The organism is uncultured Jatrophihabitans sp. (genome assembly GCF_964252635.1).
GTDB lineage: Bacteria > Actinomycetota > Actinomycetes > Mycobacteriales > Jatrophihabitantaceae > Jatrophihabitans.
On sequence record NZ_CAXUNP010000001.1, the window covers coordinates 146,753 to 202,733 of the forward strand.

The 55,981-nt window shown below is 71.3% G+C and carries 56 protein-coding genes and 2 pseudogenes (1 of these 58 only partly in view); 21 read left to right on the top strand and 37 right to left on the bottom strand.

Translation table 11 applies throughout. The features are described from left to right. Positions 1–54 precede the first annotated feature (54 nt). The 4 genes from ACFFCA_RS00655 to ACFFCA_RS00670 form a co-directional block, all read right to left on the bottom strand. Positions 55–1,158 (bottom strand): substrate-binding domain-containing protein, encoded by a 1,104-nt coding sequence (locus ACFFCA_RS00655; protein ID WP_375480977.1) that lies wholly within the window; start codon positions 1,156–1,158, stop codon positions 55–57. A 72-nt stretch (positions 1,159–1,230) separates the two neighbouring features. Then, positions 1,231–2,295, bottom strand: coding sequence for an ABC transporter permease (locus ACFFCA_RS00660; RefSeq protein WP_375480978.1), 1,065 nt, complete (start codon positions 2,293–2,295; stop codon positions 1,231–1,233). Continuing rightward, positions 2,285–3,337, bottom strand: a complete 1,053-nt coding sequence (locus ACFFCA_RS00665; RefSeq protein WP_375480979.1) for an ABC transporter permease — start codon at positions 3,335–3,337, stop codon at positions 2,285–2,287. Before ACFFCA_RS00665 ends, ACFFCA_RS00660 begins: the two co-directional genes overlap by 11 nt. Next, a complete protein-coding gene (locus tag ACFFCA_RS00670) occupies positions 3,334–4,845 on the bottom strand; it encodes a sugar ABC transporter ATP-binding protein (RefSeq protein WP_375480980.1) in 1,512 nt (503 codons plus the stop codon). Before ACFFCA_RS00670 ends, ACFFCA_RS00665 begins: the two co-directional genes overlap by 4 nt. 243 nt (positions 4,846–5,088) lie before the next feature. On the opposite strand from ACFFCA_RS00670, the gene ACFFCA_RS00675 reads away from it, so the two are divergent. From ACFFCA_RS00675 to ACFFCA_RS00700, 6 genes are read left to right on the top strand one after another with little or no spacing between them, the layout of a single operon-like run. Beyond that, the gene (locus ACFFCA_RS00675) at positions 5,089–6,111 is read left to right on the top strand and encodes a LacI family DNA-binding transcriptional regulator (RefSeq protein WP_375480981.1); all 1,023 of its coding nucleotides are present in this window, start codon (positions 5,089–5,091) and stop codon (positions 6,109–6,111) included. Next, a complete protein-coding gene (locus ACFFCA_RS00680) occupies positions 6,108–6,848 on the top strand; it encodes a (Fe-S)-binding protein (RefSeq protein WP_375480982.1) in 741 nt (246 codons plus the stop codon). The genes ACFFCA_RS00675 and ACFFCA_RS00680 overlap by 4 nt, the downstream gene beginning before the upstream one ends. Further along, positions 6,845–8,266 (top strand): LutB/LldF family L-lactate oxidation iron-sulfur protein, encoded by a 1,422-nt coding sequence (locus ACFFCA_RS00685; protein ID WP_375480983.1) that lies wholly within the window; start codon positions 6,845–6,847, stop codon positions 8,264–8,266. The genes ACFFCA_RS00680 and ACFFCA_RS00685 overlap by 4 nt, the downstream gene beginning before the upstream one ends. Further along, complete coding sequence (locus ACFFCA_RS00690) at positions 8,263–8,850, top strand: lactate utilization protein C (RefSeq protein ID WP_375480984.1); 588 nt, start codon at positions 8,263–8,265, stop codon at positions 8,848–8,850. The genes ACFFCA_RS00685 and ACFFCA_RS00690 overlap by 4 nt, the downstream gene beginning before the upstream one ends. Before the next feature lie 34 nt (positions 8,851–8,884). Continuing rightward, complete coding sequence (locus ACFFCA_RS00695; RefSeq protein ID WP_375480985.1) at positions 8,885–9,367, top strand: pyridoxamine 5'-phosphate oxidase family protein; 483 nt, start codon at positions 8,885–8,887, stop codon at positions 9,365–9,367. After that, positions 9,364–9,492 carry a hypothetical protein gene (locus tag ACFFCA_RS00700; RefSeq protein ID WP_375480986.1) on the top strand — a complete coding sequence of 43 codons (129 nt, stop codon included), beginning with the start codon at positions 9,364–9,366 and terminating at the stop codon, positions 9,490–9,492. Before ACFFCA_RS00695 ends, ACFFCA_RS00700 begins: the two co-directional genes overlap by 4 nt. Before the next feature lie 19 nt (positions 9,493–9,511). On the opposite strand, the gene ACFFCA_RS00705 is transcribed toward ACFFCA_RS00700, so the two are convergent. The 4 genes from ACFFCA_RS00705 to ACFFCA_RS00720 all read right to left on the bottom strand — a co-directional run bounded on the left by ACFFCA_RS00705 (position 9,512) and on the right by ACFFCA_RS00720 (position 14,408). Continuing rightward, positions 9,512–10,723 carry an arylsulfotransferase family protein gene (locus tag ACFFCA_RS00705; RefSeq protein WP_375480987.1) on the bottom strand — a complete coding sequence of 404 codons (1,212 nt, stop codon included), beginning with the start codon at positions 10,721–10,723 and terminating at the stop codon, positions 9,512–9,514. 147 nt (positions 10,724–10,870) lie between these two features. Beyond that, positions 10,871–12,544, bottom strand: coding sequence for a LuxR C-terminal-related transcriptional regulator (locus tag ACFFCA_RS00710; protein ID WP_375480988.1), 1,674 nt, complete (start codon positions 12,542–12,544; stop codon positions 10,871–10,873). 38 nt (positions 12,545–12,582) lie between these two features. Then, entirely contained in the window at positions 12,583–12,807 is a 225-nt protein-coding gene (locus tag ACFFCA_RS00715; protein ID WP_375480989.1) for a 4-oxalocrotonate tautomerase family protein, read from the bottom strand. A 143-nt stretch (positions 12,808–12,950) separates the two neighbouring features. Then, positions 12,951–14,408 carry an MFS transporter gene (locus ACFFCA_RS00720; protein WP_375480990.1) on the bottom strand — a complete coding sequence of 486 codons (1,458 nt, stop codon included), beginning with the start codon at positions 14,406–14,408 and terminating at the stop codon, positions 12,951–12,953. Positions 14,409–14,485: 77 nt separating this feature from the next. Between ACFFCA_RS00720 and ACFFCA_RS00725 the strand changes: the two genes are divergently transcribed. Then, positions 14,486–15,163: a TetR/AcrR family transcriptional regulator gene (locus ACFFCA_RS00725; RefSeq protein WP_375480991.1), complete on the top strand. Its 678-nt coding sequence runs from the start codon at positions 14,486–14,488 to the stop codon at positions 15,161–15,163. Between the two features lie 10 nt (positions 15,164–15,173). Here the strand turns inward: ACFFCA_RS00725 and ACFFCA_RS00730 are convergent, their stop codons facing one another. After that, on the bottom strand, positions 15,174–16,328 hold the full coding sequence (locus ACFFCA_RS00730; protein ID WP_375480992.1) for an epoxide hydrolase family protein: 1,155 nt from the start codon (positions 16,326–16,328) through the stop codon (positions 15,174–15,176). A gap of 62 nt (positions 16,329–16,390) precedes the next feature. On the opposite strand from ACFFCA_RS00730, the gene ACFFCA_RS00735 reads away from it, so the two are divergent. Further along, a complete protein-coding gene (locus tag ACFFCA_RS00735) occupies positions 16,391–16,900 on the top strand; it encodes a CGNR zinc finger domain-containing protein (RefSeq protein WP_375480993.1) in 510 nt (169 codons plus the stop codon). A gap of 10 nt (positions 16,901–16,910) precedes the next feature. Here ACFFCA_RS00735 and ACFFCA_RS00740 read toward each other — a convergent pair whose 3' ends face one another. From ACFFCA_RS00740 to ACFFCA_RS00750, 3 genes are read right to left on the bottom strand one after another with little or no spacing between them, the layout of a single operon-like run. Next, positions 16,911–17,174, bottom strand: coding sequence for an SCO4848 family membrane protein (locus tag ACFFCA_RS00740; protein ID WP_375480994.1), 264 nt, complete (start codon positions 17,172–17,174; stop codon positions 16,911–16,913). Positions 17,175–17,217: 43 nt separating this feature from the next. Next, complete coding sequence (locus ACFFCA_RS00745) at positions 17,218–18,105, bottom strand: aldo/keto reductase (protein WP_375480995.1); 888 nt, start codon at positions 18,103–18,105, stop codon at positions 17,218–17,220. 42 nt (positions 18,106–18,147) lie between these two features. Beyond that, on the bottom strand, positions 18,148–18,720 hold the full coding sequence (locus tag ACFFCA_RS00750; protein ID WP_375480996.1) for a TetR/AcrR family transcriptional regulator: 573 nt from the start codon (positions 18,718–18,720) through the stop codon (positions 18,148–18,150). Positions 18,721–18,816: 96 nt separating this feature from the next. Between ACFFCA_RS00750 and ACFFCA_RS00755 the strand changes: the two genes are divergently transcribed. Next, positions 18,817–19,566: an SDR family oxidoreductase gene (locus tag ACFFCA_RS00755; protein ID WP_375480997.1), complete on the top strand. Its 750-nt coding sequence runs from the start codon at positions 18,817–18,819 to the stop codon at positions 19,564–19,566. A 6-nt stretch (positions 19,567–19,572) separates the two neighbouring features. Here the strand turns inward: ACFFCA_RS00755 and ACFFCA_RS00760 are convergent, their stop codons facing one another. Beyond that, on the bottom strand, positions 19,573–20,151 hold the full coding sequence (locus ACFFCA_RS00760; protein ID WP_375480998.1) for a TetR/AcrR family transcriptional regulator: 579 nt from the start codon (positions 20,149–20,151) through the stop codon (positions 19,573–19,575). Positions 20,152–20,236: 85 nt separating this feature from the next. On the opposite strand from ACFFCA_RS00760, the gene ACFFCA_RS00765 reads away from it, so the two are divergent. Beyond that, a complete protein-coding gene (locus ACFFCA_RS00765; protein ID WP_375480999.1) occupies positions 20,237–21,112 on the top strand; it encodes an NAD-dependent epimerase/dehydratase family protein in 876 nt (291 codons plus the stop codon). Between the two features lie 82 nt (positions 21,113–21,194). Here ACFFCA_RS00765 and ACFFCA_RS00770 read toward each other — a convergent pair whose 3' ends face one another. Beyond that, a complete protein-coding gene (locus ACFFCA_RS00770; RefSeq protein ID WP_375481000.1) occupies positions 21,195–21,905 on the bottom strand; it encodes a TetR/AcrR family transcriptional regulator in 711 nt (236 codons plus the stop codon). A 79-nt stretch (positions 21,906–21,984) separates the two neighbouring features. On the opposite strand from ACFFCA_RS00770, the gene ACFFCA_RS00775 reads away from it, so the two are divergent. The 3 genes from ACFFCA_RS00775 (at position 21,985) to ACFFCA_RS00785 (ending at position 23,948) form a co-directional block, all read left to right on the top strand. Further along, on the top strand, positions 21,985–22,842 hold the full coding sequence (locus ACFFCA_RS00775; protein WP_375481001.1) for an NmrA family NAD(P)-binding protein: 858 nt from the start codon (positions 21,985–21,987) through the stop codon (positions 22,840–22,842). Between the two features lie 26 nt (positions 22,843–22,868). Next, entirely contained in the window at positions 22,869–23,351 is a 483-nt protein-coding gene (locus ACFFCA_RS00780) for a DUF3253 domain-containing protein (RefSeq protein WP_375481002.1), read from the top strand. A 120-nt stretch (positions 23,352–23,471) separates the two neighbouring features. Next, a complete protein-coding gene (locus ACFFCA_RS00785) occupies positions 23,472–23,948 on the top strand; it encodes a hypothetical protein (RefSeq protein WP_375481003.1) in 477 nt (158 codons plus the stop codon). 24 nt (positions 23,949–23,972) lie between these two features. Here ACFFCA_RS00785 and ACFFCA_RS00790 read toward each other — a convergent pair whose 3' ends face one another. Beyond that, positions 23,973–24,770, bottom strand: coding sequence for an LLM class flavin-dependent oxidoreductase (locus ACFFCA_RS00790; RefSeq protein ID WP_375481004.1), 798 nt, complete (start codon positions 24,768–24,770; stop codon positions 23,973–23,975). Positions 24,771–24,811: 41 nt separating this feature from the next. Between ACFFCA_RS00790 and ACFFCA_RS00795 the strand changes: the two genes are divergently transcribed. The 3 genes from ACFFCA_RS00795 to ACFFCA_RS00805 all read left to right on the top strand — a co-directional run bounded on the left by ACFFCA_RS00795 (position 24,812) and on the right by ACFFCA_RS00805 (position 27,577). Then, positions 24,812–25,612, top strand: a complete 801-nt coding sequence (locus tag ACFFCA_RS00795) for a DUF1295 domain-containing protein (RefSeq protein WP_375481005.1) — start codon at positions 24,812–24,814, stop codon at positions 25,610–25,612. A gap of 184 nt (positions 25,613–25,796) precedes the next feature. Continuing rightward, positions 25,797–26,243, top strand: coding sequence for a GreA/GreB family elongation factor (locus ACFFCA_RS00800; RefSeq protein WP_375481006.1), 447 nt, complete (start codon positions 25,797–25,799; stop codon positions 26,241–26,243). Positions 26,244–26,365: 122 nt separating this feature from the next. Beyond that, entirely contained in the window at positions 26,366–27,577 is a 1,212-nt protein-coding gene (locus tag ACFFCA_RS00805) for a D-alanyl-D-alanine carboxypeptidase family protein (protein ID WP_375481007.1), read from the top strand. On the opposite strand, the gene ACFFCA_RS00810 is transcribed toward ACFFCA_RS00805, so the two are convergent. From ACFFCA_RS00810 to ACFFCA_RS00830, 5 genes are read right to left on the bottom strand one after another with little or no spacing between them, the layout of a single operon-like run. Then, complete coding sequence (locus ACFFCA_RS00810) at positions 27,578–28,738, bottom strand: YhjD/YihY/BrkB family envelope integrity protein (protein ID WP_375481008.1); 1,161 nt, start codon at positions 28,736–28,738, stop codon at positions 27,578–27,580. It abuts the gene before it with no gap. 9 nt (positions 28,739–28,747) lie between these two features. Continuing rightward, positions 28,748–29,287: a 2'-5' RNA ligase family protein gene (locus ACFFCA_RS00815; RefSeq protein WP_375481009.1), complete on the bottom strand. Its 540-nt coding sequence runs from the start codon at positions 29,285–29,287 to the stop codon at positions 28,748–28,750. 13 nt (positions 29,288–29,300) lie between these two features. Beyond that, positions 29,301–30,332 (bottom strand): tryptophan--tRNA ligase, encoded by a 1,032-nt coding sequence (trpS, locus tag ACFFCA_RS00820; protein WP_375481010.1) that lies wholly within the window; start codon positions 30,330–30,332, stop codon positions 29,301–29,303. A 34-nt stretch (positions 30,333–30,366) separates the two neighbouring features. Further along, positions 30,367–31,698 carry a hemolysin family protein gene (locus ACFFCA_RS00825; RefSeq protein WP_375481011.1) on the bottom strand — a complete coding sequence of 444 codons (1,332 nt, stop codon included), beginning with the start codon at positions 31,696–31,698 and terminating at the stop codon, positions 30,367–30,369. A gap of 9 nt (positions 31,699–31,707) precedes the next feature. Continuing rightward, positions 31,708–32,580 (bottom strand): alpha/beta fold hydrolase, encoded by an 873-nt coding sequence (locus tag ACFFCA_RS00830; RefSeq protein WP_375481012.1) that lies wholly within the window; start codon positions 32,578–32,580, stop codon positions 31,708–31,710. Positions 32,581–32,795: 215 nt separating this feature from the next. Between ACFFCA_RS00830 and ACFFCA_RS00835 the strand changes: the two genes are divergently transcribed. Continuing rightward, positions 32,796–33,668: a DUF559 domain-containing protein gene (locus tag ACFFCA_RS00835; protein ID WP_375481013.1), complete on the top strand. Its 873-nt coding sequence runs from the start codon at positions 32,796–32,798 to the stop codon at positions 33,666–33,668. 59 nt (positions 33,669–33,727) lie between these two features. On the opposite strand, the gene ACFFCA_RS00840 is transcribed toward ACFFCA_RS00835, so the two are convergent. Continuing rightward, the gene (locus ACFFCA_RS00840) at positions 33,728–35,659 is read right to left on the bottom strand and encodes an MFS transporter (protein WP_375481014.1); all 1,932 of its coding nucleotides are present in this window, start codon (positions 35,657–35,659) and stop codon (positions 33,728–33,730) included. 88 nt (positions 35,660–35,747) lie between these two features. On the opposite strand from ACFFCA_RS00840, the gene ACFFCA_RS00845 reads away from it, so the two are divergent. Beyond that, positions 35,748–36,410, top strand: coding sequence for a TetR family transcriptional regulator (locus ACFFCA_RS00845; protein ID WP_375481015.1), 663 nt, complete (start codon positions 35,748–35,750; stop codon positions 36,408–36,410). 87 nt (positions 36,411–36,497) lie between these two features. Here the strand turns inward: ACFFCA_RS00845 and mdh are convergent, their stop codons facing one another. The 15 genes and pseudogenes from mdh to pcrA all read right to left on the bottom strand — a co-directional run bounded on the left by mdh (position 36,498) and on the right by pcrA (position 51,607). Next, positions 36,498–37,457: a malate dehydrogenase gene (gene mdh, locus ACFFCA_RS00850; protein WP_375481016.1), complete on the bottom strand. Its 960-nt coding sequence runs from the start codon at positions 37,455–37,457 to the stop codon at positions 36,498–36,500. Positions 37,458–37,525: 68 nt separating this feature from the next. Next, positions 37,526–37,813: a DUF3017 domain-containing protein gene (locus tag ACFFCA_RS00855; RefSeq protein WP_375481017.1), complete on the bottom strand. Its 288-nt coding sequence runs from the start codon at positions 37,811–37,813 to the stop codon at positions 37,526–37,528. 3 nt (positions 37,814–37,816) lie between these two features. Further along, entirely contained in the window at positions 37,817–38,671 is an 855-nt protein-coding gene (locus ACFFCA_RS00860; RefSeq protein ID WP_375481018.1) for a bifunctional methylenetetrahydrofolate dehydrogenase/methenyltetrahydrofolate cyclohydrolase, read from the bottom strand. A 134-nt stretch (positions 38,672–38,805) separates the two neighbouring features. Continuing rightward, on the bottom strand, positions 38,806–40,371 hold the full coding sequence (gene purH, locus ACFFCA_RS00865; RefSeq protein WP_375481019.1) for a bifunctional phosphoribosylaminoimidazolecarboxamide formyltransferase/IMP cyclohydrolase: 1,566 nt from the start codon (positions 40,369–40,371) through the stop codon (positions 38,806–38,808). Continuing rightward, positions 40,371–40,874, bottom strand: coding sequence for a phosphoribosylglycinamide formyltransferase (gene purN / locus ACFFCA_RS00870; RefSeq protein WP_375481020.1), 504 nt, complete (start codon positions 40,872–40,874; stop codon positions 40,371–40,373). The genes purH and purN overlap by 1 nt, the downstream gene beginning before the upstream one ends. A gap of 64 nt (positions 40,875–40,938) precedes the next feature. Further along, positions 40,939–42,363, bottom strand: coding sequence for a DUF6350 family protein (locus ACFFCA_RS00875; protein ID WP_375481021.1), 1,425 nt, complete (start codon positions 42,361–42,363; stop codon positions 40,939–40,941). Positions 42,364–42,453: 90 nt separating this feature from the next. Continuing rightward, positions 42,454–43,191: a hypothetical protein gene (locus ACFFCA_RS00880; RefSeq protein WP_375481048.1), complete on the bottom strand. Its 738-nt coding sequence runs from the start codon at positions 43,189–43,191 to the stop codon at positions 42,454–42,456. Positions 43,192–43,232: 41 nt separating this feature from the next. Continuing rightward, positions 43,233–43,637 (bottom strand): annotated as a pseudogene (locus tag ACFFCA_RS00885) (DUF5336 domain-containing protein); the annotation flags it as partial. Between the two features lie 82 nt (positions 43,638–43,719). Beyond that, entirely contained in the window at positions 43,720–44,706 is a 987-nt protein-coding gene (locus ACFFCA_RS00890; protein WP_375481022.1) for a hypothetical protein, read from the bottom strand. A 179-nt stretch (positions 44,707–44,885) separates the two neighbouring features. Further along, the gene (locus tag ACFFCA_RS00895; protein WP_375481023.1) at positions 44,886–45,698 is read right to left on the bottom strand and encodes a hypothetical protein; all 813 of its coding nucleotides are present in this window, start codon (positions 45,696–45,698) and stop codon (positions 44,886–44,888) included. A gap of 287 nt (positions 45,699–45,985) precedes the next feature. Then, the gene (sucD, locus tag ACFFCA_RS00900) at positions 45,986–46,864 is read right to left on the bottom strand and encodes a succinate--CoA ligase subunit alpha (protein ID WP_375481024.1); all 879 of its coding nucleotides are present in this window, start codon (positions 46,862–46,864) and stop codon (positions 45,986–45,988) included. Between the two features lie 5 nt (positions 46,865–46,869). Next, positions 46,870–48,036, bottom strand: coding sequence for an ADP-forming succinate--CoA ligase subunit beta (gene sucC / locus ACFFCA_RS00905; protein ID WP_375481025.1), 1,167 nt, complete (start codon positions 48,034–48,036; stop codon positions 46,870–46,872). Between the two features lie 114 nt (positions 48,037–48,150). Next, positions 48,151–48,558, bottom strand: coding sequence for a cobalamin B12-binding domain-containing protein (locus tag ACFFCA_RS00910; protein ID WP_375481026.1), 408 nt, complete (start codon positions 48,556–48,558; stop codon positions 48,151–48,153). Positions 48,559–48,717: 159 nt separating this feature from the next. Then, entirely contained in the window at positions 48,718–49,185 is a 468-nt protein-coding gene (locus ACFFCA_RS00915; protein WP_375481027.1) for a group II truncated hemoglobin, read from the bottom strand. Between the two features lie 34 nt (positions 49,186–49,219). Next, the gene (gene pcrA, locus ACFFCA_RS00920; protein WP_375481028.1) at positions 49,220–51,607 is read right to left on the bottom strand and encodes a DNA helicase PcrA; all 2,388 of its coding nucleotides are present in this window, start codon (positions 51,605–51,607) and stop codon (positions 49,220–49,222) included. A 92-nt stretch (positions 51,608–51,699) separates the two neighbouring features. Between pcrA and ACFFCA_RS00925 the strand changes: the two genes are divergently transcribed. Both ACFFCA_RS00925 and ACFFCA_RS00930 read left to right on the top strand, forming a co-directional pair. Then, a complete protein-coding gene (locus tag ACFFCA_RS00925; protein ID WP_375481029.1) occupies positions 51,700–53,403 on the top strand; it encodes an APC family permease in 1,704 nt (567 codons plus the stop codon). 223 nt (positions 53,404–53,626) lie between these two features. Next, entirely contained in the window at positions 53,627–53,917 is a 291-nt protein-coding gene (locus tag ACFFCA_RS00930; RefSeq protein WP_375481030.1) for a chorismate mutase, read from the top strand. 115 nt (positions 53,918–54,032) lie between these two features. Here the strand turns inward: ACFFCA_RS00930 and ACFFCA_RS00935 are convergent, their stop codons facing one another. Then, positions 54,033–55,673: a Na+/H+ antiporter gene (locus ACFFCA_RS00935; RefSeq protein WP_375481031.1), complete on the bottom strand. Its 1,641-nt coding sequence runs from the start codon at positions 55,671–55,673 to the stop codon at positions 54,033–54,035. 173 nt (positions 55,674–55,846) lie between these two features. On the opposite strand from ACFFCA_RS00935, the pseudogene ACFFCA_RS00940 reads away from it, so the two are divergent. Then, positions 55,847–55,981, top strand: a pseudogene (locus ACFFCA_RS00940) (alkaline phosphatase) (its annotated part continues 456 nt past the right edge of the window); the annotation flags it as partial.

The window sequence follows — 55,981 nt, forward strand, 5'->3', positions numbered from 1 at the left end:
CCGGGCCCCCCCGGGGGGGGGCGGGGGGGGCCCCCGCCGCCGCCCCGCGTCCGGTCAGAAGTTGAACTGGTCGATGTTGGTCTTGTCGAACACCGTGGGCGGGCCGAGCACGACCGAGAGTCCGCCGTCGGCCGACGAGATCGTGTACGTCTTGTTCAGCGATCCCGCGGTGAAGGTGGTGCCGTTGGCCAACGACTTGCCCGACGCGAGCCACGCCGCCGCGTACCCGGCGAGGTAGCCGAGGTTGGACGGGTTCCACAGCTCGAAGGACGTCACGGTGCCGTCCTTGATGTACTTGCGCATCTGCGACGGCAGGCCCAGCCCGGTCAGCGTCACCTTCTTGGCCACGCTCGGGTGCGTCGACAGGTACTGCGCGGCGGTCGAGATGCCGACCGTGGTGGGCGAGATGATGCCCTTGAGGTTCGGGTACGCGGAGAGCAGACCCTGGAGCACGGTCAGTGACGTCGCCGGGTCGTCGTTGCCGTAGACGGTCGACACCAGCTTCATGTTCGGGTACTTCGTCAGCTGCGTCTTCATGTACTTGATCCAGGCGTTCTGGTTGGTCGCGCTTGCCGCGGCCGACAGGATCGCGATCTGGCCGCTGCTGCCGATCTGCTTGGCCAGCAGGTCGACCTCGGACGTGCCGATGGTCTTGGTGTCGGCCTGGTTGATGAACAGGTGACTGGGGCTCGTGCCGCAGCTGATGTCCGAGTCGAAGGCGACGATCTTGATGCCTGCCTTCGCCGCCCGGTTGAGCGACGGGCACAGCGCCGACGGGTCGTTGGCGGCGATGACGATGGCGTCGGCCTTGGCCTGGATCGCGGCCTGGATGGACGGCAGCTGCGCAGCCGCGGTGTCGGCCGTGCCGCTGCTCACCGTGACCGAGCCGCCCAGCTCGGACAGCGCCTTCTGCCCGCCCTTGTCGGCCAGCACCTCGTAGGGGTTCTGGGTGTCCTTGGGGATGAAATAGACCTTCAGGCCGCTCTTCGGCTTGGTGGCCGCACCGGCGGAGCTGCCCCCGCTGGCGTTGCCGCCGGATGCGCCGCCACTGCTCCCGCTCTTCGTGCTGGTCGAGCCGCAGGCGGCCAGGGCGCCCCCGGCGAGCACGGCGCACAACGCCGCGGTCGCCGCGCGGCGCGCGATCCCGGTTCCGTTCATCTTGTTGCCCCTCTTCGTCGAGTCGTCATCGGTGGTGGTGGGTGGATGGAACGCGTCGTGCGGTGCCGGCGGTCAGGCGAGCCGGGTCGGGCGGCGGAACCGGTCCCGTAGGCGGCGTACCGCTTCCGGCCCGTTGGGAACGATCACGCTGATGAGCAGCAGGACACCGGTGACGATGTTCTGCTTGTCCGCGGAGACGTTGATCTGGGTCAGCGCCATCTGCAGGCTGCCGACGATGGCCACGGAGAGCACGACGCCGACGATCGTGCCGCGGCCACCGAAGATCGACACGCCGCCGAAGAGCACGATGGCGACGACGTTGAGTTCGAGCCCGGTGCCGGCGCTGTAGCTCACCGAGGCGTTCTGCATCGTGAGCAGGATCCCGGCGAAGGCGCTGAGCACCCCGCTGAGCACGAACAGCCAGAGCTTGATGCGGTTGACACGGATGCCCGCGAACTCGGCCGCCTCGGGCTGGAGCCCGATGGCCACCATCGAGCGGCCCAGCGTCGTGAAGTGCAGGACGATCCCGAAGATCACGGCCAGCACGACGAAGATCACCATCGACCAGGAGAACTGGGAGCCGGGGATCGAGTTGGCGCCGATGTTGGTCAGCCAGCTCGGGAACTCGCGGTCGCCGATACCGGGGATGGTGTCCGAACCCAGCAGCACCTCGGCCAGACCGCGGAACAACGTCAACGTGCCGATGGTGACGGCGATGGACGGCAGCCCGACCTTGGCCACGAGGATCCCGTTGAGCGCGCCCCCGACCACGCCCACCAGCAGCGCCACGAGGAAGCAGGGCCAGATGCCCCATCCGTGGTGCCAGAGGTAGCCGACAGTCGCACCCGACAGCCCCAGCATGGACGCGACCGACAGGTCGATCTCACCGGTCATGACCACGAAGGTCATCGGCAGCGCCATGATCGCGATGTAGCCGGTGTTGATGCCCAGGAAGAAGATGGTGCTGGGGTTGGTGAACGTCGGCGACCTGACGCTGCCGAAGATCAGCACGCCGATGAGGACGACGACCAGGCCGGACTCCCAGCGCGCGGCCGACCGCCAGCGGGCCCGGGGGGCCTCGGCGGGTGGCTCGGTCGCCGCGCTACCTGGCTTGCGGAGGATGACGTCAGAGCTCACGGTGCGCTCCCTCGGCCGACTGCAGCTGCTTGGTGACCCGTACCGACAGCCAGCGGTCGAAGGCGATGGCCACGAGCAGCAGGGCGCCGGCGATGGCCTGGTTCCAGAAGGCGGAGATCCGCCCGGCCACCAGGGCCTGGTTGATGGTGTTGAGGAGCACGGCGCCGAGCGCAGCGCCGACAACGGTGCCGCTGCCGCCGAAGATGGCCACCCCGCCGACCACGACCGCGGCCACGACGCTGAGCTCGTACCCCAGCCCGCCGCTGTTGTCGATCTGGGTGTGCAGGGCGAGGAACAGGGCTCCCGCCAGGCCGGCGAGCGCGCCGCTGATGAGGAACGCGGTAAACACCCGCCGTTCGATCGGCACGCCGGCCAGGGCCGCGGCGTCCGGGTTCGAGCCGATGGCGTAGAGGTCGCGGCTGGCCCGGAACGAGCGCATCGCGTAGCCGGCGATGGCCACGACGACGGCGACGATGATCGCGAGCCACGGGATGCCGAGCAGGTTCTTGTACCCCACCGCGGTGAAGCTGGTCGGGATCGACGTGGGGTCGATGCGGTCGCCGCTGACGATCACACCGTCGATACCCCGGATGACGTAGAGCATCCCCAGGGTGACGACCAGGCTGGGGACGCGCAACGCGGTGACGACGAGGCCGTTGACCGCCCCGCACACCACCCCGACCCCGATGCCGATGACGAACCCGGACCAGGTCGGGATGTGGTGGTACTTGAACAGGTCGCCGACGATGTAGGCCGACAGCCCCAGTACCGAGCCGACCGACAGGTCCACGTTGCGGGTGACGATCACCAGCGTCTCGCCGACCCCGAGCAGGGCGATCAGGGCCGCGCCGGTGAGCAGCTGCTGCAGCGACGACGCGTCGAGGAAGTGGTGGTTGTTGACGGCGGTGACGAGCACGACCAGGACGATGAGCAGGGCGATGCCGGCCTCGCGGGCCCGGAGCAACCGAAGCATCAGGCCGTTGTCGCCCCTGCCACCGCTGCCACCGCTCGTGCTGAGGGTGGGCGCCGTCGCCGTGCTCACGACACGAGCTCCGGGCTCTGGCCGGTGGCGGCGCGCATGATCGAGTTCTCGTCGGCCTCGGCCCGCGTGAGGTCGGCGGTGAGTCGCCCCTCCCGCAGAACCAGGACACGGTCGGCCATACCCAGGACCTCCGGCAGTTCGGACGAGATCATCAGCACGGCCATCCCGTCGGCGACCAGGCCGTCGAGGATCCGGTGGACCTCGGCCTTGGTGCCGACGTCGATGCCCCGCGTGGGTTCGTCGATGATCAACAATTTGGGTTCGCGGGCGAGCCACTTGCCCAGGACGACCTTCTGCTGGTTGCCGCCGGACAGCGTCGACACCGCGTCGCGCATCCGGCCGTACTTCAGCTGCAGCCGCGGGGCCCAGGCCCGGGCCAGCGAGCGCTCGCTGCCCCGCAGGATCAGGCCCAGCCGGCTCAGGCGGGCCAACGACCCGAGCGCCATGTTCTGGTCGATGCCCAGGTCCATGACGAGGCCCTGCTGGCGCCGGTCCTCGGGGACCAGAGCCATGCCGGCCGCCATCGCGGCGCGGGCGTTGCCGTTGGGCAATTCGCGCCCGGCGAGCCGCACCGTGCCGGACGTCCGCTTGTCGATGCCGAAGACGGCGCGGGCGACCTCGGAGCGCCCGGCGCCGACGAGCCCGGCCAGCGCGACGATCTCGCCCGCCCGCACCTCGAAGCTGACGTCGTGGAAGACGCCGGCGCGGTGCAGGTCGCGCACCTCGAGGACGACCTCGCCCGGCGCGGTGTCGGTCTTGGGGAACAACGCGTCGAGGTCGCGACCCACCATCGAACGGATGATGTCGTCGACCGTGACCTCGTCGATGCCCGCGCTGCGGACGAAGCGGCCGTCACGCATGATCGTCACCCGCTGGCAGCAGGCGAAGACCTCTTCGAGCCGGTGGGAGATGAACAGCACCGCCGCACCGCGGGCGCGCAACGTCTCGATGACCTGGAACAGCCGCACGACCTCGACCGTGGTCAGCGCCGCGGTGGGTTCGTCCATCACCAGCACCTGGGCGTCGAAGGACAGCGCCTTGGCGATCTCGACGATCTGCTGGTCGGCCACCGACAGGCCACGCGCAGGTCGGGCGGGATCGAGGGCGACACCGAGCTCGGTGAAGATGTCGGCCGCCGCGCGCTGCATGGCCCGTCGGTCGATACGACGCCCACCGCCCCGTGGCTGGCGGCCCATGAAGATGTTCTCGGCGACCGTGAGGTCGGGGAACAGCGAGGGCTCCTGGTAGATGATTGCGACGCCGGCGGCCTGCGCGTCCGACGGCCCGGTGAAGGCGACCTCGCGGCCGTCGAGGCTCAGCGTCCCTGAGTCGGGGCGGTGGACACCGCCCAGGATCTTCACCAGCGTCGACTTGCCCGCACCGTTCTCGCCGACCAGGGCGTGCGCCTCACCGCCCAGCAGCGTGATCGACCCGTCGCCGAGCGCGGTCACCGCACCGAAGCTCTTGGTCGCCCGGTCCAGGACGAGCCGGGGCGTGCTGTCCGCCATGGCGAGCTCCGTTCTGACCGTTGGGAATGAAACCTTTCATTTCTGTGGTCGAGAACGTAATCTGCCTCACGCGGGTCGTCAAGGGTCTGTTTCCGCGTCGTTACCGCGACGTTGCACCGCCCGGCGTCGGTCTCAACCCTGCGCCGTAGTGTTACGTCCTCGCTGTGCGAGACGGTTCTGGCTATATTTCGACGAAACGTTTTAATCGTGTGAGAGCCCGGTCCAGGGCGCGGGAGGGGCGCGATGAGCGAGTCCGCCAGCGTCGTCGACGTCGCCGAACGCGCGGGAGTCTCGCTGGGCACGGTGTCCAACGTCCTCAACCGCCCCGATCGGGTCGCCCCCGCCACCCGGGACCGGGTGATGACGGCGATCCGCGAGCTCGGCTTCGTGCGCAACGAGGCAGCCCGCCAGCTGCGAGCCGGCCGCAGCCGCACCATCGGTCTCGTGGTCCTCGACGTGGCCAACCCGTTCTTCACCGACCTCGCCCGCGGGGTCGAGACCACCGCCGGCCGCAGCGGGCTCTCGGTCGTGCTGTGCAACAGCAACGACGACCCCGACCGTGAGGGGCACTACCTGAGCCTGCTCCAGGAGCAACGCGCCTTCGGCATCCTCATCACCCCGGTGGCCCAGAGCCAGCCGATGATCGAGGCGGTGCGCCGCCGAGGGACACCGGTGGTGCTCGTCGACCGCGGCTCGAACCGGCGGCAGTGCTCGGTGTCGGTCAACGACAAGGTCGGCGGCGAGCTCGCCGCGGCCCACCTGGTGGCGCAGGGTCACCGACGCCTGGCCTTCGTGGGCGGCCCGCTGTCGCTCAACCAGGTGCAGGAGAGGCTGACCGGGTCCCGTGACGCGCTGCGTGCCGCCGGGTTGCCGGACGACGCGATCGTGGTCCTCGAGACGCCGCGGCTCGACGTCGCCTCCGGTCGCGCCACGGGCGCGCAGCTGGCCGCGATGCCGGCGCGGGACCGGCCCACGGCCGTGCTCTGCGCGAACGACCTGCTGGCCCTGGGCCTGCTGCAGGACTGCACGCAGCGCCGGTGGTCGGTGCCCGACGACCTCGCCATCGTCGGTTACGACGACATCGACTTCGCCTCGGCCGCCGCGGTGCCGCTGACCTCGGTGCGCCAGCCACGCGCGCAACTCGGGCAGGCGGCGATGGAGCTGCTGCTCGAGGAAGCCAACGATCCCGCGCACCACCGTCATCGTCAGGTCGTCTTCGAGCCGGAACTCGTGGTGCGGGATTCGACGTCGGCGAGCGCGGCATGAAGGTCGCATTGTTCGCCACCTGCCTCGTCGACGCGCTGTTCCCCGACGTCGCCAAGGCCACCGTCACCGTCCTGCGCCGGCTCGGTCACGACCCCGAGTTCCCGCTGCAGCAGAGCTGCTGCGGCCAGATGCACGTCAACACCGGGTACCCGCGCGAGGCCCTGCCGCTGGTGCGCGACCACGTCGACACGTTCGAGCCGTTCGACGCCGTCGTGGCGCCTAGCGGCTCGTGCGTCGGCTCGATCCGCCATCAGCACGCCGAGCTCGCCGAGCAGGCCGGCGACCACGCCCTGGCCGAGCGGGCCCGAGCCGTCGCCGCCAGGACCTACGAGCTCTCGGAGTTCCTGGTCGACGTGCTCGGCGTGGTCGACGTCGGTGCGTACTTCCCGCACCGTGTCACCTACCACCCGACGTGCCACTCGTTGCGGTTGCTGCGGGTGGGCGAACGCCCCTACCGGCTGCTGCGTGCGGTGCGCGGCATCGATCTGGTCGAGCTGCCGCGGGCCGAGGAGTGCTGCGGCTTCGGCGGTACGTTCGCGGTGAAGAACGGGGAGGTGTCCACGGCGATGCTGGCCGACAAGATGCGCGCCGTCGGCGACACCGGCGCGAGCGTGTGCACGGCCGGCGACGCCTCGTGCCTGATGCACATCGGCGGCGGGCTGGCCCGGTTGCGGACCGGCACACGCACCGTCCACCTGGCCGAGATCCTGGCCGGCACGATGGACTCCCCCGCATGACCTTCCTCGGCATGCCCGCGGGCTCGGGGCAGCTGACCGGCGACCGGTCCTTCCCCGCCGCCGCGCACGACGCGCTCGCCGACACCCAGCTGCGGCACAACCTGGCCAACGCCACGTCCACCATCCGCACCAAGCGCGCCGGCGTGGTGGCCGAGGTGCCGGACTGGGCCGAGCTGCGCGCTGCGGGTGCGGCGATCAAGGACGACGTGCTCGCCCACCTCGACACCCACCTCGTCCGTCTCGAGCAGCAGGTCACCGCGCGCGGCGGCACCGTGCACTGGGCCCGCGACGCCGACGAGGCGAACCACATCGTCACCGAACTCGTCCGCGCCACCGGGGAGCGGGAAGTCGTCAAGGTCAAGTCGATGGCCACCCAGGAGATCGGCCTGAACGAGGCCCTCGACGCCGCCGGGATCACCGCCACCGAGACCGACCTCGCCGAGCTCATCGTGCAGCTCGGCAACGACCGGCCCAGCCACATCCTGGTACCCGCCATCCACCGCAACCGCAGCGAGATCCGCGGGATCTTCGCCCGGGAGATGCCCGACGTAGACCCCGACCTGACCGACGAGCCCCGGGTGCTCGCCGAGGCCGCGCGGCGTCACCTGCGGCGCAAGTTCCTGAGCGCCCGGGTCGCGATCAGCGGGGCCAACTTCGCGGTCGCCGAGACGGGCACGCTCGCCGTCGTCGAGTCCGAGGGCAACGGCCGGATGTGCCTGACCCTGCCGCGCACGCTGATCACCGTCATGGGCATCGAGAAGCTGGTGCCCACCTGGCGCGACCTCGAGGTCTTCCTGCAGCTGCTGCCGCGCAGCAGCACCGGCGAACGGATGAACCCGTACACGTCGATGTGGACGGGTGCGACTGAGGGTCAAGACTTCCACCTCGTCCTGCTCGACAACGGGCGCACAGCCACGCTGGCCGACCCGCATGGCCGCGACGCGCTGCGCTGCATCCGCTGCTCGGCTTGCCTCAACGTCTGCCCGGTGTACGAGCGGGCCGGCGGGCACGCCTACGGGTCGACCTACCCCGGGCCGATCGGCGCGGTGCTCTCGCCGCAGATGACCGGCGTGACCGAAAACCAGTCGTTGCCGTTCGCGTCGTCGCTGTGCGGCGCCTGCTACGACGTCTGCCCGGTGGCCATCGACATCCCCTCGATGCTGGTGCACCTGCGTTCGCGGGTGACCGACGAGAAGGGCGCGACGCCCGAACGCGCGGCGATGCGATCGCTGGCGTGGGTGATGCGCTCGACGTGGCGCTGGACCCGTGCGGTGCGCGCGGCCCGGTTGTCCCGGCTGGTGCGCGGGCGGCGGGCGGTGCCGCCCCCGCTGTCGGCGTGGACCAGCTCGCGGGACATCCCCGAGCCGCCGCCGCAGAGCTTCCGCGACTGGTGGACCGACGGCCAGGGCCGCTCGTGAACGCTCGCGACGAGGTACTCGGCCGGATCCGGACGGCACTCACCGACCGCCCCGCACCCGCACCCGTCGTCCGGGACTACCGCGGGGTCCGCGGCGCGGGTGACGTCGACCTGTTCGTCGAGCGCGTCGACGACTACCGGGCAACCGTGCACCGCGACGTGCCGACCGGCGACGTGCTGCGTGGCCGCGGCATCACTCGCGTGGTCGTGCCCGACGGTTTCCCCGCCGAGCTGCTGCCCGCCGGCGTGGAGGTCGTCCGCGAGCCCGTCGACGTCGATGTCCTCGACGACGTGTCGGCCGTGCTGACGACCTGCCGCGTCGGTGTGGCCGAGACCGGCACGATCGTCCTCGACGCCGGGCCGGGCATGGGTCCGCGTGCGCTCACGCTGGTTCCCGACTACCACCTGGTCGTGGTGCACGCCGACCAGATCGTCGCCGGCGTCCCGGACGCGATCGCCGAGCTGGACCCGACCCGGCCGCTGACCTGGATCAGCGGGCCGAGTGCCACCAGCGACATCGAGTTGAACCGGGTCGAGGGCGTGCACGGGCCACGGACCCTCGACGTCACCGTGCTGTCCGCCTAGACCGCGCAAGCTGGGCGCGGCAGGCTGTACGGGCATGGACACCGCGCGCATCACCGAGATCCTCACCGACTCGGTCACGGCAGATCTCGTCGAGCGGCAACCGATCACGCAGATCGCCTACTCGGCGACCGACGGCAGCCCGCGGGCGGTTCCGGTCGGTTACCTGTTGCGCGAGGGCACGTTCCTGTTCTACACCGTGCCGACCTCCGACAAGGTGGCGGCGCTGCGTCGGGACCCGCGGATCGCGCTCACCGTCGACACCTTCCCGCCGCCGTGCTGCCTGCTCGTCCGGGGAACGGCCGAGCTGCGTGAGGAGGACGGTGTCCCCGACGAGTACCTCGAGGCGTCGTTCCGCACCATGCCGCAGGAGCAGCACGCCGGCTTCGAGCAGCAGGTCCGCTCGCTCTACGACTCGATGGTGCGGGTGATCGTGACGCCGACCTGGGTGCGCCTGAACGACTTCGAGCGCACCGCGCCGCGCGCGGTCGAGCGGTTGATCCAGGCCAAGCAGGGGTGACCTTCGCCGAGATCACCGCCGCCCGGGTGCCGGCGGGCTTGCGTGTCGAACCGGCCGAGCTGGGCGCCGACACCGGCGACCCGTGGTGCCGGCGGGTCGACGACGCCTCAGCCCGGACCCGGTGACAAGTGGTTGCGCCCGCCGTCAGGCGCGATCGCGCCACGGCGCGCGGTAGGCGCGGTAGCTGATCAGGCCGGTCGGGTAGCTGGCGTCGAAGACCAGCCGGCCCGCGCGGGTGAACTCCGACAGGCGCGGCAGCGCGCCCCAGCCCGTGAAGATGTTGCCGTTGGGCAGCAACTGGGTGCTGCCCTGCGACGTCGCGCTCTGCGTGGCCGGTTCGTCGTCCTCCGCCACCAGCGTCGCGGTGCGGTGCCGGACGTCGAGCTTGACCACCTCAGAGCGGCTGTACGGCAGGGCCACCAGCACGCTGTTGCCGGTGTTCGCCAGGCCGGCGGCCGAGTTGTCGAAGACGGTGAAGACGCCGCGTCCGTGGTCCTCGATGTCGTGCTGCCAGGCGAACAGGGTGCCGGCGTTCGTGAGGGTGGTGCCCTTCGCCGCCTTCACCGTGAACGAGCTGTTCTTGCCGCCGAGCGTCCACAGGACCTTGCCCGTGCGGCGTTGGATGTCGTAGGCGGCCCAGGTGTTGCGCGAGTCGACGAGCAGGTTGTTGTGGCTGTCGACCTTGACGGCGTTGACGTGGAACCAGTCCCAGGGCGTGCTGGCGCTCGCGGGCAGCGGCTGCTGACTGGCCGAGTACGGCACGTGGTCGGCGCTGTTCCACGAGAACAGGACCTTGCCCGTCTTGATGTCGATCTCCTGCACGACGCCGTTGATGACGGCTTGGTTCGCCGGGCCGCCGATCGAGGTGAGGTCGGCCGTGGCCTTGGTGTAGGCCAGGACCAGCGCGGTGTTCTTCTTCGTGATCAGGAACTCGTGGCCGTCGGCGTGCAGGCCCTTGCCTGCGCGCACGGTGGAGATCCGCCGGTGGTGGCTGTCGTAGATGTAGTCGGCGCCGGTGGTCAGGCCGCCCAGGCCGGTGCCCTGCCAGAACGTGAGCACCGGTTTTCCGCGGTAGGTCTGCGGGCGGAAGTCGGCGATCTGCGTGCCTGCCGCGGCGCGGTGGAACCAGACGACCTTCTTCCCGTCGGGGCTGAGGATCTCGGCGCCCTGGCCGTAACTCGACGAGGTCCCGTATGGAGCCACGAAGATGTCGCCCCGTGCGCGCGAACCGGCGTCGTCCTTGGCAATCGTCAGCCGCGGCGCCGGGAGCGCGGTGGCGGCGGGAGCGGCCGATGCCGTGCCCACCGTCGCGCTGATCGCTGTGACCGCCGCCAGCGCCGAGGCGCCGGCGAGCATCGCTGTCTTCCTTGCACGCATGCACAGATCCCGTCTCGAGTACGCATGTCTACTTTGTTCATATACATACTTACCAGGGCGGTTGTGGCCGTCGCTCGCGGACCCGGTCGTGCGTGGCGTACTGACGACCCCGGGCAGGATCGCGCGTCAGGCTTCTCGGGTCAGCCCTCGCCGCACGGCATAGGTGGCGGCCGCAGCTCGGGACGTGAGGCCCAGCGCGGCGTAGATGTTCGACACGTGTCGGTGCACGGTGTGCTCGCTGAGGTGCAGGGCCGCGGCGATCTGGGCGTTGGACAGCCCGTCGGCCAGTAGGCGCAGCACGTCGATCTGTCGGGCGGTGAGCGGCCCGTCGTCGGCGTTGTCGGCGTTGTCGGCGTTGTCGCCGTGCAGGATCGCCTCGGCGCGGACCGCGACCGGCGCACCCTGCAGGGACGGCAGCAGCAGGTCGAGCGCGGCGGCCGCCTGCTCGCCGGCCGCAGGATCGCCCTGACGATCGAGCAGCTCGGCGAGCTCGACACGGCACTCGGCCTCGTCGAAGGGCAGGCCGGCGGCACGGAAATGGCGCGCGGCGTCCTGCCACAGTCCGACGGCGTCCTCCGCGGTGTCCCCTGCGGCATCCACCGCGGCGTCCCGGTGGCCGGCCAGTAGTGCCTCGGCGACGGCCGCGCGCGCCAGGAAGGCCTCGGCACCGACGGTCACGGCCATGCCGCGGAGCTCGTCGGCCGCCGCCCGTGCTCGTGCGTGCTGCCCGGACGAGACCGCGACCCTGACTGCGACGGCGAGGACGCCGGCCCGCTCGAGCTGGCCAGGTCGCAGCGCGCGCAGCAGCTCGCTGACGACGGTCTGCGCGCGTGCGGTGTCACCCTCGGCGAGCCTGCTCAGGGCCAACCCGCACAGCGCCACCGGGTGGAAGCCGACCTGCCTGAGCAGGGACTCCGCTTCGGCACGCCGTCCCTGCCGTCGTCGCAACTCGCCGAGGTGGGCAACGGCATCGAGACGACCCACCCGCCGGGAGTGCTCGAGTTCGGTCAGCACGTCAGCCAACGCGGACTCGGCCTCGGCGCAGTCGCCGCGAGCCAGCAGGACTGCGGCGTACTGCGTCCGGCAGACGGCGGACAGCGGCGCCAGATCCCGTTCCTCGGACAGGTGAGCGACCCGCGCACACCATTCACCGGCGCGGGCGAAGTCGCCCGTCTCCTGACACGCGGTGATCAACCAGCAACAGATCTTGCCGGCCCACATGAGGTCCGTGACGTCGCCCGCGGTCGCCGCTCCGACCGCCGCGTCCAGCTCGGCCACGCCCGCACCGACCTGGCCGAGCCGGACGCGCGAGAGTCCGGTGAGCGCACGGCCGACGCTGGCCAGGTCCTCGTCACCCACCTCGCGTCCGATCGTGCCGGCCTGCGCCGCCGCTCGCAGCGCCTCCTCGGCGTCGTGATCGACGGCCAGGGCCACCTCGGCGCGGCGCACGGCCAGCCAGCCCGCCTCGGCCACATCGATACGGCCGTCGAGCAGGTCGGCGGCACGGGCCAGCCACCCCCGCGCGACCGCGACGCCGCCGCCGAACAGCAGCGTGTCGTAACCGAGCGTGGCAGCGACGCGCGCCGCACCGCGATCGTCACCGGCGGCACGGAATCCGCGGTACGCGGCCTGCCGTGCACCGATCGCGACGTCCGCGTCGTCCAACCACCAGGCAGCCTGGGCCATGCCCTCCTGTGCCGACGGGTCGCCCGCAGCAGCCAGCGGTGCAAACGCCTCGATCGCCGCCTGCCACCGGCCGGCGGCCAACGCGGCGGCTGCGTCGGCCGGCGACGTCGTCATCGGCTCAGCCTGACCTCGGACGTCGCCGCCGACAAGGGTCAGACGCCCACCCCAGCCGCGAGGGCGCGCACGTCCGCGGTGGTCAGGGCGTTGCCCGCGATGCCCCAGTCGCCGCTCGCGACCTCGTGGATGACGCACCACGTGACCGGGCGCATGTTCTCGCCCTCGATCCCGACCAGGGCGTCGGTGAGCCTGGTGATCATCTCGCCCTTCTGCTCGGCCGTGAACACGTCCTTGATGACGTTGACCTGGATCAGTGGCATGGCGTGGTTCCCTTCTGCGGTGGCCGACCGGGTTCGGAACGGCTCGGGAACCAGCCTCGTCGCACACTCAGAACGGCGCTTCGGCGAACCGGGCCATCTCGGTCGCCCCGGCCGGGTGGCCCGAACGGGCCATCACCCCGTGCTCAGTGCGATTCCTCGACGCTGCGGGAGTCGGTCAGCGTCAGCGCGCCCCAGCCGGCGAGGACGCCGACCACGACCGCCAGCGCGACGAAGATGACGCGCTCCCCGTGGAAGAACGACGCGACCAGGTGATCGCTCCACACCCCGTTCGGCAGTACTCGCACGACCAGGGTGGCGATCAGCGTGCCGACGACCGCGGTGCCGACGCTGGTCCCGACCTCCTGGGCGGCGTCGTTGAGGGCCGCTCCGAGCGAGGTGCGGTTGTGCGGCATGGCGTCCACGAGCGCGACCGCGCAGATCGTCATGACGGTGCGCAGCCCGATGGTGAAGGTCACCAGGAACACCGCGATGGCGGCGTAACCGTGCGAGACGGCCCAGGCCAGCCCGACGAGCGACCCGGCCAACAGCGCGGCGCCGACGACACAGGCGATGCGGTGCCCGAAGCGCTTGCCGAGACCTTCGGAGATCGGCGTGGCGATGATCATCGTCAGGATCAGCGGCAGGTTCGCCAACCCGGCCCGGACGGGGCTCCATCCGTAGGCGTACTGGAAATGGATGATCAGCGAGAACATCACACCCGTCATCGCGATCGACGTGCCGGCCTGGGCGAGGCTCGCCCCGCGGACGGTGCCTTGGCGGAAGACGGTCAGGTCGAGCATCGGCTCCGGGGTGCGCCGTTCGTGCCAGATGAACACGACCAGCGCTGCGACTGCACCGATCCCCGACGCGATGGTCGCCGGGGCGTCCCATCCGTGGCCGGCCCCGCTGGTGGCGGTGTAGCAGGCCAGGCCGATCAGCACGATGCTGGCCAGCGCCCCGGGCAGGTCGGGCTTGTCCTTCGTGAGGCCCGCGGGGTCGTCGGCAGCCACCCCGAGGCGAACCCCGACGAACGCGATCAGCGCGATCGGCGCGTTGACCAGCAGCAGCCACTCCCACCGCACATGGGCCAGGGCGGTGCCCCCGACGAGCGGGCCGAGGATGAAACCGCTCATCCCGACGACGATCATGACCGTGACGGCCCGCATGCGCAGCGCCTTGTTGTCGAAGAGCCGGAACACCAACGAGTTGGTGATCGGCGCCATCATCGCCGCCGCAATGCCGAGCGCGGCGCGCAGCGCGATCAGCTGGCCGATCGAGTCGACCCAGATCACGAGCAGGCTGAGCAGCCCGAACAGTGCGAGCCCGACCTGCAGCACGCGACGGCGACCGAACCGGTCGGCGGCCGACCCGGCCGACAGCAGCAGGCCACCGAAGGTCAGCGAGTACGCGCCGGTCACCCACTGCAGGGCCGTCGTGTTGCCGCCCAGGTCGCGGCCGATGGTCGGCAGCGCGATGCCCAGCAGGGTGTTGTCGACCATCTCGACGAAGAACGCCAGGCAGAGCGCGAACAGCGGGATCCACGCCGCACGCAGCGACGGGTAGGTGCGCTCCGATGCGGGCGCGGTGGCGGTGACAGCCATGGCGTGCTCCTCCTCATCATTCGTCTCTGGAACGATGTTCCAGACCATCTTGGAACATCGTTCCAGGATGTGTCAAGATGGGTGGCGTGAGCGCAGCCGTCGGACGTCCGTCACGTCGATCGGATGCGCTCTCGCGGGAGCGGATCATCGCGACCGCCGTCGCCATCCTCGACGCCGACGGCGAGAGCGCCCTGACCTTCCGCTCGCTCGCCGCGGCGCTGGCCACCGGCCCCGGCGCGATCTACTGGCACGTGGCGAACAAGGACGAGCTGCTCGCCGCAGCCACGGATGCGATCGTCGCCGGGGTCACCGCTGCCGCCCCGGCGGACGCCTCGCCGCACGACCAGATCCGGACGGTTGCGCTCGGCCTCTTCGACGCCATCGACGCACACCCGTGGATCGGCTCGCACCTCGCACGCGAGCCGTGGCAGCTGGCGAGCATGCGCATCGTCGAGGCGATGGGCAGCAGGCTCACCGATCTCGGGGCGCCGGCGGCGCAGCATTTCAACGTGGCGACGGCCCTGGCGAGCTACGTCTGCGGGGCCGCCGCCCAGAACGCCGCGAACGCACGCAGCGCATCACCGGACGTGGACCGCGACACGGCACTCGCCACGGCTGCCCGCCGGTGGACCGAGCTCGACGAGGCCGAGTTCCCCTTCGTGCGCCGCATCGCGGCGCAGCTGCCCGGCCATGACGACCGTGAGCAGTTCCTCGCCGGCGTCGACCTCATCCTCGCCGGCACCGCCCGACCGTGAACGCGGCCGATCACCCGAGTCCGTCGAAGAACGCGGTGATGTCGCCGGCGAGCAGGGCGGGCTCCTCGTGGGGTGCGAAGTGGCCGCCGCGGGGCATCGTCGTGTACCGGGTCACGTTGTAGGTGCGCTCGGCCCAGCTGCGCGGGACGCGGCCGCCGAGGTCGGCCGGGAACAGGGCCAGGCCGGTCGGCACGTCGACGCGCTCGATGGGCCCGAGCAAGCCGTGCCCACCCTCGTAGTACTGGCGGAACGACGTCGAGATGGTGTCCGTGAACCAGTACAGCGACGCCTGCGTCAGCAGGAAGTCGTGGCTGAAGCGGCTCGACACATCGCCGTTGCAGTCACTCCAGTCGCGGTACTTCTCCACGATCCAGGCGAGCAGCCCGGCCGGTGAGTCGCTCAGTCCCTGGGCGAGGGTGAGCGGTTTGGTGCGCTGTTGATGGGCGTACGCACCCTGCTCGTTCGACCACCGGGTACCCGCGTCGAGGAACGCGCGCTCCTCGTCGGTCAGGTCGGCAACGTCCGAGCGCAGCGGGCGCTCGACGTCCATCAGGTGGATGCCGACGACAGCCTCCGGGTGCGCCTGGGCGAGGCGACTGGTGATGCCGACTCCCAGGTCGCCGCCGTGTGCGCCGTACCGTTCGAAGCCGAGCTCGTCGTGCATCAGCCGGTGCCACAGCTCGTGCACCGGCGGCGTCCGGTCGATCGACGGCCGCTGCTGGGAGAGGGTGAAGCCGGGCAGCGACGGGACGACCACGGTGCAGGCGTCGTCCGCGGAACCGCCGAACTCCGACGGGTGCGCAAGCCGTCGGGCGAGGCCGACGAGCTCGTAGAAGGTGCTCGGCCAGCCGTTGGTGAGGACGATCGGACGCGCGTCGGTTCGTTCGGCGTCGAAGCGCAGGTAGTGCAGGTCGACGCCGTCCAGGGTCGTGAAGTGCGACGGCAGAGCGTTGATCTCGGCCTCGCGTGCGCGCCAGTCGTAGCCGTCGGCCCAGTGGGCGACGAGGCGCTGCAGCAGGTCCGGATCGGTGCCGGCCTGCCAGGCCTCGAGGGGCCACGGTCGGGCCCATCTCGTGTTGCCGAGCCGGGCGCGGAGGTCGTCGACGTCGGCCTCGGGGACGTCGAGCAGTGGACGGGTGGGCGTGGGTTCCGTGGTGTACGACACCAGCAAAACGTAATAGCGGTGTCGCACTGTTGTCAACACCGGTATTCGGTTATAGTGGTGTCGTGGATCTGGCCCTGACCGAGGACTTCCTCAACACGATCGACGAGCGCACCTTCGCCGTGCAGGGCAAGGCCCATGTGCCCGGTGACGCCCTGACCTCACCCGCCACGTTGGCCACCTGGTTGGCCGCCCACGGGTTCTCGGACGAGGTGGGCGACCGCGAGCTCGAGGCAGCGCGTTCACTGCGCTCGGCGCTACGGGCTGCGCTCGGCACGGATTCGACCGACGCGACGGCGCGCGCCCTGGCGCGCTTCCCGCTCCGGCTCACCCCTGACGACTCCGGCCGCCTACAGGTCGCGGCGTCCACCGGCGTGCGTGGCCTGGACACGATCGTCGAGACGGTGGCTGTGAGCGTCGCGGACGGCGGGTGGCGCAGGATGAAGCTCTGTGCCTCGCCGGACTGTCGCTGGGCCTTCCACGACGCCTCGCGCAACGGCGCCGGGCGCTGGTGCTCGATGGGGGCGTGCGGCAACCGGCACAAGACCCGCGCCTACCGACAGCGGCAGGCCTGACACCGGCTGGTCATTTCGCGGTCAGCAGGTCTGGTGGGCTGCAGGACGCGTGTTGATCATGGCTGCGCAGGGCCCGGACACCCAGCACACCGATGATCGTGCCGAGCGTCAGCGAAACGACGGTGAGCACGAGGTGGACGCCGAAGAACGCGGTCATGCCGTCGTTCCACGACCGTTTGTCAGCCCAGATGTTCTTCAAGAAGGTGGGCCAGACGATCCAGCTCCACACGCCGAAGGCGACGAGGAACCATGCGACGCGTTTGGAGACGACCACGGCTCGAGTATCCGCGCCGTACCTGTGCGGGACGCGGCCGGACTCACGCTTCCGGGATCGGACGGTCGAACAGCTCGGCGCGGTCGCCGTCCGGGTCCGGGCCGCCGCGACGGCCGGTGTCCAGCGCGTCCAGCGCGTCCAGCTCCGCGTCGGTGAGCTCGAAGTCGAAGACGTCGAAGTTCTCGGCGATGCGGCCGGGGTTCACCGACTTGGGAATGGCCGACCGACCACGCTGCAGGTGCCAGCGCAGCATGACCTGCGCCGCGGACTTCCCGTGCTTGCGCCCGATGCCGACCACCGTGTGGTCCTCGAGTGCATTGGTCAGGTCGTTGTCGTAGCCGGGGTAGAAGGTGATGCCGCCGATCGGTGACCAGGCCTGGTCGAGGATGTCGTGCTGCGCATCGGCCTGCTGCACCGCCGGCTGGGTGAAGAACGGGTGCAGCTCGACCTGGTTGAGGGCCGGCGGCACGTCGGTCTGGGCCATCAGGTCGGCCAGGTGGTGGGGCATGAAGTTGCTGACCCCGATGGCCCGCACCTTGCCCTGCTCGAGCAAGGTCTGCAGCGACCGGTACGCCTCGACGGTGCGCTCGAAGCGGGTCGGCGCCGGCGTGTGCAGGATGAGCAGGTCCAGGTGGTCGACCCCGAGCTTGCGTACCGCCTTCTCCCAGGCGTGCAGCGTCTGCTCGGTGCCGTAGTCGCTGACCCACACCTTGGTCTCGAGGAACACCTCGTCGCGGTCGACGCCGGAGGCCCGCAGCCCTTCGCCGACCTGGCGCTCGTTGCCGTAGATCGCCGCGGTGTCGATCAACCGGTACCCGACCTCCAGCGCACGGCGTACCGCGGCGGCCGTCTCGTCCGGCGGGCTCTGGAAGACCCCCAGCCCGAGGGCCGGCATCTGCACACCGTTGTTCAACGTCAGCGTCGTGTCCATGCCCTCGACGTTAGGACCACGCGGCAAGGCCGGGTTGCGTGGCTACCTGGGGCGCGGCGCCCGCAGCCCCTCGACCATGACGGCCAGCACCGTGCCGACCCGTGCGTCCCACTCCGACGCCGGGATCCGCGACAGCGCACCGAGCAGCAGGATGACGTCGGTCGCGTCGACGTCGGCACGTAGCTCGCCCGCACGGCGCCCCTGGTCCAGCAGCTCGCCGAGCGCGTCGTCGAGACGTACGTGCTGGTCGGCGTAGAGGTCCAGCCACGCCGAGGCCTCGATGGCCGCCATGACCCCCCGCTTCACCCGCGCGTACTCCGCGAGCCGGTCGAACCACCGGCGAAGCGCCTCGAGCGGGGCGTAGTCGGCGAGCAGGGCAGGCACGTCCGCGACCAGCTCGTCCATCTCGTGCCGGTACACCTCGGCCAGCAGGTGCTCGCGGGTCGGGAAGTGCCGGTACAGCGTCCCCTGCCCCACGCCGGCCGCGCCGGCCACGGCCTGCAGCCGCAGCTCGTCGACGGCGCCGTTCGACCCGGCCAGTGCAGCGCGGGCGGCGTCGACGATGCGAGCGCGGTTGACCTCCGCGTCGGCCCGACGACGTACCCGAGCAGGCACCGGGGCTCCTCTGCGTCCCGCTAAGCGGACAATTGTCCGCTAACCTGGATGAGGTAAACGGACAGCTGTCCGAACAGCGTAGACGAGGAGCACCCGATGACCGGCGTTCAGGGCGTTGAGGGCAAGGTCGTGGCGATCACGGGGTCGAGCAGCGGTATCGGGGAGGCGACCGCGCGGGAACTCGCCGGCCGGGGTGCCGCGGTGGTGTTGGGCGCACGACGCACCCAGCGGCTCGACGCGGTGGCCGAACGCATCCGCCACGACGGCGGCCGGGCCGAGGTGGTCGCGGTCGACGTGACGCAACGCGCCGACCTCGAGCGACTGGTGGCCACCGCGGTCGAGCGCTTCGACCGCCTCGACGTCCTGGTGAGCAACGCCGGAATCGCCCGTACCGGGTTGGTGAGCGAGCTCGACGTGGCCGGCTGGGACGCGATGATCGATGTCAACGTGCGCGGCGTGCTGTACGGCATCGCGGCCGCGCTCCCCGTCTTCCGACGGCAGGGCCGCGGTCACTTCGTCACGACGGTGTCGACCTCAGGACTGAAGATCACCCCGGGCCAGGCCGTGTACGCCGGCACCAAGAACGCCGTGCGGACCCTGCTCGAGGCCCTGCGTCAGGAGTCGACCGACGGCTCGCTGCGCACCACGTCGATCTCGCCGGGATTCGTCCGTACCGAGCTCGTCGACGCCGTCGAGAACCCCGACGTCCGCGAACAGATGCAGCAGCGCATGGCCGAGATCGGTATTGCCCCGGAGGCGGTGGCCAGGGCCATCGCCTTCGCGATCGAGCAGCCCGCCGACGTCGAGATCGGCGACCTGACCATCCGGCCGGCCGTTCAGAACTGACGGCCGTCAGCCCAAGGACGCGCTCGCGGCCCGCAGTTCGTCCAGCGCGGCGAGCGCGTGCCGGCCCAGGTCGTCACCGGCAGCAGCCCCACCCTCGGACCACGCCGCATACCCGCGCTTGAAGGCCAGCACGCCCAGCTCCGCGGCCAGGTGCGCGGTCGGGTCGGGCACCCCACGGGTGACGAGCGCCGTGGTCATGGCCGCGGCCATGCTGACGCTCTTCAACGCGTCGCGTTCCTGCAGTTCGGCGCTCGCGGCCACGGCCGCCTTGAGGCGCGGCCCGAGGTCGCGGTTCGCCGGACCCATCTCCGTCGACGCGCGGGTGAGGCCGGCCGCGACGGCGTCGAGCGGGCCGGCGCCCGCGGGCGCCTCGGCGATGCCCTCGGCCAGCAGCCGGCTCAGCGTCTCCTGGCCGGCCACCAGCACCTCGCGCTTGTCGGCGAAGTGCCGGAAGAACGTGCTGCGGGTGACGCCGGCGCGTTCGGCGATCTGCGCGACCGTCGTCTCGTCGTAGCCCTGCTCGGTGAACAGGTCGACCGCGGCGACGACGAGTCGCTCGCGTGCTCCCGGTTCCCATCGCGCCATGTCGCTCATCCTAGGCGATGGGACACATGTCGCATCGCCTGTTACCGTGACGGGACAACAGTCTCATCACTGACAGGAGAACACCATGCAGGTCTTCGTCACCGGCGGCACGGGCACCATCGGCACGGCCGTGGTCGCCGAACTGCTCGCCCACGACCACACCGTCCTCGGCCTGGCTCGCTCCGACGCCTCGGCCCGGCGCCTCGAGCAGGCCGGCGCCGAAACGGTGCGTGGCAGCATCACCGACCTGGACGTCCTGCAGGACGGCGCCGCACGGTCCGACGGCGTCATTAGCCTGGCCTTCGACCACGCCGACCCCACCGCGCTCGAGGCCGGGATCGCCGAGGAGAACGCCGCCCTGACCGCGCTCGGCCAGGCCCTCGTCGGCAGCGACCGGCCGCTCGTCGCCGTCTCGGGCACCCCGTGGATCGCCGGCCGGCTCAGCACCGAGGCCGATCCCCTCCCGACCGAGGGCCCGGTGGCCGGACGGGCGCGGACGGTCACGGCCCTGCTCGCCCTCGCCGACCGCGGCGTGCGCTCCTCGGCCGTCCGCCTGCCCCGCACCGTCCACGACGAGGGCAAGGGCGGGTTCGCCGGCCTGCTCACCGACGCGGCACGACGGACCGGGGTGGCCGGCCACCCCGGCGACGGGACGCAGCGCTGGCCCGCCGTCCACGCCCGCGACGCGGCGGTGCTGTTCCGCCTGGCCCTGGAATCAGCTCCCGCCGGCACCTCGTGGCACGCGGTCGCCGACGAGGGCGACCCGGTCCGTGACATCGCCGCCGTCATCGGCCGGCGCCTAGGTCTGCCCGTCGAGCAGGTGCCGGAGGACACCTTCGGGCCGTTCGGGCCGATCTTCGCCGCCGACCAGCCGGCGTCGAGCGAGTACACCCGCACGACCCTGGGGTGGAACCCGACGCACCCGAGCCTGCTCTCCGATCTCGAGCTGCTCGAGCCCTGACCGGCGACCCGCTTGTCACCTCCGGATCGCGGCGCTGAAGATCCGCTGGCCGCGACTGCACGATGACGAGCGGGCGCCGCGGTCAGCTCGCGTCGACGACGCGATTCAGCCATTCGACGAGTAGGCCGCGCTCGGTCTCGGTGAGCGTGTCCAGCTGCGGGGCAAGCGCCCGCACGGCGACGACGGGTGCCAAAACCTCCCTTGCGTCGGGCGGGTCGACGTCCGCAACGATGCGAGCGAGAACCACCCCGAACAGTGCGTCGAACCGACGGGGATCACGGTCGCCGGCCGGCCCCGCCAGCAGGGCAAGCACCGCACCGGTACCCGCGGCGTGGATCAGCTCGACCGCCTCGCTCTCACCGACCTGCAACCTGCCCGCCAGGGCAACCCGGTGTACCCGGGCCGCAAGGACCGCCTGACCCGACCGAACGGCCGATGACCGGCGGGCGCGGTCCGGGTCGCTGAGCAGGGCGAAGAGCGCGGGATTGACCAGGCCGAAATCCAGATAGGTGCGCCAGCCAACCCACAGGTCCGCTACCGGGTCGACGTCGCCGTCGGCAGCCTGAACCGCCGTGGTCGCCTTCTCGGCGACGAACGTGGCCATGGCCTGCTCCGCCACCGCGTCGAGCAGCCCGTCCTTGTCACCGAAGACTCGATAGATGGTGGGCGCCTGCACCCCGGCACGTTCGGCCACCCGCCGCGTCGTCAGGCCGGCTGCACCGTGCTCCCGCAGCACTTGGCCGGCCACGTCGACCAGAACGGCGCGTACGTCGCGAGCACCCACATCGGTCATGTTATCGATGCTAACGCATCAGTGTTATCGTTGCTAAGACGCTGGATCAGCTCATCGACCATGGACACCAGGAGTTCTCTTGATCACCGTCACCGGCGCCACCGGCGCCCTGAACGGCGCCACCGTCGAGCATTTGCTGCGGACCGTTCCGGCCCGGGACGTGACGGTCGCCGTACGCGATGTCGCCAAGGCCCGTCGCTTCGCCGATCGTGGCGTCGCTGTGCGGCAGGGCGACTACGCCGACCCCGACTCGCTGCCCGCCGCGTTCGAAGGCGCCGATCAACTGCTGCTCGTCTCGTCCAATCAGCCGGGCGCCGACACGGTGGCGCTGCACCGGGCCGCGATCGACGCTGCTGTCGCCGTCGGCGTCGGGCGCATCCTCTACACCAGCCACCAGGGAGCAGCTCCCGCGAGCCCGTTCGTCCCGGCGGTGGTGCACGCCGCCACCGAGGACCTGCTCTCCGCGTCAGGCACGCCGTGGACGTCGCTGCGCAACGGTTTCTACGCCCACAGCCTCACCTGGTTGCTCGGGCCGTGGCGTGAGACGGGCGTGGTCCGCGTCCCGGCCGACGGGCCGGTGTCCTGGACGGCCCGCGACGACGCGGCCGAGGCCGCCGCCGCCGTGCTCGTCTCGAACGGCGCCTACGACGGGCCCGTCACCCTTACGGCCTCCGCAGCACCCACGTTCGGCGAGGTCGCCGCCATCGCCGGCGAGGTGACCGGTCATCCCGTCGGCTTCGAGGTGCTGGCCGAGGACGACTGGATCGCCGCGCAGGTCGCGGCCGGACAGGACGAGCGCATGGCCCGGTTCCTGCTCGGCATGTACCAAGCGGCCGCGGACGGGCTGTTCGCCGGCACCGATCCACTGCTCACCGCCCTGCTCGGACGTGAGCCGCGCACGGTCCGCGACCAGCTCACCGAGGCAACTGCGTCCTGACGCCGGCGAGGGGGAAGACATCCCGCATGGAGCGCACCGACGACGGCCGGTACATCGTCGTCAACGGTCGGCGCTGGCGCGCCACCGACCCGTCGATCCCGGACGCGCTGCGCCAGGAGCTCGTCGACGAGCTGATGTCGGCCCGCCGGGCGGTGCGGACCGACCCGGCGACCGCCCGCCCTCGGGTGCAGGACGCCAAGGTGGCGCTCGGGGAACGCGGCGAACCGTGGTGGGACGAGGCCACCCCGGACGGACGGCATCAGCGACTCGCCGCCACGGCCCGGGCGCTGCTGGGCCACCGCGGCCCTGACGGCGCGCTCTCGAGCGAGGACCTCGCCCGGGTGGTTGGCGGCACGGGGTGGGCGGCGCTGACCGGCGAGGCCCGGGCCGTGCTCGGCGAGCTCGCCGCGGCGTCGGTGGTACGCCTCGACCCCGACGAACACCACGTGGTCCACGGCCCGGAATGGGAGCAGCGGTCCGAGCGGTGGTCCGAGCACCCGTCCGGGTAACGCTAGTGCTGCGGGCGGGTGGGTACCTGCACACCAACGGCGTCCGTCGCGGACGACGACAGCGCGAACCACAAGGGGTGCAGGGCAATGGCAGATCGATGGGCAGGAATTTCGGCGGGCTTGCTCGCAGGCGCAGCCGGCGCGACGGCGATGAACGCGGTCAGCTACCTGGACCAGGCCGTGCGCGGTGACAGCGCGACCACGTCGGCAGCCGGTTCGTCGGTCTCCAAGACCGCGCAACACACCACCGACGCAGCGGGCTCAGTGGGCTCAGCCACCGAGAACAAGCGCGCGGAAGCCCTCGGCCCCCTCGGTGGCCTCGGGATCGGGCTCGGCGTGGGTGCTGTCGCCGGTCTGGTCCGTGGGTCGAACGCGACCCCGCCCAAGGCAGTGGCCGCGATCGCGACCGGTCTCGTGGCCATGGCTGTCGGTGAGGGCGCCGCCGTGGCCACGGGTGCGGCCCGCTCGGACTGGGCCTCCCCCGCCAACCTGCTGCGTGACCTCGTCCCGCACCTCGCCTACGGGGCAGTCACCGGCTGGGCGTTGCACCGCATGGTCGACCCACGCACCTCGGTGGTCTCGCGCTTCCGCCGCTGACCTCGCGGACCGATCGAACGGCCGTCAGTCGACGGCCCCGCGGACGTCGCCGGCGACCAGCCGGACGAAATCCTCGTGCGGGTACTGGTCGTCGCCGACGGCGTGCAGGGCGACCGTGGTGGCACCCGCAGCGACGTATTCGTCGACCTTCGCGACGATGTCGGCCACGGGCTGACGGCCCTGCACGGTCACGAACACCACTACCTCGGCCGCGTCCCGCCCGCTCGCCGCACGACCCGCGGCCAACGGCTCCTGCGCCGCTCGCAAGGCCTCGACGGTGGTGTCGCCGGTGAGGATGACGCCGTCGCCGTAGGTGGTCGCCAGTTCCAACGTCCTGGGCTTCACGGCCCCGACGAGCAGCGGCGGCGGCGCGGACGGCGGCCAGTCCAGCGCCACGGCGTCGAGATGCACGTAACGGCCCGAGGTCGTGACCGTCTCGCCGCCCAGCAGCCGGTGCAGCGCGTCGGTGTACTCGCGCAGCAGCGTCATCGGCGACTCGGCCCGCGAGCCGACCTGACCCATCCAGTCGAGCACGCCGTGCCCGATGCCCGGCACGAAGCGTCCCGGGAACAGCCGCTCGACCGTGGCGATCTCCATGGCAGTGACCGCCACGTTGCGCAGCGGCACGGGCATGAGGCCGATCCCGACGGCGAGGCGCTGCGTCCACCCGAGCACGGCCGCGGCGGCAGCGACGCCACTCTCCCGGAAGCAGTCCTCCCAGACCCACAGCTGTTCGAGACCCGCGTCGTCGGCGGCGAGCGCGACGTCGTGCAGGCGCTCCGGAGGGTGGTCGGGCGAGAAGATCACGCCGAGAGTCGTCATAGGCGTCATCGTGCCGTACCGGGGTGGGTACAAGCAGCGCCATGGGTGTTGATGCAGGCAATCTCCGCACGGTGGTCCTGGCGAGCGCGGCGGTCACTGCGGCCGCGCAGGCGGCCACCGCCGTCCTCGCGCTGCGCAAGGGCCGCCGCGACTTCGCCGACGGGGTCTGGGGCCCTGGGCTGGCCGCCATCGCCGTGACCAGCGCCGCGGTCGGTCACGGCGACCCGTGGCGGCGCTGGTCGCTGGCCGCGGTGACGACGGCCTGGGCGGCCCGGCTCGAACGTCAGATGCTCACCCGGCTGCGCGGCACCGACGAGGAGGACCCGCGCTACACCGAGTTCCTGGACGGTGACTCCACACCGGCGGTGGTGGGCAAGGTGTTCGTCACCCAGGCCGTGTCGCAGCTGCTCGTGTCGGTGCCCGTGCAGCTCGCCGCCGCCAGTCGGCTGCCGCGCTCGTCGCGTCGGTGGCTGTTCCCGGTCGGCATCGCTGTCATGGTCGGCGGCGCGGTGATGGAGGCGCTCGCTGATCACCAGAAGGCGACCTACTCCCAGCTTCCGAAGGACGAGAAACCCGACGTCCTCGACACCGGCCTGTGGGGCTGGTCGCGGCACCCGAACTACTTCGGCGACTCCCTGGTGTGGGACGGCGCCTGGGTCGCCGCCGCCGCCTCGTCGCCCGCCGGTTGGACGGTGGCCTCCCCCGTCGCCATGAGTTACCTGCTCGTGTTCGCCACCGGCGCGAAGCGGACCGAGAAGCGGATGCAGGAGCGCCCCGGCTACCGCGATTACCAGAAGCGGGTCGCGTTCTTCGTCCCGCGCCCGGCGCGCGCTCGCGCCTAGCTCTCAGTCCCTACCTGGGACGCGCTCAGGCTGCTCACGAGCGGGGACGGCAGCGTGGTCCGGACACCGACAGCAGCCGGCGTAGCGCAGATCACGTCCCGCACCACCCGCGCCGGGCATAGCGGGGTCGGTACGCGAGTTGTCACCGGCACGTACCACCGTGCACGACCACGAAGGATCTGAGATGACAGCCCTGACGACCTCGGCCCGCGCCGAGCTGCTCTCCACCCGCCTCACCGCGCTGCGCGCCGAGCGCGACCAGGCCCAACTCGAACTCGTCGGCGGGGCGTCCGGCGACGCTGCAGACCGCGCGACCAACGTCGACGCGAACGTGCGCTTCGCGCTGCTCGAGCAGCGCATCCACGCCCTCGAACTCGAACTGGCCGAGCTGCCGCTGCGGCAGCGCCACGACGGCGAGGTGACCATCGGCGATGTCGTGGTCCTTGACCTCGGCGACGGCCGCGAGACCTTCCTCATCGGCAGCGTCGACGAGGCCACGGACGGTACCGAGGTGCTCACGCCCACCAGCCCGCTCGGCCGCGTCGTCGTCGGCGCTGCAGTCGGCGACACGGTCACCTACGAGCCGCGGCGCGGGCGCTCCATGCTCGCGACCATCGTCTCGGTCGAGTAGTCCCCGCCGCGCCGTCGCAGGGTCCTCCCACGACCGCGACGGGGCGTGCCTACCCTCGTGCCGTGCGGGGGCGACGGACGACGGGGGCAGTACTGGCGATAATCGCGATGCTGTCGCCGGGCGTGGCGGTGGCATCCCCCGCTCCGACGCCCAGCTCGTCGCCTGCCGCCCACTCCGTCCCGCCCGCGGCGCCGCGACCCACCGACCACGGCAACTCCCCGGAAGCACCCGACCCGCACCCACCGCGTGGCGGTCTCGGGCCCCAGGGGCAGGCCGTCGGCGGGACGGCACTGCTGACTCGGGGCACGGTGCTCCCGGCGGGGTCGCCGACACTGCCTCGGGACATCACCGCGCGGGCCTGGGTGGTGGCCGATCTCGACACCGGCGCCGTCGTCGCCGCCCGCGACCCGCACGGCCGCTACCAGCCGGCCAGCATCCAGAAGATCCTCACCGCCGTCACCCTGCTGCCGTTGCTGCCCGGGACGCGCCGCGTGACGGTCAGCCGCAGCGCGGCAGACACCGAGGGGTCCCACGCCGGGCTCGTCGCCGGCGGCAGCTACACCGTCGACCAGATCTTCGAGGGTCTGCTGCTCGTGTCGGGCAACGACGCCGCCGAAGCTCTCGCCCAGGCCGCCGGCGGCCGCGCGCACACCGTCGGCCTCATGAACACCGAGGCGCGCACGCTCGGCGCCTACGACACCCTCGTGCAGACGCCCTCCGGGCTCGACGGCTGGCAGCAGCTCACCAGCGCCTACGACATGATGCTGTTCCTGCGCGCGGCGTCGGCGCAGCCGCGGTTCGTCGCCTACGACCGGACGCGCTCGCTGGTGCTGCCGAAGCAGAAGCGGGTCGGCGCGGTGCGCCTCGTCAACCAGAACCTCGACTTCCTCGACGAGATCCCCGGCGCGGTCGCCGCCAAGACGGGCTACACCGACGCTGCGCAGCACACCTTCGCCGGCGTGATCACCGACCGGGGCCAACGCTACGGGGTGGTGCTCATGCGGGCCCAGCGCTACCCCCAGGATCAGTACGTGCAGGCCGCGCGCCTCGTGCGCTGGGCCGCGGCGCTGCCGCACGGGACCGCGCCCGTCGGCCGCCTCGAGTCACCGCCGCAGGTGCGGCCGGCCGCAGCGACCTCGGGCACCGCGACGCGCAGCGGCACCCCGTCGTCGCCCGCACCCTCGCCGTCGGCGGCAACGGGCAAGGGCTCCGGCGGTGACGGCGTCAAGGTGCTCGTCGCGGTCCTGCTGTTCGGTGCGTTCCTCTACTCGACCCGTCGCCTGCGCGGCCTGCGAGGGCCACCGCGGCGCCGGCGGGGTCCGGGCCCGCGCTGATCAGCGCTGTTTGGGCTTGGTGGCCGCCCAGAAACCGACGGCACCGGCGACGATCCCCGCACCGACGAGGGTCGCGCCGACGCCCGCCGGCGTGACGCCCGTCGCCTCGGACGGCCGGCGGTCGACCATGGCCTCGGGCTCGATGATCGGGATCGAGTTGACGGTGCGGCCCTCGGCCGTGACCGTCGCGATCCACGCGCAGCAGAACAGCTGGAACCGCGCCACGAGCTGCACCCAGACGAGGATGGCCAGGACGCTGGCGAAGGGGCCCGCGGTCTCGCTCTTCGACGCGTGGGCGATCGTGTACGTGCCGACGATCTTCAGGATCTCGAAACCGACCGACGCCATCAGGCAGCCCCGGAACGCGACCTTCCGCTCGACCACCGCCTGCGGGACCTTGATGAGCAGCCACCAGAAGATGACGATGTCGGCCAGCGCCGCCACCGCGATCCCGACGACCTTCAGCAGCACGGTGGAGCCGGGCAGCGAGTCGAGGCCGACCGTCGAGATGATCTGCTGCGTCAGCGACGTGCCGACGACCGTCAGGCCGAGCGACACCACGATGCCGAGGCCGAGCCCGGTGAGGACGGCCAAGTTGCTCAGCCGGCTCATGACGAAGTTCTTCTTCGGCGGCTTGCGCCCCCATACCGCGTCCAGCGCCTGACGCAGGTTGCCGATCCAGCCGAGCCCGGTGAGTAGGAGCCCGGCGACGCCGACGATGCCGACGCTGGTGCGGTGGTCGATCGAGTGCTGCACCGACGTCTTGATGGTCTGCCCGAACGAGCCGGGGATGGCGTCGGTGATGTGGGAGAACAGGCTGCGTTGCAGGCCGGGGTCGTTGTAGAGCACGAAGCCGACGACGCTGACCGCGAGGAGCAGCAGCGGGAACAGGGCCAGGAAGCTGAAGTAGGTGATCGCCGCCGCGTACTGGTTGCCGTTGTTGCGCGTCAGCAGGGCATAGGCGTCGACCACGTGCTTGACCCCGGGGTGCTGGCGCTGGATCGTCGCCCACCGTCCGACGGCCTTGTCCTTGGCCTCGACGGCCTTCTCCTTGGCGGCCTTCTCCCTGGCGGCCCGCTCCTGGGCCTCGGCGCCCTTGTCCTGGGCGTCCACGGGCCTGGCCGGGGCCTCGTCCCTGGGTCGATCGACGACATCGGTCATGCGCCCGTTCTACCCCCGGGTGGGCGTTTCTCCACCGAGCGGAAACTCGCGACCCCAAGCCCAGCTGCCGTCCGCGCCGCGGGTGAAGACCACGAAACGCTCGACGGGGAACCGGGCGACGAAGCCGGAGAGCTCCTCGTAGGCCTCGTCGAGCGCGGCCTCGTCGATCTGCTGGGCCACCGTGACGTGCGGGTGGTACGGGAAGTCGAGCGGGCGGTCCAAGGGCCCGCTGCGGACCGCGCCCTCGAGGATCTCGCACTGCGACACGCCCATCGCGACCTGGATGAACACGACGGGGGATGTCGGCCGGAACGTTCCGGTGCCCGCCAGGTGCATCATGAACGGCTCGACGGTGGTCGCGGCCTTGGCCAGGTGGGCCTCGACGTCGTCCATCGCGCTGACCGGCACCGGCGTCGGGGGCAGCAACGTCACGTGCGGGAAGACGAGGTCGGCCGCCGGGTCGCCGACCCGCCGGCGCCACGTCGTGAGCACCGAGGCATGGGGTTGCGGGATCGCCACCGCGACCCCGAGCGTCGTCGTCGCACCCATCAGCGAGCGCCCATCAGCGGGGCCGGGCCAGCGGCGGCACGAACCCGACCCGGTCGTAGACGTCGTTGACGGTGGCCTCGGCGATCGGCCGGGCGCGTTCGGCGCCGCGGGCCAGGATCAGGTCGAGCTCCCCGGGGTCGGACATGGCCTCGTGGACCCGGGCGGCGAACGGCTCGGCGAAGGCCACGACGGCGTCGGCCACCGCCATCTTCAGCGCGCCGTAGCCCTGCCCGTCGAACTGGGCCGCAGCGGCGTCGGGGGTCGAGCCCGTGACGGCGGCGAGGATGACGAGCAGGTTCGAGACGCCGGGTTTGGCGACCGGGTCGAAGCGGACCTCGGTGCCGTCGTCGGTGACGGCCCGTTTGATCTTCTTGGTCAGGACCTTGGGGTCGTCCAGGAGGTTCAGCGTGCCGGCGTCGGGCAGCGACTTGCTCATCTTCGCGGTCGGGTCCTGGAGGTCCAGGATTTTGGCCGACGCCTTGGGGATGAACGCGTCCGGGACGACGAAGGTGTCGCCGTAGCGGGTGTTGAAGCGCTGCGCGAGGTCGCGGGTGAGCTCGATGTGCTGGCGCTGGTCCTCGCCCACCGGCACCTGGTGGGCCTGGTAGATGAGGATGTCGGCGGCCTGCAGGATCGGGTAGGTGAGCAGCCCGACGCTGACCCGCTCTCCGCGCGCCGACTTGTCCTTGAACTGCGTCATCCGCCCCGCCTCGCCGTAGGCGGTGAGGCACTCGAGCACCCAGGACAGCTGCGTGTGACCGGGCACGTGGCTCTGCAGGAAGATCGCGCTGTGCTCGGGGTCGACGCCGGCGGCGAGCAGCTGCGCGACGGCCTGGTGGCTGCGCTGCCGCAGCACGGCGGGCTCCGGCGGGTCGGCGGTGATGGCGTGCAGGTCGGCCAGGAAGAAGAACACGTCGTGGTCGTGCTGCATCGTGACCCACTGCTTGGTGGCGCCGAGGTAGTTGCCGATGTGCTGGGACATCGAGGTGGGCTGGATACCCGAGAGCACCCGGGTGGAGGAGGAGGTCGGTGCTGTGGACGCCACGACAACCGATTCTTCCACTCTCGACGTAGCCGCTTCAGCTGGCCCGGGCGGCACCGGCGGCCGCCGTGTCGTCCCCGTCCGGCTGGGGCGGCGGGGTCAGGCGGACGCGCGCCACCCGGCGCCCCTCGATGCGCACCACCGTCAGGCGTGCGCCGTCGTACTCGACGGTGTCGCCGGTGCGGGGCAGCCGGCCGAGCGACGCCATCACGTACCCGCCCAGTGTCGAGTAGGGCCCGTCCGGCAGCGAGACGCCGGACACCTCGCTGACCTCGTCCAGGTTCAGCCGGCCGTCCACCTCGACCTCGCCCCCGGCGAGACGGGACGACGCGATCTCGTCGGCGTCGTACTCGTCGCGGATGTCGCCGATGACCTCCTCGATGAGGTCCTCCAGGGTGACGACGCCGTCGGTGCCGCCGTACTCGTCGACCACGATCGCCATGTGATGGCCCTCGTCGCGCATCTCGGACAGCGCCGCCAGCACCCGCTTGCTGCCCGGCATGCTCTTCACGTCGCGGGCCACGCTGGCGATGGTGCGGTCGGGGTCGTGACGCAACGACGGCAGCAGCAGGTCGCGGATGTGCACGAACCCGACGACGTCGTCGTGGCCGCGCCCGGTGACCGGGTAGCGCGAGTGCGGCGAGTCGGCGGCCACCCGCGCCGCCCTGCTGACCGTCAGCGACCCGTCCAGGAACGTGACCTCGGTGCGCGGCACCATGACCTCGTCGATCGAGCGGCCGCCGGCGGCGAAGACGTCGTCGATGAGCGTGCGCTCGTCGCTGGACAACGACTCGTGGGCCGCAACCAGCCCGCGCAGCTCGTCGTCGCTGATCGGTTCGCGCCCGGCGTTCGGGTCGCCGCCGAGCAGCCGGACGACGCCGTTGGTCGAGCGTGACAGCAGCCAGATGATCGGGCGCAGGGCGGTGGCCACCCGGCTCAGCGGCGGCGCGAAGAACGCGGCCGCCTTCTCGGCCCGTTGCAGCCCGAGCCGCTTGGGGGCCAGCTCGCCGAGCACGAGCGTCACGAACGAGATGATCAACGTGACGCCGACGACCCCGATGACGCTGGCCAGCCCGTGGCTGACCCCGTGCCGGTCAAGGGCATCGGCCGCGGTGTCGGACAGCGTGACCGCCCCGAACGCGCTGGACAGCAGCGCGGTCGACGTGACGCCGATCTGCACCGCGGCCAGGAAGCGGTTCGGGTCGGAGACGAGCTTGGCGACCGCCGCACCGGCGCGGCCGGACTCACCGAGCGCGCGGACCTGGCTCTCCCGCAGCGACACCAGCGCGATCTCGGCCGCGACGAAGACGCCCTCGATGAGGATCAGCACCAGGACGATGCCGATGTACAGCAGCGTCTGCCCGGCCACACGCCGAGTCTAGGCGGACGCGGCCCCTGCTGCGGACCGCGTCAGCGGCCGTGAACCCGTCGGCCGGCCCCTGCGTGCCGGCAGCAGCGGCGCGATGTCGGCTGACGGGGCGCTCCCGGCGAGCAGGACATCGGCGACGAGCGTCGGGTTGTCGGTCATCGGGACGTGCCCGACACCCCCGAGCATGCGGTGGTCGGCGAACGGCAACCGTCGACGGGCCACCTGCGCCTGCCACGGCGGCAGCACGAGGTCACGGGCCGCCCACGCGATCGTGACCGGGACGTCGAGCGCGATATCACGCTCGAACGGGGTAGCCGCTTCGAGCAGCACCGACAACGCGGGCCGCGCCCGCATGAACCCTCGGATGTCGCCGCGCGCCTGGTCCGGTGACACCCGGGCCGGGTGCGCGGTGAGCATGCCGTACATGAGCTTGCGGCCGGCGCGAGTCTGGGCGACGTACTCGGCCCGTGTCCCCAGCCGACCCGTCATGGCGCGAGCGCGTTCGAAGATCTGGCGGGTGTAGGCGAACTGGCGGGCGTTCTCCCAGAAACCTGCGGGCGACAAGGCGGTGACGCTGCGCGCGTCGCCCTCGGCGCCGGCGCCCAGCGCGATGAGCCCACCGAGGGAGTTGCCGGCCACGTGCGGGCGGTCGAGGCCCTGGTCGGCGAGGAAGGCCTTGAACTCGGCGCGCAGCGTCTCCTCGACGGTGCGGCCCGCGAGCTCGAGGTCGGGCGACTGGCCGTGGCCGGGCAGGTCCACGAGGATGACCTCGCGGTGGTCGGTGAGCCGGTCGAGCACCGGGTACCAGGCCTGCCGGCGGTGCGTCACGCCGTGCACCAGGACGAGCGGTTCGCCCGCGCCGTGCCGTTCACACACCAGCATCTGTGCGTCCACCTTCTGCCGTCGGCCCGGCGCTGGGATCCATCCCCGCAGCCTGGCCGCAATCTTGCTGTAACTCTACGTCTCAGTGACCGTCACCACAGGACCACCCCGGATTCGGCGCAGAGTTTGCCGCGCAGAGCGAGGAGAAACCTCCACTCGATCCGATGCTGTGGACAACGGCACGACCGTGCACGGCCTGCACCACGATCGAGCCGGTGACCTGGCGGACGCTGGCGGCGGTGCAGAGCGGTGTCGTGCAGCGCCGCCAGCTCCGCGACCTCGGCCTGTCGGACGACCGCGTCGACCGGATGGCGCGTGCGGGCGCGCTGGTGCGCGTTGCGCGAGGTGTCTACCTTGTCGGCGGTGCACCGTGGACCTTCCAGGCCAAGCTCTGGACCGCCGTGCTGGCCACGCGCGGAGTGCTGTGCCTCGGCACTGCCGGACAGCTCTGGGGCGTGACCGATGCGGGTCCAGCCGTGCACGTCGCGGTCCCTGCGCACCGCCGCGTCGTCAGCCCCACGGGTGTCGTCGTGCACCACCGGCGGTTGCACCCTGCTGACGTACGCAATCGCGACGATCTACCGCTGACGTCGCGGAGCTGCACCGTCCTCGACCTCATGGCGACCCTGCCCCCGACCGACGCCGAGAGGCTCGCGGACCGGGCCCTCCAGCGTGGGTGGGTACGGCCCGAGGCGCTATGTCGTCGCCTGGACGGCAGCCCACGAACACCCGGCAATGCTCAGCTCCGGCGCCTCGCAGCGCAGCTCCGGGACGGCGCGGCCGCCGAGTCCGAGCGAATCCTGCACCGGCTGTTACGACGCGCAGGCGTGACCGGTTGGCGACCCAACCACCGGGTGTGGTCCAACGGGGAGTTGGTGGCCGTCGTCGACGTGGCGTTCCCCGCGCAACGCCTGGCCATCGAGGTGGACGGCATGGCCCACCACGTCGATGTCGACCGGTTCCGGCGCGACCGCAGCCGACAGAATGCGCTGGTCAGCCTGGGCTGGACCGTGCTGCGCTTCACCTGGGCCGACCTCACCCAACGCCCGGGCTACGTGGTCGCGATGATCCAACGACTCGCGGCATGACGTGCGAAGACTTCACCGCGGCCGGCGCGGTGAAGTCTTCGCACAACGTGGCCGAATGGCTACCCGCGCAGCTTGGCCAGCTCGGCCTGCACCATCGCCTCGTGCTCCTGCTCCTCGCGCTTGGCCCGCTTGGGGCTCCACGCGCCAGTGAGCAGGAAGATCAGCGGGATGAACACGACCTCGCCGCCCACCGCGATCCAGTAGTAGTTGCGCCACTGCTTCGGCGAGTCGTGCGCCGCCTTCTGCGCCTGCTTCAGGATCTTGGTGTCGGACGCCGGGATCTTGCCGAGCGCGGTCAACTGCGCCGTCGCGGCCTGGATCTTCGGACCGTCCTGGGACACGAGCAGCAGCTGAGCCGTCGGGATCTTGCCGAGAGCCTGCAGCCGTGTGACGGCCTCGGACTGGCTGATCTTGAGCTTCGTCGTGATCTCACCGACCGCCGTGGCCGCTGCCGCCGTGTCGTTGGGGTTGGCGAGCAGCGCCGCGGCAGTCTTCGAGTCCAGCGCCTGCGCCGCCTGCAGCGCCGGCCCCTGGGTGGCCGACAGGACGGCAACGGTGGCGACGTCGGACTGCTTGATGCCGGTGATCTCGCTGAGCGCCTTCACGCCCGCGGACTGGTCGCCGGGGTTCTTGGTGAGCGCGGCCTGCGTGGCGGGGTCGACCTTGGCCGCGGTGGCGAGCTCGGCCGAGTACTTGGCAGCGAGACCCTGAGCAACCGGGCCCTTCTCGACCAGCGTCGAGACCGTCGTGACGATGTGCGGGACGATGAAGACCGACACCGCGATGACGATGCGGATCACCAGACCCCACACTGCGAGGCCGGTGGCCGTCAGCGCCGGGTTCCGCTTCTCGACCGTCTCGGTGAAGCTCGCCATCCAGGGCGCGTAGGCGACGCCGAGGAAGACCGCCAACAGGCTCAAGATGATCACGAACGAGGTGTAGCTGGTCTCGGGGTGGGTGGCCCGGGTCGCGAAGATGACGGTCATGACGATCGCCCCGATGGCGCCGACGACCATGAACGGCTTGCGCACCCGGATCTTGTCCGACAGGTAACCGATGACGAGCAGCGCGCCGGCGTCGAAGGCCCAGATCCAGTTGCCGAGGGCGTTGGCCTTGTCCTGCGAGTAGCCGAAGATCGTCTGGAAGTAGACCGGGAAGAACCCGACCGCGATGTAGTAGATGATCAGGAACACGCTGATCGCGAAGGCGGACAGCACGATGTCGGGCTTGAGCATCTGCCGGAACGGCTTCTTCAACGCCTCCTCGACGTTGATGCCGGCGGCGCGGGCCTCGACCAGCGCACGCTCGCTCGCGCTGACCATGACCTGGTCGCGCAGCTGCGGCGACAGCTCGCGCAGGAACAGGAACGACAGGGCGGCGACGACGAGCCCGACGATGCCCGCGGCGACGTACTGGTTGTGCCACGGCGTCGAGGTGCTCGTGCTGCTGACCTGGATGGACACGACCAGCGACCCGACCACCGGGCCGAGCGTCCAGAAACCCATCGCCGACGCGCGACCCAGCTGCGGGCTGAAGTCGCGGATCAGCGCCGGCGTGGCGACCAGGATGATGCCCTCGACGAGACCGATCGCGCCGAAGACGAGCGCGAAACCGACCTTGCTGTCGGCCAGCGGGATGCCGACCAGGCACAGCAGCGCGACCACGATCAGGCCGCCGGTGATGATGTTGACGCGGCCGACCTTGTCGGCGAAGCCGGACACGAACGACGCGACCGCACCGAGGATGTAGCCGACCACGGCGATGTTCACGTAGTAGACGAACGACATGTTGTAGTCGACCAGGATGCCGTTCTTGCCGCCGGTACCCGCGGCGACCGCACCGGCCAGATAGAACTGGTAGTACAGGACGATCGTGGCGAGCACGACGATGCCCAGACACAGGTAGCGGCGGCCCCCGCTCGGATACGCGCCGAGTTCGGTGCGCCGTAACGGCCGGGCGTTCGCTGCTGACTGCGATCCCGGCGCGGACATCGTGCTTGACGACATTTCCACCTCTGTGTGGTCTAGTTCACGCTTGTAAACGACTGTTTACAACAGTGGGAGGGACGGGTCAAACACTGTGACCGAGCCGCAATCCGGCGCGGCGCACTTCGAGCAGACGTTCGCCATCGCCGAGGACTTCGCGTCGCTGAGCCACGCCGCCCGTCGTGTGCTGGCGATGTCGGCCGCGCTGTTCCACCAGCGCGGGGCCGGCGGCACGTCGATCCGCGACATCACCGGTGCGTGCGGGCTGACGCCCGGCGCGTTCTACAAGCATTTCGCCTCGAAGGACGACGTCCTTTACATCCTCGTCTGCCACGGGCACGAGAGTCTGGACCGCCGCCTGGCGGCGTCGGCGGCAGCCGCCGGACCGACGCGGCGGGCCCAGCTGGCGGCGTTCGTCCGGGCGTACGTGCTGGCGCATCTGGACAGCCCGCAGCTCTCGCAGCTCGTCCGGCGCGAGTACACCTACCTGTCCCCGGAGCGGCGCGAGGAGATCATCGAGCGGCGCCGGGGACTGCGCCGGCGGCTGGCCGCGCTGCTCCTGGACGGGGACGCCGACGGGACGTTCCACCTCGTCGGCGGTCAGGACGCCGCGACGCGCAGCGCCGTGATGATCCTGGACATGTGCAGCCGTACCAGCGAGTGGTATCACGCGGACCGGGGCGGCATGTCCGGGCCGCAGCTGGCCGAGCGCTACGTCGAGGCCAGCCTGCGCCTCGTCGGCGCGCGCCGGGACTGAGCTCGACGCGCGCCACCCTCGACGATCAACAGCGCGACACAGTCGTCCTGCGACGGTGTCGCGCTGTCGATCGGCAGGGTCGGGCGGTCAGAGGCCGGAGACGTCGGACTGCTTGGCGCGCACGGCCTCGGCGGCCTCCTTGAGCCCGGCGAGCTCGGACTCCGTGAGGTCGCGCTCGACGATCCGCTTGACGCCCCCGGCGCCGATCTCGGCCTCGACGCCGAGGTAGACACCGTCGATGCCGTACTCGCCGTCGACCCACGCGCAGACCGGGATGACCTCGCCGGAGTCGGTGATGACGGCGCGAGCCATGCGCGCGGCGGCCGCCGACGGAGCGTAGTACGCCGAACCGGTCTTCAGCAGCGCGACGACCTCGGCACCGCCGTTGCGGGTGCGGGTGACGAGCTCCTCGATCTTGTCGGCGTCCATCACGTCGGCCAGCGGCTTGCCGTCGACGAAGCACGCCGAGGGCACCGGCACCATGGTGTCGCCGTGCGAGCCGAGGGTCAGCGTCTGCACCGACGAGACCGGGACGCCGAGCGTCTCGGCCACGTTGTGGGTGAAGCGCGCGGTGTCGAGCACGCCGGCCTGGCCGAACACCCGGTTCTTAGGAAATCCGGAGGCCTGCTGCGCCAGGGCGGTCATCTCGTCGAGCGGGTTCGACACGATGATGATGACGGCGTTGGGCGAGTGCTTCGCGATGTTCTCGGCGACGCCACGCACGATGCCCGCGTTGACCTCGAGCAGGTCCATGCGGCTCATGCCGGGCTTGCGCGGCAGCCCGGCGGTGACGACCACGACGTCCGACCCGGCCGTGGCCTCGTAGCCGCCGCCCTCGGGGGTGGTGGTGGCGCCGACGACCTTGGTCTCGAAGCCCTCGATCGAGCGCGACTGGTTGAGGTCCAGGGCGAGGCCCTCGGGCTTGCCCTCGACGATGTCGGTGAGCACGACGGTCTCGAACACGTCGTACTCGGCCAGGCGCTGGGCCGTGGTGGATCCGTAGAAACCGGCCCCGACGACGGTGACCTTCCCGTGGCGGTCGGACATGCGTATTCTCCTCGTGTCAGGGGTGTCGCTTCGGTGATGTCTGGGGCCGAGGTTAGGCCACCCGCCGGTCAGTGCCGGAGGCGGATGTCGGTGGCGAGAATCAGGCCACCGAACACGAGAAAGCAGGCGGTGTCGATCCAACGGCCGCGGACCGCCAGCATGCCGACGGCCGCGCCCGGCAGGACCAGGCGCAGCACCGCCGCACCCAGCGCGACGACGGAGATCGCGAGCGTGCCGCGGACCGGGTGGTCCGGCTCGGCCACCAGGTAACAGAAACCGGCGGCCAGTCCGGCCAGGACGATGAGGAAGGCGAGCTGCTCACGGACCCAGCGCCAGGTGCGTCCGACGACCGTCACTGATCAGGACCGGGCGGCGAGCTGGCGCTCCGCGGCCTCGACCACGTTGGACAGCAGCATGGCGCGCGTCATCGGGCCGACGCCGCCCGGGTTCGGGCTCAGGTAGCCGGCGACGTCGACGACGTCGGGCGCCACGTCGCCCGCGATCTTGCCGTCGACCCTGCTGACGCCCGCGTCGAGCACCGCAGCCCCGGGCTTGACCATGTCAGCGGTGATCAACGACGGCGACCCGGCGGCCGCCACCACGATGTCGGCCCGGCGCACGTGGGCGGCGAGGTCGGTCGTCCCGGTGTGGCACAGGGTCACGGTGGCGTTCTCGGACCGGCGGCTCAGCATGAGCCCCAGCGGCCGGCCGACGGTGAGCCCGCGGCCGACGACGACCACGTCGGCACCGGCGATGGGCACGTCGTAGCGGCGCAACAGCTCGATGATCCCGGTGGGCGTGCACGGCAGCGGCGCGGGCCGGCCGAGCACCAGCGACCCGAGGTTGGTCGGGTGCAGCCCGTCGACGTCCTTGACCGGATCGACGGCCGACAGGATCGCGAATTCGTCGAGCCCGGTGGGTTGCTGGACGAGGAACGCGGTGCACGCCTCGTCGGCGTTGAGCTCGGCCACCACCGCCTCGACCTGGGCCTGGCTGGTGCCGGCCGGCAGGTCACGACGGATGCTGGCCACGCCGATCTCGGCGCAGTCCTTGTGCTTCGCGTTGACGTACCAGGTGCTGCCCGGGTCGTCGCCGACGAGCACGGTCCCGAGCCCGGGACGGACGCCGTGCTCGGCAAGGGCCTGCACCCGTGCCGTCAGCTCGGTCTTGATCGCGGCAAGGGTTGCCTTGCCGTCGAGGATGGTCGCGCCCACGCCGACATAGTGCCAGCCGCCGAGCCGTCGACCGTGGCGCGGGTCGGCTTGATCACGCGACACGGGCCGGTAGGTGTACCTCCGACGGACAGCACGCGGCCGTCGCCGGACAACCCGCCACGCGCGACTCGGGGTCAGTGCGCGAAGTGCCTCGTCCCGGTGAAATACAGGGCCACGCCTGCCTCGGCGCAGGCCGCGATCGTCTCGTCGTCGCGGATCGACCCGCCGGGCTCGACGATCGCGCGGACGCCGGCGTCGAGCAACACCTGCGGGCCGTCGTTGAACGGGAAGAACGCGTCCGACGCGGCGACACTGCCGCGCGCGCGCTCCCCCGCACGCGCGACCGCGAGCCGGCACGAGTCCACCCGGTTGACCTGCCCCATGCCGACCCCAACGGTGGCCCGCCCGGACGCCAGCAGGATGGCGTTCGACTTCACGGCCCGCACCGCCCGCCAGGCGAAGACGAGATCGGCGAGCGTCTCGTCGTCGAGGGCGTCGCCGGCCCGCAACGTCCAACTGTTCGGGTCGTCGCCGGGCGCGTCGATGGTGTCGACCGTCTGCAGCAGCAGCCCACCCGAGATCGGCCGGCGCTCCAGGGCCGCGGTGCTCGGCTTGGCGACAAGCAGCCGGGTGTTCTTGCGCTTGGCGAGTCGCTCGAGCGCGTCCGGCTCGTAGGACGGCGCGATGATCACCTCGGTCAGGACCTTGGCGATCTGTTCGGCGAGCTGGAACGAGACCGGACCGTTGGCCGCGATGACGCCGCCGTAGGCGCTGGACGGGTCGCAGGCATGGGCCTTGGCGTGCGCGTCGGCGATGTCGGTGCCGAGGGCGATGCCGCACGGGTTCGCGTGCTTGATGATCGCCACGCAGGGCTCGGCGAAGTCGTAGGCGGCCCGCCAGGCCGCGTCGGCGTCGACGTAGTTGTTGTAGCTCATCGCCGCGCCCGAGAGCTGCTCGGCGTGCGCGATCCCGGTGTCGCCCGCCGGGTCGATGTACAACGCCGCTTTCTGGTGCGGGTTCTCGCCGTAGCGCAACACCGCGGCCCGTTCGTACTCCGCCGCTACCCAGCCGGGGAACCCGCTGGGCGTGCCGTCGACGTCGTCGTCCGGGCTCACCGCCGAGCCGAGCCAGGAGGCGACCCCGATGTCGTAGGCCGCGGTGTGCCGGAAGGCGGCGAGGGCGAGGCGGCGCCGCGCGGGAAGGTCGAAGCCGCCGGCCCGCACCGCGGCGAGGACCTCGTCGTACCGCGCCGGGTCGGTGACCACCGCGATCGAGCCGTGGTTCTTGGCACTGGCCCGCACCATCGCCGGACCGCCGATGTCGATTTGCTCAATGACGTCGGCCTCGCCGGCGCCGCTCGCCACGGTGGCCGCGAACGGGTACAGGTTGGCGATCAGGAGCTGGAACGAGTCGATGCCGAGGTCGGAGATCGTCTCGACGTGCGACGGGTCGTTCTGGTCGGCGAGCAGGCCGGCGTGCACGTGCGGGTGCAGGGTCTTGACCCGTCCGCCGAGGATCTCCGGGAAGCCGGTGACCTCGTCGACGGCAACGACCGGGACACCGGCGTCGCGGATGCGCGCGGCGGTCGACCCGGTCGACACGATCTCGACGCCGGCCTCGTGCAGGCCGCGGGCCAGCTCGTCCAGGCCGGTCTTGTCGTAGACGCTGATGAGCGCCCGGCGGACGGCGATCGATGTCACTAATACTCCTTGACGAGGGTGTGCAGGGTCTCGAGGTAGAGCGGCTTCTCGGCCGCCTGGACGCGCGCGCGCAGGGTCTGCTCGTCGTCGTCGGGACGGACGCCGACGCGGACCTGGGCGATGATCGGGCCGGTGTCGATGCCCTCGTCGACCCAGTGGACGGTCACGCCCGTCTCGCGCACGCCGGCGGCCAGCGCGTCGCGCAGCGCGTGCGCTCCGGGGAAGGCGGGCAGCAGCGCCGGGTGGGTGTTGACGACCCGGAACCGGCGCACGACGTCGGCATCCAGGATGCGCATGAACCCGGCCAGCACGAGGAGGTCGGGCTCGTACCCGGCAATCGCCTGCTCCAGCGCGCGGTTCCAGGTCGCCCGGTCGGTGTGCTCGGCCGGTGGCACCGCGAACGTGGCGGCGCCGGCGCGTTCGGCGCGCTGCAGGGCCTGCGCCGCCGGCTTGTCGGATCCGACGGCGACCACGAGCGGTCGCAGCACCGGATCGTCCAACACGGCCTGGACCGTGGTGCCACTGCCCGACGCGAGGACGACGAGGCGAGCCGGCACTTCGCCGACCCTACCCGGCGAGCTTGCCGCCCTTGCCGCCGTCCACGTGCTCGCTGTCGGTGTTGATGCCGTGCTCACCGTCGGTGTCGCTGTCCGGGTCGGAGTCACGGCGGACGACGGCGACCACGGCCGAGGCGGCCCCGGACACGACATCGGTCGCCCGCGCCGACACGTGGGTGACGGCGTTGCCCACCGCATCCGACACTCGGGCTCCGGCCGCCGCCAGCGGGATGTGGTCGGGGTCCTCGGCCTCGCGGGTGCGCAGCGAGTCGCCGACGAGCTGCAGGCCGAGCACGGCCGCCGCCGCGAGCCCGGAGACCGCTCCGAGTGCCAGTCCGAACTGCCATGGGGACGCACCGACGGCGTGCAACCGGCCGCTGCCGATGGCCCCGCCGCCCTGCCAGGCCAGGACGACCCCGGCGAACGCGATGCCCAGGGACGCCCGGCCGAGAGTGCGCCACGGGTCCGGGCAGCGGCGGGCCAGCGCCGACGCGTAGGCGCCGGCCGCGAGCCCGGTGAGGACGGCCAGCAGCCAGCCGATCCAGCCCGCCGGTCCGTGCGGGACCGCGCCCAGGACGGGGAAGGACGGCAGGGTCCCGCGTGGCGTCGAGCCGAGCGCGACGGTGGTGCCGTCGCCCACCGCGAACCCGGGCCCGGCGAGGTACGCGGCCCCGGCGATCGCGGCGTTCGGCGCCGCCAACAGGCCGAGCAGCAGCACCGGGATGCCGGACCAGCCACCGCCGACCTGGTGCGACAGCTGCTCGACCTCGGCATGGTGGACGATCAGGGAGCCGACGACGAGCAGCGCTCCGGCCGCGAGGTACACGGCGAGCACGGCGACCACGACGCGGGTCGCGGGCAGCAGCCACGCCGGACGGGTCTCGGCCCACGCCTCCCGCAACGGGGAGTACCGGAGTAGGGCGGCCCCGCCGGTGATCGCGAAGAGCACGAACCCGCCGAGGAAGGCGCCGACGGGCGGAACGCTGCTCGTCCCGAGCGACGACACGACCGCCAGCACCGCGCAGGTGGCCGCGAAGGCGGCCGCCTGCAGCAGCCCGGCCCGGATCAGGCGCACGGGGTCGTACTCGGCGAGGTCGTCAGCGGCGTCGGCCAGTCCGCAGCCGGCTCGCCAGGCGATCACGCCGAGCGCGACGGTGAGCCCGAGAGGCAGGAAGGCGGAGTCGACCCCGTCGACGGTGATCCCGCCGCGGGTGGCGGCGAGGAAGGTGATCAGTCCGGCGCGGATCGCCGAGCCGGCACTACCGGCCTGGCCCGCGGCGGGCAGCCAGCAGATCGCCACGGACACGATCGCGACGACCGCCGCGACCAGTGCGGCGCCCGCGCCCGTCCAGACGGCCGAGACCCACAGCGACCGGGCCGCCGCCGGGGGGACGACGCTGCGGCGCGTGTCGTCGTCAGAGGGGCCGGCGGGCATCCGTCCAGGTTGGCAAGACGGAGGCGGGATCCGGCGCAGACGCGCCGGACCCCGCCGTTGTCGATGACCCGGAAGTACCGGGCGCGGTGGCTACCGCCCGTAGTTCGGCGGCTCCTGCTCGCCGTGGCGGCCACCCTGCTGCTCCCCCGAGCCGGGCGGCGGGAAGATGGGGTTCTGCTGGGTGGCGGCGTCGTCCGGGTTGTAGCGGGGCAACACCGTGGTGCGGGAGTTGTCGTCATCGGACGACGGCGGCTCGGCGGACGGGGGCTCGGCGGACGGGGGCTCGGGCGCCGACGACGAGGGCTCGGCGTCCAGTCGCGACGCACCGTAGGACGGCGCGTCCTGCTGCGGCGCACCGTAGGACGGCGCGTCCTGCTGCGGCGACCCGTAGGACGGCGCGTCCTGCTGCGGCGACCCGTACGACGGCGCATCCTGCTGCGGCGACCCGTACGACGGCGCATCCTGCTGCGGCGACCCGTAGGACGGCGCATCCTGTGCGGCGACCCGTAGGACGGCGCATCCTGCTGCGGCGACCCGTAGGACGGCGGCGGCCCGTAGGAGCCGGCCTGCGAGGACGGCGAACCGTACGACGGTGCGTCCTGACCCGGCGCGCCGTAACCCGACGATCCCGAAGGCGGACCGTACGACGGACCCGACTGCCCCGGACCCGACTGCGACGACGGCGGGCCGTACCCGGGCGGCGGTCCCTGGGGAGGGCCGAACTGGCCCGGCCCGCCCTGCTGGCCCGGTCCACCCTGCTGCCACTGGTTCGACGAGCTCGACGAGCCGCCACCGAAGGCACCCAGTTTCCCGGTCGTCATCAGCCACGCCGCGATCAGGGCCGCGGCCTGCACGATCGCCGTGATGAACGCCAGGATGAGGCCGATGCCGGCATCGATGCCGTCACCGTGGTTGACCAGCACCCCGAGGGTGACCAGCACCGCCGCCACGGCCACGGCTGCCGGCGCCAGGGTGAGGTCTTTCTTCTCGAAGGCCGCCACACCCGCCAACAGGCCGGCGACGAGGATGAGACCAACGCTCGCGGCCCCGAGCGACTCGAACCCTGAGTTCGAGCGGTCGCCGCCGACGCCGCTGACCGTCAGCCAGTCGAGGAAGCCCCAGATGAAGCCCAGGACGCCCAGGACAGCGGCGGCGTAGGCCAGGTAGGTGGTCTGCTGTTCGCGGCTCGCGGAGGACGCCGGGCGGCCCCCGGACTGTGGTCCGGAGGACCCGGGCGGGCCGGAGGGTCCGCGCGGAGGGCCGTAGTCGGACATGTACTCACCAATCTCGTGTGGGGGTCGACCAGGTCAACGGGTGCACCGACCGTAACGGGGCCGGGCGCGGGTCGGGTCTGTGTTACTGCTGCCGGTACCCGGGAGGCGGCCCTTGCTGCCCGTACCCGGGCGGCGGGCCTTGCTGCCCGTACCCGGGCGGCGGGCCTTGCTGCCCGTACCCGGGCGGCGGGCCTTGCTGCCCGTACCCGGAGGGCGGACCCTGCGGCGGGCCGTAGCCGCCCGGAGCCTGCCCGTAGCCGGGGGGCGGACCCTGGGGCGAGCCGTAGCCGGGCTGCCCGTAGCCGCCGTGGTGCGACCCCGACCTGCCGGAGTGCGACCCGAACGGGTCCGACAGGCTGCCGCCGTTGCGCTGGAAGGACAGGAAGGTGACGACCGCGCCGACGACGACCAGGACGAGGACGATCCAGTAGGAGAACGAGTGCCCGGCGTCGACGGTGCTGGCGTCCGACTTGATGGTGTTGCCCTCGTAGTCCCCGTCCGGGATCACGAACAGCGCGATCAGGACGAACAGGAAACCGAGCACGTAGAGGCCGAGGGCGATGGTGCGGGCGGGCACGGGGAACGACAACTGGGGCGCGAAGACCGCGACCGCCACGACGATCGCCGCGATGAGCGCGAGCAGGACGCCGAACCAGCCGAAGAAGCCGTGCCAGGCACTGTTGTCGATGCCGTCGCAGGCGTCCTTCGCCTGCTGGCTGACCGGGTTCTTGCAGGCGAGGTCGGCCTGCTGCCCCTTCGGCGAGTAGGAGTAGAAGCTGAAGAAGGAGAAGATCAGCGCGATCACTCCCGCGCCGATGGCCGCCCAGTCCAGCGGGTTGACCGAGGCCAGGTCGACGCCCTGGCGGCCGGCCGGTGCGCCGTAACCACCCGGACCGCCGTACCCACCACCCTGGGGCGGGCCGTAGCCACCACCGGGCGGCGGACCGTACCCACCACCCTGGGGCGGGCCGTAGCCACCACCGGGCGGCGGACCGTACCCACCACCCTGGGGCGGGCCGTAGCCACCACCGGGCGGCGGCGGTGAGCCGGGGGGACCGTAACCGGTCATCGAGCATCTACCTCTCGTCGGTGCATCCACGTGATCGTGTCGGAGTACCCTAGCGCGGCCTGAGTCCAACACCGGGGACGCCGAAGCCCGCCGGAAACACCGGATCGGCGGCCCGAGGCCCCACGCACACGCGCGCCGGAACACCGGAGGTGTTCCGGCGCGCGGATGAGGCGAACGGGCTACTGCGGGGGGCCGTATCCCGGCGGGGGCGGCGGCTGCTGGCCGCCCGACGTCGGAGGCTGCGGCTGGCCGTACCCCGGAGGGGGTGGCGGCTGCTGGCCCGGGCCGGGGCCCGGACGAGCGCCCTGCTGCGGCGCGGACCCGCCGGTCAACCCGCCCTGCGGTCCGTAACCGCCCATGTTAGGAACCTTGCTCTGCAACCCGCCGGGCAGCTGTCCACCCGTGGCCTGGAAGCGCATCAGGGACAGGGCCAGACCGGCGATGATGACGATCAGGCTCGCCCAGAATCCGAAGCCGTGGTTCGTGTCGACGCTGTAGCCGCCTGGGACGTCGCCGCCGTAGGCGTCGGCGCCGGGCGTCACGAAAATGGCGATGATCTCGAACAGGAGGGCGAGCGCGAAAAGTCCGAGGCCGGCCAGGCGTGCCGGCACCGGGAGCTTCACCTGCGGGCGGAACAGGGCCAGCGCGACCAACACCGCACCGGCGATGGCGAACACCATCGCGAACCAGCCGAAGAAACCGCCACCGACGACGTCGTGCCAGGCGCTCGCGCCGTCGGTGTCCACCGTCGTGGAACGGCCCCGGTAGGACACGTCGGCACCGTCGTAGAAGTCGATGAAGGACAAGATGAAGGCGAGGACGCCGGCGCCGAGGATGCCCCAGTCGAGCGGGTTGATCGTCTTGGGGTCGAACCCGGCCGCTCCGCTCGGACGGCCGGTCGGCGGCGGCCCCCACTGACCCGCCGGCGGCTGGCCGCCGGGCGGCGGCTGGTTGCCGGGTGGCTGGTCACCCGGTGGTGGCTGGAACGTCATGGCGTGCTCCTCGAGGCTGGATCCTGCGGATCTTGGCGTTCTTTCAGGTTGTGGTGCAGGCAAGGTAGCGCCCCACGGCCGGGATACGGAACCGCCAGCCCCGGGCGCGCCGTGACGCTAGAGCGGTCCCGCGGCCCGGCGCACGAGTCGAAGTGCCCTACCCCACCCCGGAAAGCGGACATCTCCCCCGAAACGACACGACCGCCGCAGGAATCCGGGTGGTTTCCGGTTCCTGCGGCGGTCCTCTTACGAGTTGATGAAGAAAGCGGTCATCGGCCGCCCGGTGGTCAGCGGCCGAGGATCTCCCGCATGAGCTGAGCGGTCGCGCTCGGCGTCTTGCCGACCTTCACCCCGACGGCTTCCAGAGCCTCCTGCTTGGCGGCGGCCGTGCCGGACGAGCCGGACACGATGGCGCCGGCGTGACCCATCGTCTTGCCCTCGGGGGCGGTGAACCCCGCGACGTAGCCGACGACCGGCTTGGTCACGTGCTCCTTGATGTAGGCCGCGGCCCGCTCCTCGGCGTCGCCGCCGATCTCGCCGATCATGACGATGGCCTGCGTCTCGGGGTCGTTCTCGAAGGCCTCGAGGGCGTCGATGTGCGTGGTCCCGACGATCGGGTCGCCCCCGATGCCGATGGCCGTCGAGAAACCGATGTCCTTGAGCTCGTACATCATCTGATAGGTCAGCGTGCCGGACTTGGAGACCAGACCGATCGGGCCCGTGCCGGCGATGGTGTGCGGCGTGATGCCGGCCAGGGATTCGCCCGGGGTGATGATGCCGGGGCAGTTCGGGCCGATCATGCGCGTGCTCTTGCCCTGCAGGTAGGACCACACCTCGGCGGTGTCCTGCACGGGCACGCCCTCGGTGATGACCACGAGCAGGCCGATGCCCGCGTCGATGGCCTCGATGCAGGCGTCCTTCGTGAACGCCGGCGGCACGAAGACGACCGAGACGTCGGCGCCGGTCTCGGCCATCGCCTCCTTGACCGTGCCGAACACCGGCAGGTCCTTGCCGCCCAGCTCGACCCGGGTGCCGGCCTTGCGCGCGTTGACGCCGCCGACGATGTCGGCACCGGACTCGACCATCAGGGTGGTGTGCTTGGAGCCCATGCCACCGGTGATGCCCTGGACGATGATCTTGGAGCCCTTGTTCAGATAGATCGACATCGGTGTCAGCCCTTCGCAGCCAGCTCGGCGGCCTTGTCGGCCGCGCCGTCCATGGTGTCGACCTGGGTGACGAGTGGGTGGTTCAGCTCGTCGAGGATCGCCCGTCCCTTGTCGACGTTGTTGCCGTCGAGGCGCACGACCAGCGGCTTGGTGGCCTGGTCACCCAGGATCTCGAGCGCACCCTTGATGCCGTTGGCCACCTCGTCGCACGCGGTGATGCCGCCGAAGACATTGACGAACACGCTCCGGACCTGGCTGTCGCCGAGGATGACGTCGAGGCCGTCGGCCATCACCTTCGCGTTCGCGCCACCGCCGATGTCCAGGAAGTTGGCGGGCTTGACGCCGCCGTGCTTCTCGCCCGCGTAGGCAACGACGTCCAGGGTGCTCATGACCAGCCCGGCACCGTTGCCGATGATGCCGACCTGACCGTCGAGCTTGACGTAGTTGAGGTGCTTCTCCTTGGCCTTGGCCTCCAACGGGTCGGCCGCGTCCTTGTCCTCGAGCGCGGCGTTGCCGGGCTGCCGGAAGTCGGCGTTCTCGTCCAGGCTGACCTTGCCGTCGAGGGCGATGATGCTGCCGTCGCCCACCTTGGCGAGCGGGTTCACCTCGACCAGGGTGGCGTCCTGCTTGACGAAGACGTCCCAAAGCTTGACGAGCACGTCCGCGACGGGGTCGATCAGCTCGTCGGGGAACTTCCCGGCGCGGGCGATCTCCTTCGCCTTCGCCAGGTCGACACCCTCGATCGCATCGACGGATACGCGGGCCAGCGCGTCCGGGCGCTCCACGGCCAGCTGCTCGATCTCCATGCCGCCCTCGTAGGACGCGAGCGCCAGGAAGGTGCGGTTGGAGCGGTCGAGCAGGTAGGAGATGTAGTACTCCTCCTTGATGTCCGCGCCCGGGTCCACGAGGACGCGGTGCACGGTGTGGCCCTTGATGTCCATGCCGAGGATCTGCTCGGCGTTCGTCCTGGCGTCCTCGGGGGTCTTGGCCACCTTGACGCCGCCGGCCTTGCCGCGGCCACCGACCTTGACCTGCGCCTTGACGACTGTGACCCCGCCGATCCGCCCGGCGGCGGCCTGCGCCTCGTCCGGCGTGGTCACGACCTCGCCGAGGGCCGTCGGGACGCCGTGCTCCTTGAACAGGGTCTTGGCCTGGTACTCGAACAGATCCACTCTGACACGTCCGTTCCGCTTGGCTGCAGCTGATTACCTCAGGTTCTACGCCACCCCGGGCGCCGAGTCACCGACGGCCGTGGCGCCTGAGACCGGCTTCACGGGGCGGAGCGGTCAGGCGACACTCTGCGGGGCGACGTTGCTGCGCACCCATTCGACGATCTCGTCCATGGTCGCCCCCGGCGTGAACACCTTGGCGACACCCATGGCCTCGAGCTCGGCGATGTCGGCCTCGGGGACGATGCCGCCGCCGAAGAGCACGACGTCGGACGCCTCGTTCTCGGCGAGCAGCTCGACGGTGCGGCGGAACAGCGTCATGTGCGCGCCGGACAGGATCGACAACCCGACCGCGTCGGCGTCCTCCTGGACCACGGTCTGCACGATCTGCTCCGGCGTCTGGTGCAGGCCCGTGTAGACGACCTCCATGCCGGCGTCACGCAGCGCGCGGGCAATGACCTTCGCGCCCCGGTCGTGCCCGTCGAGGCCGGGCTTGGCGATGACGATGCGAATGCGGTCGGCCACGTCCGCAGCGTATTCGCCCGGCCCGGATCGGCGCTACGCGTGCTCGGCGACGTCGTTGCCGCTGGGCGCACCGCCCGGTTCGGGACTGTCCATCGTGATCAACTGTGGGTAAGGGTCACGCAGCCACCATCCGCAGTTGATCAGTTGGGACCGAGGCCCTCAGGGCTGGTAAGGCGGCGCGACGCCCCAGCCCCAGCGTGGGACCGGCGCAGCGAGGACGACGTCGGGGGCACCGGGCTGCGAGTTCTGCATGGCAAGCCGGGTGCCCCACTCGACGTAGCCCACGAACGCGGCGCGGAACTCCGGGTCGCCCGGCAGCCCGGCGTCGTCGGCGGCGCGGCTCATCAGCGACGCGAACCGGAAGCGCTGCTCGGCCGTGATGGCCAGTTCCAGGTGGTGCGCCAGCATGGTCGCGTAGCCGCCGTGGCGGGCGGTGTAATCGGCAGCCCCGCCCATGACCTCGACCCACCACGTGGTGACGTGCGCGCGGTGCTGCTCGCTCACCCCGCCCGGGAACAGCGGCGACAGCAGCTCGTCGCGTTCGACGCGGTCGTAGAAGGCATCGATGAGGCGTCGGAACGCGGCGGGCCCACCCGCCCATTCGAGCAGCGTCGGGGTGTCGGCCATCGGCCCAATCTAGAGCGGGACGGGCCGGGCGGCCTCAGAGTTTCTGGACGGGGGCGTAGCGCAGCATCAGCCACTTGACGCCGGTGCTGCCGCCGAAGTCGATCTGGGCCTGCGAGCCCTCACCCGAGCCGCGGGTGTCCAGCACGGTGCCCATCCCCCACGAGTCGTGGGTGACGCGGTCGCCGGACGCCAGGGACGGGATCGCGCGGTTGCCGATGCCCCCGCGCAGCTTGCCGGACGCGGCCAGCTGCTGCTGCGCGCTGGGCGTGCGCCCCCGGCTGCTGCCCGCGCGGTTCGACCCGCTGGCGCGGTAGCCGTGGTCGCTGTAGGCCCCCGACGAGACGTCGTCGGAGTACCCGGTCGAGCCCCGGCCCACGAACGGCGCCCGGTCGACCTCGCCGGTCCACCCGACGAGCTCGGGCGGCACCTCGTCGAGGAAGCGCGACGGCGGGTTCCAGGACGGCGCACCCCACGCCGAGCGCGACAGGGCGCGGGAGAGATACAGCCGCTCGCGGGCGCGGGTGATGCCGACGTAGGCGAGCCGGCGTTCCTCGGACATCTCATTCGGGTCGCCGAGCGAGCGCATGTGCGGGAAGACGCCGTCCTCCATGCCCGTCAGGAAGACGACCGGGAACTCGAGACCCTTCGCGGTGTGCAGCGTCATGAGGGTGACGACACCGCCCTCGGCGTCGGGGATCGAGTCGGCGTCGGCCACGAGTGAGACCTGCTCGAGGAACGCGTCGAGGGTGGGCTCCTCGTCGATCGACGCGCGCTGCTCCTCGAACTCGCGGGCGACGTTGACGAGCTCGCGCAGGTTGTCGACGCGCGACTCGTCCTGCGGGTCGCGGCTGGCCTCGAGCTCGCGCAGGTAGCCGGTGCGGTCGAGGACCGCCTCGAGGATCGCGCCCGGGACACCGTCCGGGCTCGCGACAACGGCGCGCAGCTCGGTCATCATCTCGGTGAAGCCCTGGATCGCGGACAGCGAGCGCGGCGCGAGCCCCGGCACGACGTCGGCCCGCTCGAGCGCCGCGCCGAAGGAGATGCGCTCCTGCTGGGCGAACACCTCGACGCAGGCCTCGGCGCGGTCGCCGATGCCGCGCCGCGGGGTGTTCAGGATGCGGCGCAACGACACGACGTCGTCGGGGTTGGCGAGCACACGGAGGTAGGCCAGGGCGTCGCGGATCTCCTTGCGCTCGTAGAAGCGCACCCCGCCGACGACCTTGTAGGGCAGGCCGACGCGGATGAACACCTCCTCGAACACACGGGACTGCGCGTTGGTGCGGTAGAAGACCGCGACGTCGGACGCCTTCGCGACGCCCTCGTCGGCGAGGGCGTCGATCTGCTGCGCGACCCAGGCCGCCTCGTCGTGTTCGTTCTCGGCAACGTAGCCCGCGACCTTCTCGCCCGCGCCGGCGTCCGACCAGAGGTTCTTCGGTCGGCGGTCGGGGTTGCGCGCGATGACCGCGTTCGCCGCGGTGAGGATGGTCTGGGTGGACCGGTAGTTCTGCTCCAGCAGGATCGTCGTCGCGTCGGGGTAGTCGCGCTCGAACTCGAGGATGTTGCGGATGGACGCGCCCCGGAACGCGTAGATGGACTGGTCGGCGTCGCCCACGACGGCCAGTTCGGCCGGCTCGTAGGGCGCGTCCGGTTCGGGCACGGTGAGCTCGCGCACGAGCATGTACTGGGCGTGGTTGGTGTCCTGGTACTCGTCGACGAGTACGTGCCGGAAGCGCCGGCGGTAGTGGTCGGCGATGTCCGGGAAGCGCTGCAGCAGCTCGACCGAGGTCATGATCAGGTCGTCGAAGTCCAGCGCGTGGGCGTCGCGCAGCCGGTTCTGGTAGCGCGTGTACACGTCGGCCAGCACCTTCTCCGGTGCGTTGGCCGCCTTGTCGGCCCAGGCTTCGGGGGTGACCAGCTCGTTCTTGAGGTTGCTGATCTGGGCCGAGAGCGAGCGGGCCGGGTAGCGTTTGGGGTCGAGGTCGAGGTCGCGGCCCACCAGCGTCATCAGACGTTTCGAGTCGTCGGCGTCGTAGATCGAGAACGAGGTCTTGAGGCCGAGGTGCTTGGCCTCGGCGCGCAGCAGCCGCACGCACATCGAGTGGAACGTCGACACCCACATCGCACGCGCCCGGGGGCCCACGAGCTGGGACACCCGCTGCTTCATCTCGCCGGCGGCCTTGTTGGTGAACGTGATGGCCAGGATCTGGCCGGGCGTGGCGCCGCGCTCGGCCAGCAGGTAGGCGACGCGATGGGTCAGCACGCGGGTCTTGCCCGAACCGGCCCCCGCGACGATGAGCAGCGGGCCGCCCTCGTGCACGACGGCAGCGCGCTGCTGGGGATTGAGGCCCTCGAGCAGGGCGGCCGTGCCGGGCGCGGCCGCGGGCCGGGGCGTCGGGAACAGGGTGTCGAGCGGCTGGGACATCGTGGTTTCCACCCTACGGGCCTCCACCGACGAGGCGTTTCGAGTGGCATGGTGCTGGGTACGTGCGCAGGAACTTCCGAGAGGTGGGCTCCATGACGACCTTGGCCAAGCAACCGGCATCCGGTTCGGGGGACGGCTCGGGCAGCGGGACCGACGACGACGGCGCGCTGAAACGGCACGTCGGGGTCATCGGCCTGCTGTTCGCCAGCGTCGGGTCCATCATCGGCTCGGGCTGGCTCTACGGCGCCGCCAAGGCCTCGGAGATCGCCGGCCCGGCCGCGATCTTCTCGTGGGTCGTCGGCGCGTTCGCGATCGTGCTCATCGGCCTGGTGTACGCGGAGCTCGGCACGATGTTCCCAATCTCCGGCGGCGTCGTCCGCTTCCCGCACCTGTCCTTCGGCGGTTTCTCGAGCTTCACGATGGGCTGGGTCAACTGGATCGCCGCGGCCGCCGTCGCGCCGATCGAGGTCGAGGGTGCGCTGCAATACGCCAGCAAGTACGCCGACTTCACCAAGCTCGACAAGGCGACGCAGACCTATCCGCTGACGGCGCTCGGCTACGTCGTCGCCGTGCTCGCCATGGCCTTCTTCGTGGTCGTCAACTACTTCGGCATCCGCTGGTTCGCGCGCATCAACAACGTCGCCGTCTGGTGGAAGCTCGGCATCATCGTCCTCGTCATCATCGCGTTCATGGTGACCACGTTCCACGCCGGCAACTTCCACAAGCACGGCTTCTCGGTGGGCGGCGCGCACGCCATCTTCACCGCGGTGGCCACCGGCGGCATCGTGTTCTCCTACCTCGGTTTCCGTCAGGGCGTCGAACTGGCCGGCGAGACCGACAACCCGAAGCGCAACGTCCCCCTGGCCGTCGTGGGCTCGGTGCTGATCACCGCCGTCATCTACGTGATGCTGCAGATCGCGTTCATCGCCACCGTGTCGCCCGGCGCCCTGTCCGGCGGTTGGGGCGAGATCACGACGCACCTCAAGGACGCGAACGCACCGCTGGCGTCGATCGCCACCCTCATCGGCCTGGGCTGGCTGTCGACCCTGCTCTACATCGACGCGGTCATCTCCCCCGCGGACACCGGCCTGATCTACACCACGGTGACGGGCCGGATCTCCTACGCGATGTCCAAGAACGGCAACGCGCCGAGCATCCTGGCCCGCACCACGCCGCGCGGTGTCCCGCTCGTGAGCCTGTTCGTCACCTTCGTCATCGGGCTCATCGTGTTCCTGCCGTTCCCGAGCTGGCAGAAGCTGGTCGGCTTCATCACCTCCGCCACGGTGCTGTCGTTCGGGTCCGGGCCCATCGTGCTGGCCGCGATGCGGCGCCAGATCCCCGACCACGAGCGTCCGTTCAAGCTGCCGTTCGGCGACACCATCCCGTTCCTCGCCTTCTTCTCGGCCAACATGATCGTCATCTGGGCCGGGTGGGACGAGAACTGGCGGCTGTTCCTGGCGGTGCTGCTCGGCTTCGTCGTGCTGGCCCTGTTCAAGGTGACCGACCGCAACAACGCGCTGTCGCGGATGGACTGGAAGGCCGGCCTGTGGGCCCTGCCCTGGTTCGGCGGGCTCGCGCTCATCAGCTTCCTGAGCACGTTCCCGGAGGGCCCGAGGATGGGCAACACCGGCAGCATCCCGTTCGGCTGGGACTTCATCGTCGTGCTCGCCTTCAGCGCCGCGATCTGGTTCCTGGCGCTGCACTTCCGCCTGCCCACCCCGCAGGTCGAGGAGTACGTCGAGGACACCGTCGCCGAGGCGCAGGACGAGGAGAAGGAGCTCGGCAAGGCCCCGTGACCGCCCGGCAAGCGCGTCCCACGGACCGGGACGTGCTTGCCGCCAGACGGGACGACGTGCCACGATCACAGACGTGTCCAGCAGCGCCGCGCGATTTTTCTACGGGTACCGACCTACGGTCCCCGTCGTTGCTGGCTGATCACACTCACCATCAGACGCCCCGGACCGAGGTCCGGGGCGTTCTTCGTGCCGCGGGCCTCGCCAGACCAGAACGAGGACCGACATGAGCACCGACACCCGAACCCCCGTGCCCGACGACGTCGCCGCGGACGCCGCCGAGACGATCCCCGTCCTGCGCGGTCAGATCGACAGCCTCGACGAGGCCATCGTCCGGCTCGTCGCGGAGCGGGCCACGCTGTCCCGGCGGATCCAGACCGCGCGGATGAACGCGGGCGGTACCCGCGTCGAGCTCGGCCGGGAACGGGTCATCCGCGCCGCGTTCCGCGACGGGCTCGGCCCGGACGGCCCGGAACTCGCCGGCGCGATCCTGCAGGTCTGCCGCGGCCGCCGCTGATCGGTCGGCCGCGGCCGCCGTCCCTGGCCAAGGTCGACGAGGCGGGCACGCCGTCCTCGTCGACATCCACCTGGCCGACGGCCGAGTCCTCGTCGACCACCGCTGACCCGCACCGTCAGGTGCGGTCGGGCAGCTGTCCCTCCTCGTGGTCGAGCTCGCGTTCGAGGGCGCGCAACCCGGAGTCGGGCAGCTGCCCGGCGTCGCGCAACCGCAGCAGCTCCTCGCGCTGAGCGTCGATGACGAGCCGGCGGATCCGCAGCGCCGCCTCGTAGCGCGGCGAGCGCGGCGCCTCGTCGGGTGAGGCGTCCTCGAGCGCGTCGAGGCGCCCCCGGTACCGCCGCAGCTGGTTGTCCAGCAGTCGGTGGGCCGCCTCGAGGGCGTGCGGGTCGAGCGGGTCCTCGGCGGTCTCGGCGGCGTCACCGTCGAGCTCGTCCAGGCGGCGGACGGCCGCCTCGACCGCGGCGATGCGGGCGCGGTTGCGCAGCCGGGCCATGTCGCGGGTGCTGGCCCGCAGGCCGAGCCGCCGCACGAGCGGGGCGAAGCTCATGCCCTGGCCGACGAGCGTGACCAGCACGACGAGGAACGCGCAGAACAGCAACAGGTCCCGGTCCGGGAAGGGTTTCCCGTTCACGGTCAGCGGAATCGTGAAGATCGCGGCCAGCGTGATGACGCCGCGGGTGCCCGACCAGCTCAGGACGACCACCTCGCGCCCATCGAGGCGGCGGCTGCGGGGTTCGTCGGTGTCGCCGCCGAGCCGGGTGTGCAGCGAGCGGGGCAGGAGCTGGGTCAGCACCAGCCACACCGGGCGCAGCACGAGCACGAGACCGACCGTGATCGCGGCCGCCGTGGTGATGGTCCCGACGCTGTACTTGGAAAGCCCGCGCACCACCGAGGGCAGCTGCTGGCCGATGAGCAGGAACACGAAACCCTCGAGCAGGTAGTCGACGAGCCGCCACACCGCAGCCGTCTGCAACCGGCTGGCGCCGGAGCTCGAGCGGGGCGTGTCGTGGCCGACCATCAGCCCGGCCACCACGACGGCCAGCACGCCGGACACGTGCACCGACTCGCCGAGCAGGTAGGCCATGAACGGCGTCGCCAGCGAGACGGCGTTCGCGGTGAGCGGGTCGGCGGTGAAGGGTTTGATGAACCGGACGGCCAGCGCGACGACGACGCCGGCCGCGACGCCGCCGACGGCAGCGAGGATGAACTCGCCCACGGCCAGCGGCAGCGAGAAGCCGTGCCCCCGAGCCGCCGCGATGGCCACGGTCAGCGTGGTCAGCGCGGTCGCGTCGTTGAGCAGGCCCTCCCCCTGGATCAGGGTGATCAGCTTCGGCGGCAGCCCGACGCGGCGGCCGACGGACAGGGCGGCCACCGGATCCGGCGGCGCGACGCACGCCCCGAGCGCGATGCCGGCCGACAGCGTCACCCCGGCGACGAACGCCTCCAGCGCGAACCCGATGAGGACCGCCGTGACCAGGACGAGCGCCACCGACAGGCTCACGACCGTCCGCAGGTTCCGGCGAATCGCGAGCAACGAGGAGTCGAGCGCGGCGCTGTAGAGCAGCGGCGGCAGGACGAAGGTCAGCACGACGTGGGGATCGAGGGTGATGTTCGGCCCGGGCACCTGCGAGTAGGCGATGCCGAGGACGGTGAGCAGCGCGGCCCCCGGCAGGCCGGTCTTGCCGTCCAGCCAGTGCACCAGCACGATGCTGGCCGTGGCGGCCAGGGCCAGCAGCAGGACGGTCTCGACGCTCACCCGAGCATTCTCCCGGACCGGAGGCCGCTCCGGGCCACCCCCCGCTCAACGCACAGCGGCTGTAGATCCGATGGCAACAGTCTGGGCATCGGCTGGGCCGTGCCCCGGCAATGGCGGGATGCCGCCTGAGTCGGCTCACTCAGCGTTGGGGCGAACGTCATGCGGGGGCCACCTTCGCGTCGGGATGTCGGTCGCCGCCTGAGTGGGTCGGCCCGAAGCCGACGTCCGCCGGGACGGCGTCGACGACCTGTACGACCAACACCGCGCGCACCGCGACCCAGCCGCACCTGTCTGCGATGGCGAGCAAG

Excerpts from the sequence above, each read along its gene's own strand:
- ACFFCA_RS00655 (WP_375480977.1), bottom strand. The coding sequence starts at position 1,158 with ATGAACGGAACCGGGATCGCGCGCCGCGCGGCGACCGCGGCGTTGTGC.
- ACFFCA_RS00670 (WP_375480980.1), bottom strand. The coding sequence starts at position 4,845 with ATGGCGGACAGCACGCCCCGGCTCGTCCTGGACCGGGCGACCAAGAGC.
- ACFFCA_RS00675 (WP_375480981.1), top strand. The coding sequence starts at position 5,089 with ATGAGCGAGTCCGCCAGCGTCGTCGACGTCGCCGAACGCGCGGGAGTC.
- ACFFCA_RS00680 (WP_375480982.1), top strand. The coding sequence starts at position 6,108 with ATGAAGGTCGCATTGTTCGCCACCTGCCTCGTCGACGCGCTGTTCCCC.
- ACFFCA_RS00685 (WP_375480983.1), top strand. The coding sequence starts at position 6,845 with ATGACCTTCCTCGGCATGCCCGCGGGCTCGGGGCAGCTGACCGGCGAC.
- ACFFCA_RS00695 (WP_375480985.1), top strand. The coding sequence starts at position 8,885 with ATGGACACCGCGCGCATCACCGAGATCCTCACCGACTCGGTCACGGCA.
- ACFFCA_RS00705 (WP_375480987.1), bottom strand. The coding sequence starts at position 10,723 with ATGCTCGCCGGCGCCTCGGCGCTGGCGGCGGTCACAGCGATCAGCGCG.
- ACFFCA_RS00710 (WP_375480988.1), bottom strand. The coding sequence starts at position 12,544 with ATGACGACGTCGCCGGCCGACGCAGCCGCCGCGTTGGCCGCCGGCCGG.
- ACFFCA_RS00715 (WP_375480989.1), bottom strand. The coding sequence starts at position 12,807 with ATGCCACTGATCCAGGTCAACGTCATCAAGGACGTGTTCACGGCCGAG.
- ACFFCA_RS00720 (WP_375480990.1), bottom strand. The coding sequence starts at position 14,408 with ATGGCTGTCACCGCCACCGCGCCCGCATCGGAGCGCACCTACCCGTCG.
- ACFFCA_RS00725 (WP_375480991.1), top strand. The coding sequence starts at position 14,486 with ATGGGTGGCGTGAGCGCAGCCGTCGGACGTCCGTCACGTCGATCGGAT.
- ACFFCA_RS00745 (WP_375480995.1), bottom strand. The coding sequence starts at position 18,105 with ATGGACACGACGCTGACGTTGAACAACGGTGTGCAGATGCCGGCCCTC.
- ACFFCA_RS00755 (WP_375480997.1), top strand. The coding sequence starts at position 18,817 with ATGACCGGCGTTCAGGGCGTTGAGGGCAAGGTCGTGGCGATCACGGGG.
- ACFFCA_RS00760 (WP_375480998.1), bottom strand. The coding sequence starts at position 20,151 with ATGGCGCGATGGGAACCGGGAGCACGCGAGCGACTCGTCGTCGCCGCG.
- ACFFCA_RS00765 (WP_375480999.1), top strand. The coding sequence starts at position 20,237 with ATGCAGGTCTTCGTCACCGGCGGCACGGGCACCATCGGCACGGCCGTG.
- ACFFCA_RS00770 (WP_375481000.1), bottom strand. The coding sequence starts at position 21,905 with ATGACCGATGTGGGTGCTCGCGACGTACGCGCCGTTCTGGTCGACGTG.
- ACFFCA_RS00780 (WP_375481002.1), top strand. The coding sequence starts at position 22,869 with ATGGAGCGCACCGACGACGGCCGGTACATCGTCGTCAACGGTCGGCGC.
- ACFFCA_RS00790 (WP_375481004.1), bottom strand. The coding sequence starts at position 24,770 with ATGACGACTCTCGGCGTGATCTTCTCGCCCGACCACCCTCCGGAGCGC.
- ACFFCA_RS00795 (WP_375481005.1), top strand. The coding sequence starts at position 24,812 with ATGGGTGTTGATGCAGGCAATCTCCGCACGGTGGTCCTGGCGAGCGCG.
- ACFFCA_RS00800 (WP_375481006.1), top strand. The coding sequence starts at position 25,797 with ATGACAGCCCTGACGACCTCGGCCCGCGCCGAGCTGCTCTCCACCCGC.
- ACFFCA_RS00810 (WP_375481008.1), bottom strand. The coding sequence starts at position 28,738 with ATGACCGATGTCGTCGATCGACCCAGGGACGAGGCCCCGGCCAGGCCC.
- ACFFCA_RS00815 (WP_375481009.1), bottom strand. The coding sequence starts at position 29,287 with ATGGGTGCGACGACGACGCTCGGGGTCGCGGTGGCGATCCCGCAACCC.
- ACFFCA_RS00830 (WP_375481012.1), bottom strand. The coding sequence starts at position 32,580 with ATGCTGGTGTGTGAACGGCACGGCGCGGGCGAACCGCTCGTCCTGGTG.
- ACFFCA_RS00840 (WP_375481014.1), bottom strand. The coding sequence starts at position 35,659 with ATGTCCGCGCCGGGATCGCAGTCAGCAGCGAACGCCCGGCCGTTACGG.
- mdh (WP_375481016.1), bottom strand. The coding sequence starts at position 37,457 with ATGTCCGACCGCCACGGGAAGGTCACCGTCGTCGGGGCCGGTTTCTAC.
- ACFFCA_RS00875 (WP_375481021.1), bottom strand. The coding sequence starts at position 42,363 with ATGCCCGCCGGCCCCTCTGACGACGACACGCGCCGCAGCGTCGTCCCC.
- ACFFCA_RS00890 (WP_375481022.1), bottom strand. The coding sequence starts at position 44,706 with ATGACCGGTTACGGTCCCCCCGGCTCACCGCCGCCGCCCGGTGGTGGC.
- ACFFCA_RS00895 (WP_375481023.1), bottom strand. The coding sequence starts at position 45,698 with ATGACGTTCCAGCCACCACCGGGTGACCAGCCACCCGGCAACCAGCCG.
- sucD (WP_375481024.1), bottom strand. The coding sequence starts at position 46,864 with ATGTCGATCTATCTGAACAAGGGCTCCAAGATCATCGTCCAGGGCATC.
- ACFFCA_RS00915 (WP_375481027.1), bottom strand. The coding sequence starts at position 49,185 with ATGGCCGACACCCCGACGCTGCTCGAATGGGCGGGTGGGCCCGCCGCG.
- pcrA (WP_375481028.1), bottom strand. The coding sequence starts at position 51,607 with ATGTCCCAGCCGCTCGACACCCTGTTCCCGACGCCCCGGCCCGCGGCC.
- ACFFCA_RS00925 (WP_375481029.1), top strand. The coding sequence starts at position 51,700 with ATGACGACCTTGGCCAAGCAACCGGCATCCGGTTCGGGGGACGGCTCG.
- ACFFCA_RS00930 (WP_375481030.1), top strand. The coding sequence starts at position 53,627 with ATGAGCACCGACACCCGAACCCCCGTGCCCGACGACGTCGCCGCGGAC.